This is a genomic window from Streptomyces griseocarneus (genome assembly GCF_014655595.1).
GTDB lineage: Bacteria > Actinomycetota > Actinomycetes > Streptomycetales > Streptomycetaceae > Streptomyces > Streptomyces griseocarneus.
Genome location: NZ_BNBL01000023.1, coordinates 1 through 44757, shown reverse-complemented (window position 1 = coordinate 44757; position 44757 = coordinate 1). Strand labels below are relative to the sequence as shown.

Below are 44757 nucleotides of genomic sequence, written 5' to 3'. Positions count from 1 at the left end.
CTCTCGCCCAGGTGGCTCACGACATCGGCCAGCGTTCGCAGCCGCATCCCGGGAGCGATAGTGCAGCCTCGCTCGGCCAACAGTGGCCGGACTTCGCCGATCGCCCTGGTGATGGTGGAGCGGTCCACGCCGAACCAACAGGCCAGCACATCGTGCGTGGCGCCGTGCCGGAGATGCACGAGAGTGGCCAGTAGCCGGTCGACGAAGACCAGCTTGTACCGGGCCCCGGCACCCACAGCCCGCTTCCGGTCCCGAGAAACGAGCCGGGCCTGATGTCGCTCGTGCCACAACGGCCCGAGCTCGGCAACGAGTTCAGCCAGCACCGCCGACGACAGGCCCGTGACCCGCTGGTTCCGAACGATCGCCGCCCTGATCCCCACCACGCTGAACACAACGATCAAGAAGCCGACACGCCACGGCCAACCGTGCACGAGATCGTTAGGGGTGTTGCGAAAGTGGAGGCTGGCGCGTTGCGGGGTATGAGCCTGAGGGGGCCGCGCGCCGAGCGGAGCCAACGGGCGTCCAACGGTAGGTTCAGGCGGCATGGCGGAACCCATTTACTACGTTGACCGCTCGGACATCCGCGAGGGCAAGCTCGCGGAAGTCAAGAACGGGATGCACGACCTGGCCACGTTCGTCCAGGCGCGCGAGCCGCAGCTGATCGCCTACCACTTCTACATCGACGAGTCCGAGTCCACGATGACCACGGTGGCGGTCCATCCTGATTCGGCGTCGATGGAGCTCCACATGGAGCTCGGCGGACCGAAGTTCCGCTTGTTCGGTGCGCTCATCCGCATGAGATCCATCGACGTGTACGGCCGGCCGAGCGCGGTGGTCATGGACCAGCTCGGGCAGAAGGCCGAGATGCTCGGCGGAGGCATCGTCACCCTCCACACCCTGCAGGCGGGCTTCAGTCGACTGCATCCGCCCCGGAACAGCGCCTAAGACGTCGTTTCTTTTGGCTGTCAGAGCGGCATGAGAGCCTCCTGACATGAGCTACGACCTTGCTGTCTGGGAAGGCGAGAGGCCGGCGGATGACAAGACCGCGGGCCGGGTCTTCAACGACCTGTACGACCGCTACATCGACAGCGAGGTGGAAGAGCCTCCGTCCGAGCGCATCGCGGCTTACGTGGCCGCGTTGCTTGAGCGGTGGTGTGACCTCACTGAGGACGAGGAGGACACCTCGCCCTGGTCAACCGGGCCGCTGATCGGCGAGGCCAGTGGTCCGCTGATCTACTTCCCCATGCGGTGGAGCATGGCCGAGGAGGCGTCGGCCTACGCGGCGGCCGTCGCGGAGTCCATGGGCCTGATCTGCTTCGACGTACAGCAGAACCGGCTCAGGCCGTGAGCAGAGCCGCCAGTCGGCGGTAGCCGATGAGGGCTGCGGCTATGCCGACGAAGGCGAGGAAGTGTTCGGCCTTGCGTTCGTAGCGGCGGTGGAGGCGTCGGCAGCCGGCCAGCCAGGACACGGTTCTCTCGACCACCCACCGATGCCGGCCCAGCCGCTGCGAGGACTCGACACCCTTGCGGGCAATGCGATGGCGGATACCGCGCTTGCGAAGCCATCGGCGCAGGTGGTCGTAGTCATAGCCCTTATCCGCATGCAGCTTCGCCGGCCGCCGACGCCGGGGACCACGGCGGGACCGGATCGGCGGGATGCCGCGCACAAGCGGCTCCAGGCCCAGACTGTCATGCATGTTCGCGCCGGAGATGCCCAAGGACATCGGCAGTCCGTTCCGGTCGCAGATCAGATGAATCTTCGATCCCAGCTTGCCGCGGTCGGTCGGATTCGGTCCCGTCAAAGGCCCCCCTTTGCAGCCCGCAGGCTGACCGAGTCGATCGCGCACCGCGACCAGTCCAGCTCGCCCCGCGCTCCGAGTTCGTCAAGGATGACACGGTAGAGCCGGGCCCAGACCCGGTCCCGGCTCCACTGGGCGAAGCGTCGGTAGACCGTTTGCCAGGCCGGGCCGAACACCAGCGGCAGCTGCCGCCAGGTGCAGCCCGACGTCGCCACGAAGGTGATCGCCGCCAGGGCTTCGCGGTCACCGGCCCGACGCCGGCCACCGCCCTGCGGACGTATCACCTCAGTCGGTGGCACCACCCGCCGGAACAGCACCCACAACTCGTCCGGCACCAGTCGCTCCACGAGATCCGCCATGCACGGCTCAACGAACGATCACGCCATAAGAAACGACGTCTAAGGGTCTGTTGCGAGAGTGGATCTTGGTCGTGAATGATCACGTCCTGTGGGGCGTGGAGATCTGACGAACGGCCAATGGGCCCGGCTGGAGCCGTTGCTGCCGCAGGGCATCAAACCGGGGCGCCCACTGGTCTGGACGCGGCGGCAGTTGATAGACGGCATACGGTGGCGGACCCGGACCGGTGCCCCGTGGCGTGATGTGCCGGAACGGTATGGGCCGTGGGACCGGGTCTACGACCTGTTCCGCCGCTGGCAGCGCAACGGGACCTGGGCTCGGATCGTCTCTCAGCTCCAGGCCGAAGCAGACGCGAAGGGCCGCATCACCTGGGACGTGAGCGTCGATTCCACCCTCTGCCGAGCCCACCAGCACGCCGCCGGGGCGGCGAAAAGGGGGATCTCCAGAAGGAACCGCCCGGCGGGATCGTCGTCGAGCCGCCCGACCATGGGCTCGGACGCTCGCGAGGCGGGCTGACCAGCAAGATCCACCTCGCTGTCGAGCAAGGCCAGAAACCTCTGTCCGTCGTGATCACGGCCGGCCAGCGAGGTGACTCACCACAGTTCGAGCGCGTCCTGGAAGCGATCCGGGTGCCCCGGCTCGGACTGGGGCGGCCACGCAAGCGTCCGGACAGAGTCCGGGCCGACAAAGCGTACGACTCCCGCGCGAACCGCTCCTACCTGCGCAGACGCGGTATCAAGGCCACGATCCCTGTCCCAGCGGATCGGGTCCGCAACCGGCAGAAGCTCGGCTCGCGTGGTGGTCGACCGCCGAAGTTCGACAAGACCGACTACCGGGAGCGTCATGCCGTTGAGTGCGGGATCAACCGCCTCAAGAGACACCGGGCGGTGGCCACCCGATACGAGAAACTCGCTGTCCGCTACGAAGCCACCGTCCTCATTGCAGCCATCAACGAGTGGCTCTGACCAGCACTTTCACAACAGGCCCTAGGCCCAAGGCCAACGCCCGCCACCCCGACGTGCTCGCCGCCCAGCGCAAGGAACGCGCCCGCATCCGCAGTGAGAAGGGCATCCGATGGGGCGGACGCCCTCTCGCAGTCGCAGCCTGAACTCGAGTGGGCCCTTGCGTCACCTTCGCCAGAACAGGTGGTGCGTCACGCCGCCCGGGCTGGGCACGACCTCCAGGTGGAACCGGTCGAGCAGGTCATCGGGGGACTCCCAGAGTCCGGACCCGAGCTTTACCGGCGAGACCGCCACATGCATGGTGTCGACAAGGTCAGCATCAAGGAACTGCCGGATGGTGGTGACCCCGCCACCGAGTCGGACATCCTTGCCCTGCGCCGCTTCCCGCGCCCGTTCGAGAACCGTGGCCGGGTCGCTGTCGACGAAGTGGAACGTGGTGTCGGAGAGCGTGAACGACGGACGCTTGTGGTGGGTCATGAGTGCCTGTGTGGGAACTCTTGATCGCCAGCGAGCCCCTGTTCGGATGACTGGCCCCTCGGTAGATCGTTCCGCTTGGCGTGGGGCGGGGCGATCTGTCTAGTTTTCGGGCCTGGTCAGCGACTAGGACTTGTCCGGCCGCTCACGTGACCACTACACATGCTGGTGGGGGCATCACCCTGACAAGCCAGCGCCGCCCAGGTCGGCCTCGACCGTCCACCCATCGAAAGAGTTGTCGTGCCGTGCTGGAGGACGGCCTAGATTCGGCCGCATGATCACTCAGATTGTGACGCTCGCCGGCGTCCTCATCGGCGCCCTGACCTCGTATCTGAGCACGGCTGTGGCTGAGCGCGCTCGGCACCGACGTGGCATGGCAACGCGCTGGGATGAGCGCAAGCTCAACACTTACATCGAGTACGCCTCCTGCGTGAAAGAGGTGTACGGCGCTGCCAAGCGGGCCCGGCGGGCGACAGAAGGAACAGAAGACCGAATGCAGCTTCTTGCCGAGATGGCAGAAGCCGAACAGCGGCGATCAATACTCTTCGAAACCCTGGTGCTGCTGACGGCACCGGCGGCAATCAAGGCCGCCCACGCGGTCAATCTCTGCCTGTGGCAAGAGCAGACTGCAGCCAAGAACCAGGACGCCACACCGGTAGCGGAAGGCGACCTGGAGGCCCTGATGAACATCTATCACGAACAGGCCCGAACGGATCTGGGAATCCCCCTCAGTCCTTGGCGCGACTAGGACTTGTCCGGCCCGGTCATGCGACTACTTCGCGCCCGTGTTGATGTACACATGGGGCGGGGTGACCTCACGGATGCCGAGTGGGATCAACGCTCCCTCTGGCGCCATATCGGCCTCCGCTACGGCGGCCGCCCGCTGGAGGGATGGGTGAGAGGAGACCTGCAGCTGCTCCAGCGGGAGCGCCACTTCGTGGCGGTGTGCGGCGGCTTCGGGCTCGGCGCCCCGGCCGCCGCGCTCGTCACCGAGCAGCTCATCGCCCTCGGCGCACGTCGGATTGTCACGGTAGGCACCGCCGCCGCTCTCCAAGAAGACCTACGGCCCGGGCACCTCGTGGTGTGCAATCGGGCCCTGCGCGACGAGGGCGTCTCCCGCCACTACCTCGCCCCCAGCCGGTACGCGCTGCCCTCGGCCGCGCTGACCGGCCAACTGGCGGACGCCCTCCAGGCACACGGCGCCACCGTGCGGGAAGGAACGGGGTGGAGTACGGATGCGCCCTACCGGGAGACCCACGCCGAGGTGGAGCAGTACAGCGCTGAGGGGATCCTCACTGCCGATATGGAGGCCGCCGGCGTCTTCGCCGTCGCCGAGCACCGAGCGGCGGCCGCGGCGGCGGTTTCGCCGTGGCGGACTCGCTCGTGAACCGGCAGCCGCGCAAGGGCGAACCCGGGGTCTGTACGGCGCGGCACGCCGGCCTGGAAGCAGTCCTGGCGGTCCTCGCGGACTGCTGATCGTCACCGGGGCGACGGGGCGTGCATTACGGTAGGGCAGCGAACACATGACGTGACGCTGAAGGACACCGTGAGCACTGGAGCCCCCCACCCGTCGATCGGCGCCGTGGTCTTGACCATGAACGACAGGCCCGACGAGTTCCCGTCGGCCTTGGCCTCGCTTCTGGCCCAGCAGGGCGTGGACCTCGACGTCGTGGTCGTCGGTAACGGCTGTCACCCCGAGCAGATCCCCGAAGGGGTGCGCACGGTCGCGCTGCCCGAGAACATCGGCATCCCCGCAGGCCGCAACGTGGGCGCCGAGAACGTCAAGGGCGAGTTCGTCTTCTTCTTCGACAACGACGCCCAGCTCCCCGACCACGACACCTTGGCCCGGCTGGCCGCCGAGCTACAGCGCGACCACCAGCTCGCCTACGTCCAGCCCCGCATCGCCGACCCCCACACCGGCACGACGCTGCGCCGGTGGGTACCCCGGCTGCGCGCCGCCGACGCCACGCGGCCTGGCATCGTGACCGTCATGGCCGAAGGCGTCGTCCTCGTCCGCCGCTCCGCGTTCGCGCTCGCCGGCGGCTGGCCGGACGGTTTCTTCCTCTTCCACGAGGGCATCGACCTCGCCTGGCGGCTGTGGAACCACGGCCACACCGGCCTGTACACGCCGGACGTCATCGTGCACCACCCCGCCACCAACCCGGCCCGGCACACGCGGTTCTACCGGCTCAACGCTCGCAACCGGGTTTGGCTCGCCCGCCGGAACCTCCCGCGGATCCTGATCCCCCTCAACCTCGCCACCTGGTGGCTGGTGACACTGTGGCGATTCCGCGAGCGAGAAGCCCTGCGCACGTCCCTCGCCGGCTTTTTGGAGGGGCTCCGGACGGACTGTGGCACCCGCTCGCCGATGAGCTGGCGCACTGTCGCCCGCCTCACCTGCGCCGGCCGCCCCCCAGTGTTCTGACCGGGCGAAACGGCAGCGGTCACAGGCACAGGGCCGATACGGTCGGCATCGCCTCGACGCCGACCGCAGGAGGACCACCGCATGTCCGCCCCCGCCCCCAGGCTCTCCGCCATCCTCTTCGCCGGACTCATCCTCGAGAACGCCGACGGCGAGATTCTGCTGGCGCTTCGTGCCCAGGGTTACCGCAGCCAACGTCTCCGTTGCTGATGCGCCGAGCGCAGCCTCTCGCGGACAACCGCACGCTCCTCGTAGCGGCGAAGAGCGTGTTGCCACGGCTTATGCCCGATGGGCAGTAAGGTCACTGCCGCCGTGATGAGCGCGGCAGCGATCACGTCGTACGTCCCGCTCCGGGCGACGCAGATGGCCAGCACGACCAGGGCCGGAACAAGCATGTAGAGCAGGACGCTGAGAGCCTTGAGCAGGCAGTCGCCGAGCACTCCCCGTGCCTCGGCACGGATGCTCTCTTCACTGTCGGGTGATGACGCCAGGGCAGGAGTCCGGAGGTCAGCCATGAAGTTCGGCCTCCCCGGTCTTGTCCGGTCCAGCTTCCGCGGAACCCGTCATCGATGGCGGGAGGATCTGCTTCTTGGGAGCCTTCTCCTTGCGGGGCTTTCCGATCCGGCAGTGCCTGCATCCCTCAGGAACCTCGGCGCGGTGCTTGTCCCTAGCCCTGTTCACTTTGCGGCGGACACGTTCCTTGAACTTCCCGGGGATCTTTGCGCCGGCATAGACAGCGGCGTGGTGCCAGTTGGTGACCTCGTCATCGAGCCACCGGGCGTAGACCGCCTTCTTCTGGTCGTCCCTGAAGTCGGCCAGCAGGACGTCAAGGCAGGGATGGTCCAGTCCCTCAGCGAGTACCTCATCCAGGGAGCGATGGCGTCGCGCGGCGACCTCCACACCGCTCAACGAGCCGACGTGGTGGTGCTTCAGCTGCCTCTTGTAGAGCGGCTTGTTCGCGTCATGCAGGCGTCGCGTCTCGCGATTGAGCCGCGCAATGAACAGGTCGGTGCTATAGATATCGCGGTTGTCCGAAATGACCTGCTGTACTCCGTCGAGGATGGACTGGAGGTTCTTCCGGCCCCGGATCTGCAAACGCCACTTGTCGGCAAAGGCGAGGGCAAGGCTCGTGTCACCGGTCTCGAACCAGATCCTGAGCACATCATGCGCATCACGGTAAGCCTCGCAGGCGCGCTCCGGGATGCCCACCAGCATGAGCGCGCCGGCGATCTCACGGGAGAAGTACGCCGTGGTGGGCGCAAGAACCCACTGCCGTTTGAAGGGGAGAGCCTGACAGAGCGAGGCTCGCGTGAGGCCGCGGCACCGGGACACCACCTGAAGCGCCTCAGCGGGAAGGGTGGCGTCAACGATGAACGGGACACCGTCGTTTCCGTACACGTCTTGCAGCTGAGGACTGTCAGGGATGGTCACCAGGCGGGTGATCAGCGCATCGGGCCGGATACCCACACGATGCGCGATAGTGCGGTTCCCCTGCACAGGACGGCCACAGAGCCACCGAGAGATGAGGGTGCCCCAGGGAGTGCTGTCTACGGGCGCAGGAGCGTCCTCGTCTCGAATAAGAACGAGGAGTGCTGGCCGCAGCCGGACTTGCTTGCTTGGGTTGGTCATGGTCTTTGCCCTCCTAAGTGGTAGGTACTTTCACCCCTCTGGGGTCTCAGGGAGCCGAAAACAGCACTAGGAGCCTCAAGCAACCAAAATAGTTTCGTCTTACGGGCGGCCCGACGGCGACACCCTTGGTTCTCGGGCCGGATCGGCATGTGGTCACCGCTCCGATGCTTCGAGTTGTTGGGGGATGGCGTCGGCGCGCAGTTCGCGGAGGTCGGGGATGTGGTTGTAGAGGGTGCCCGGAGAGACGCCCAGCATCTTGGCGATCGAGGTGATGGAGCGGCCGGGGTCGGGCAGGAGGCCGCGGGCGGCCTTGATGATCTCCTCGGTGGCGACGGTGGGGCGCCCGCCGACCCATGAGAACGGGGCCAGGTTCTTCTCCTGGACGACCTCCACACCGGCCCTCCACGCCCGGTAGCGTCTCGAATGGAGGTTCCGGGCCCGGCCCGAACGCGACACGAGCGACAGGGAGCTGACGTGACGACGTTGCGGCCCAGCGAGCAGATGCGTGACCTCGGCGTAGTGCAGTACGGTGCTCCCGTTCTTGCCGAGGCCGCCCGCCCCTTCGGCCTGCCGGACGAGAAGGACACCGCCGAGCAGACCGTCGAGACGCTGTTCGCTGCGATGGAGCGCGTCGCTCGCGTCCACCCCTTCGCCAAGGGCATGGGCATCGCAGCCCCGCAGATCGGCATCGCCCGCGCGGCGGCCGTCGTCCAGGGCGCCGACCCCGCCGCCGCTCCGATCGCCCTGCTCAACCGGCGCATCACCACGTGCTCCGAGGACATGGACGAGCAGTACAAGGGGTGCCTGTCCTTCTTCGACGTCCGCGGCATGGTCCCCCGCCCCTTGGTGATCACGGTGGTGACCACCGCGCTGGAAGGCACCGAGGTCACCACCGTGTACGAGCGCGGCCTCGGCCGGCTCGTCGCCCACGAGATCGACCACCTCGACGGCCTGCTCTACACCGCCAGCATTCGGCCCGGCGTGGAGCCCATCCCGGTGGAGGAGTACCGGCAGACCGGCCGGGCCTGGGCGTACGAGCAGTAGTCCCGGTGCAATTCAGCGACGTACAGCGATCGTGGTCGTTGTGCCGGGTATGACGTCTCCCGCTCTCGCCGACGCCAGTGTGCATGCCCTGGCTGGCGCTGCCGGCGGTCCTGCACGGCGGCCGCCGCCGCATCACCCACATCAGCCGCGCAGGGCTACGGCTGAAGGCTGGGCACGGTGGCGGAGGCTCGGAGGCGGCAGGGCCTGCACTGCGTACGTAGCCAACGCAGCTCAGCGTACGGCTGATCCGCCGTTCAGCTGGGGCGGGTGGGCGTGGTGGCGCATCTGCGGCCACAGCGGGTGCCGGGTGAGCTCGTCCATGACGATCGCGGCGACGGCAGGATCAGCTACGCGCCGCCGGGCAGCTTCCCTGACGGTGAACGGCTCAGCGGCGCAGAAGTCCCGGGCGGCACGGTTCAGGCGCCGGGTGATCTGGGTCATCCCCGTTATCGCCTGCTTGCCGGTCAGGCCGGAGGTGACGTACTCGGCGAGGACCGGGGTGTGCACGCCGGGTGGGCCGGGCTCGGCGCAGATGCGCCACACGTAATTGAGGCAGCCGACGTCCCGCAGCGAGGTTACCCAGGCCCTCAGCATCGATTCCGTCCATGCGCCACCGCTCAAGCTCTCCCAGCCAGGGGCTGTCCACACCACCGGCTCGAACTCTCCTGACGGACCTTGCAGTACGGCGGGCAGCGCTTTGCCGGACCGGTGATACGCCGCCTGCACCGTACGGATCGCTTCCTCATAGGAGTCGGTCTTGGTGTCGATCGAGAACTTCAACGCCCCTCCCACCGTCGCGGCTTCACGGAGGCTACCGCCGAGGGACTGGCCGTGGTACCAGTCGGGCGCCGTCGGATGAATGCCGAACCCGGCGGCACTCCTCTGCCTACCGAGGGCGGGTGACGGCCTCAAGACCCTTCCAGCCGTGGCCGAGTCCTCGTCGTCGTGTCTTCCGGCCCGGCTCCTTGGCCGTCAGGGCGGCGACCTGCTGCGCGGCCTTGGGGCTCATGCCGGCGGTGACGTGTCCGGAGTCCAGGGTGCGGGCGTAGGTGCTCGGCCCGTACGCGGCGAGTGCTTCGCCGAGGGCGGCGGCAGCGGTGGCCGCTGGCCCGGTGCCCCACTCCGCTTCCCGCGCTGCGGCCTGCGGGCGCTGTTCGTCGGGCTGGGCCAGCAGGACGGCCAGGGCCTGGGCCAATGCCCGCCCTGAGCCACATGCACTCGGGGCGGGCTTTTCCAATCCCGGGCTACGCGCGCGATCTCGCCCGTACCGCCGGCCTACTGTCGTGTATCAGAGCCGGCCACGTCAGCATGGCTTTTCGGGCAGCAGCTGGACGACACCGACCGCCCGATAGGGCTGCCCGTCCGCAGTCAACGGTTACACCGGAAGTCGCTGCTCGGCAGGAGCGACTTGTACGGGTGGAAGGTCGTCGACACCTTCCGGCCCGGCTTCACCACTGCTGCGACGACGCCTGCGTAGCCGGTCTTGTACCACAGGCACCATGTCTCGCTGGTGCGGTTCCACACTGACCAGCCGCCCCGCCTGAGGCCCTGCTCGGCCACGTTCCGGCTGCCCTTGGTGTAGGACGCCATCGGCCCTTCGTACTGCCCTCGTCCCCACAGGCAGAAGTGCTCCACGTAGCAGGGTTCGACCGCCTTCGGCTTCGGTGCTGCCACGGCTGACGGAGAGGCAGCTAACGCGAGTGCGGCAGCGGCGAGGGCGGCCTTGCGGAGCAGAGAGGGTACGGACACGAAGCCTCCAGAGGTCCAGTTGGCGATGTAGCGCCGATAGTCCCGGACGGTTGCAGGTACGCCTAGCCCCTCCAGGGTGAATTAGGTGCGCCCCGTGTTGACTTCCCCTGGGTCGGCGTGCGTCAGGGAGATGCCACCGGCGTAGCCCTCGTCGGATACGACCGCCACAGCCACCGACATCCGGTACTGGAAGCCTGCGCCATGGATGACGAAAGTACATGTCAGATACCTGCAGACCACCAGCCGGCGGTCCCCGTCCAACCGGGCCCTGCACCGCTGCGGAAGCCACCCGCCGACTCCCTCGCCGACGCATGGAGCTTCACCCCGGCGCCAGCCGCCGACCCGGCCGGCACCCCGGCGACGTCGCCCGCAGACCCAGCCGCAGTCGACGACGACCAGGCGGTGGGACTGCGCCAGGCCCACGAACACCACCTGCCCGGCATCACCCTCGCCGCCCTGCGCTACGCCCGCGCCAACGACCCGTCCTTCCCTGGCTCGGTCGGCAAGCGCGGTGCCGAACTCCTCTACCGCGTCGGCGGCCTCAAGCGCTGGGCCCGCAACCGGCCCCGTGGCGCGGCCGGCACTACCGACGTTGGTTGACCCATCTCTGGCCTGACCCCGCCCGGCCCACGAGGGGGTGTCCGCCTGCACGGTGGGCGTCCCCTCGGACGTGCCGGGAAACGGGAGGCTCGTTGTCGGACCCGCTCCGTACTCTTGGCTGAGGTACCTGAGACAGGAGGGCAACGTGGCCCGCAGCGGAATCAACAAGCGTGAGATCGACAAGTGGGCAAGGAACCTCGTCAAGGAGACCAACAAGAGCCTGGAGCGGGCTCAACGACGGAACCCTCCTCGCGTCTCCGCACAGATCGAAGCCACCTCCAGCGTGGTACCTGGCGGTGAGATGACCGAAAGTAACGGCTATCTGGCCCGGCTTTTGCTGTGGCTGGACGGCCGCGCGAAGCAGAACCCTGCGGGGTACATCGACGTCGCCGCCTTCCCCGAAGAACTCCAGCTGGAGTACGAGGACCCGGCCATCCTGGCTCTCCAGCTCGAACAGCACGACCTGGTGCAGATCCTTCGCGCCATGGGGCCCAGGACCCATGTCCGTCTCACTGACGCTGGCCGCGTCGCCGTGCGTCAGCTGAAGGACCTGCAGAAGGACCGTGCCGCCCGGATCCGGCACACGATGGACGCCTTGCTGCGGTGGCTCTTCGACACCGCCAGCGACCAGACACCCATCAACCCGGCCCTGTTCCTTGCGACCCCCGGCTCCTACTTCGCCGGAACCGAGATCAGCGGGACCGATTTGCACCAGGCGCTCGCCTACCTGGCAGAGCACAACCTCATCGACCACATCGACACCGACCCGGCCACGGTCGCCATCACACCCCAGGGCACCCGCTGCGCCCTGGCAGGAGGAAGCGTGCAAGACCACGTCAACCAGCCCCACCCCGGCACCACGTACAACAACTACATGCCGAACGCCAAGGGCGTCATCATCGGCGAGCAGCAGCACTTCACCCAGAACAACGCCGACGGCGTCGACCCCACTCTGTTCGCCCAGCTCGCCGGGTACATTGGCCAGGTCAGCACAACCCTGGGCATGTCCGAGACGGACCGCGTGGAGCTGGAGCGCGTCGCCCAGGACCTCCACGCCGAGGCGACCTCCGAGAACCCCGAGCCGGGCCGTCTGCGCCAGTTCGCCACCCAGCTCAAGGACAAGCTCCTGGAGGCCGGAACCACCATCGCGGCCACGATGGGCGTACAGATGGCCGACCAGGCCCTCGCCGCGCTGATGCAGTAGCTCGTCCAGCAACACCACGGGCCCCGGGGGATCACCTTGAGATCCCCCGGGGCCCGCTTGCCGAGAGCGCCGTGCTCAGCGACGTTGCGACCGCGACGTCACGCGGGGGCCGGCTGCGGCACTTCGAGGGCCTCGGTGACCTTGCGGGCCATGGCGGCCATCTGGGGCGGAAGGTAGCTGTGCAGGGCGTCGACGTCGTCGCAGAGCTTGGCGCGCAACCCGTGCAGGCACGCTTCGGTGAGCAGCTGCTGCGGGTCGTCCTCGGGCGTCAGCGCGCCCTTGGCATGCTGCCGGCTCCACACATACCCCACGCGCGCCTCGTGGTCGTCAGTGCCGGGAGCGGGGTCGCCCAGCATCCCGGCGAGCTCCTGCCGGTCTGACTCCCGGGGCCCGGCTGCCCGGCTGCGCTGCTGCCTGGTCTGTAGGTACGACTCCAGGGTGCCCAGAGACATGCCGGTGCGTTGGCAGTACGCAGCGATCAGCATGGAGGCCATGTTCATCGTGTCGGCCGTGTCCGTGGCCCGGTACAGCGTCATCCGTTTCCACGTGTGCGCTTGGTCGGGCTCGGTGTAGCGCAGCACCTCCTGGCAGCTCATGACCGCCTCGGCGACGAGCTGGTGGACCGCCCGGCGCAGCGGCTCGGGCATCGGGGTGTCTTCCATGGCCGCACGCTAGGGCTCACAAAAGGCCAAAAGGGAAGCGACAAGCCGCCCGTTCCGCCACATTGGTCACTACGGACGGTGCGACATCCAGGCGGCGGCCGCCCGGACCGCACGGTCGCGGGCGAGAAGGGAGCGGCGGCGATGGACCCGCGGCGCGGGGACTACCAGACGCAGGCGCGCTACTTCGCGCCCCTCACCGTACTGGACAGCGAGATCCTCAGCGAGCGGCAGGAGGAACTGGCACGGGCGGTGCCCGAGGTCATGCTGCTGGCGGGCCTGCCGCCGTACAACGTTGAGGCGGCCACGGACGGGGAGGAGGCCGGCGTGGCCGTGACGCCGGAGGACCGGCGGGCGCTGCGGGTGCTGTGGCACCAGGACGCGACCGCCGCCACTCACCTGCCCATGGAGCTGCGTGACGCCCAGCAGGCCGCGATGCACCAAGTGCTGGTAGACGCCGCCGATGCCGCTCACTTGGTTCGGGTGCTGCTTGAACGGCCTGATGGAGGGGGGAGTAACTAACCGTCCCCGCGCTCGATCGTTCTTGGGGTATGACGCCCCCGAGCACCAAAGCGCCCGATTGGCCGCACTGCGGCTACGGCGCCACTGACGAGGACCGGGTCGGCTGCCGCGGCATCTGCGTCCCCCGTCGCCCCCGCTGCCTGGCCGACCTGGACGAGAGCGACCGTAACGACTATCTGAGGAGCCTGACCCCCGGCGCTGACATCGACCACCGCGGGACCATCTTCACCAAACAGCTCCTCCAGAAACTCCTCGACCCCCTGCGCGACCCCACCACAAACAACCCCCGCTTCGGCCTCGCCAAGTTCTCCCAGGCGCAGTTCTACGACGACGCGTCGTTCGACGGGGCGCAGTTCCACGGCGCCTGGTTCGGCGGGGCGCAGTTCTTCGGCAACGCGTCGTTCTACAAGGCGCAGTTTGCCGTGATGCCGTGGTTCGGGCCGGTGGTGTGTAAGGGGACGGTCAATCTGTCCGGTGCGGTGTTCGAAGCGCCAGTGACGCTGGAAATCGCGGCTAGGAAAGTGCATTTTGTGAGGACTCGGTGGGAGGCGACGACGACGGTACGCCTGCGCTATGCCACCACGGACCTCAGGGACGCGGTGCTTACCTCCCCCGTAGCGGTCACCTCCCATCCCTCCCTCTTCAAAACCAGAGGGGGTATGGAGGTGAAAGAGGACCTGCTGGCAGACGCCAAGGACGAGGGCCAGGGCCAGGACAAGGACGAGGGCCAGGACAAGGACAAGGACAAGGACAAGGACAAGGACAAGGACAGGGCGCGGGTGGTCTCGGTGCGCGGGGTGGACGCCGCGCACCTGGTCCTGGCCGACCTCGACCTGACCGACTGTGTGTTCTCCGGGGCTTTTCACCTCGATCAGCTCAGGCTGGAAGGCCGCTGCACCTTCGCCAGCGTCCCGTCCGGCACGCACTGGCGGCGCTGGCACCCCGTACGGTTCACGAAGCGCCACACCCTCGCCGAAGAACGCCACTGGCGCGCGAAACAGCCGGCAGCTGTCCCAGGATGGGACGCGTCGACGGTGGCCGGACCCGTCGAGCCGGCGCAGCTGGCGCCGACGTACCGGGCGCTGCGCAAGGCGTTCGAGGACAGCAAGAACGAGCCCGGCGCCGCCGATTTCTACTACGGCGAGATGGAGATGCGCCGTCACGACCGCACCGACACCACCCCTGTCGAACACGTGCTGTTGCATGGCTATTGGATGCTGTCCGGCTATGGTCTGCGCGCTATCCGAGCTCTGGGCTGGCTGGCTGCCGCCATACTGGTCACCATCGTGCTGCTGATGCTCTTCGGGCTCCCTCAAAACTCCCCGAAGCAGGAAGCGACCGGCACCGTGCCGCCCGGCGGAGGCAAGGTCACTTTCGAGATCGACAAGACTGAACTGCAAAATCCCACGGAGGACCAGTTCACGTGCAAGCGCTTCGAGAAGGCCCTGAACGTCACCCTTAACTCGGTCGTGTTCCGCTCCTCCGGCCAAGACCTCACCACCGCCGGCACGTACATCGAAATGGCATCCCGCGTGACCGAGCCCATCCTTCTGGGCCTGGCGGTCCTGGCCGTCCGTAGCCGCGTCAAACGCTGATGGGCAGTCCCCCGCGGCTCCCGTACCAGGGAACTCAACAAGACGCCGCAGCCACCGGACACTGACGTCACCGGTGCGCCGAAACCGCCATGAGCTTCCGCAGGGAAGATTTCAGTGCCCAGACCACAGCCACGCTCACTGAAATCTTTCCTGCAGCCCGACAAAGAGCATGGCTTTCCCCGGGAGAATGATGTCGCTGAGTTTCGAGAGAGGCTGGGTGCTTGCTTCGGGACCATGGTTGTGCTCTGCATGACGAGGGGGCGGGTTGCTGCCGAAGTCCAAGGTCGATCTGTACGCGGCGATCCGCCGTGATGCCGTCAGGGCCGCGCGAGAGCGTCACACAGTGAAGCGGATTTTCGAGCGGCTGCAGGATGAGCACCGCGCGGACGAGATCTCGTATCAGATGGTCCGCGCCGGAGGCGGGCGCTGAGCTCACCGGCTACTTACTCCGGGGTACAACGGGCGGTGTCGGTCACGGACGCGCCATTGGTGCGTTGGCGGTGTCGGCTTGTCGGCGGGCTTTTGCTGCGGCGGGCAGGTAGCGGTAGCGGCTGGGGAGGAGGCGGTCGATGCGGGCGGTGCGGGCGAAGAACCGGCTGGTTCGCCGGGTGTCGGTACCGGTCGAGGCGAGACCCAGTCGGTCGAGATAGGCCGGGGGCAGGGTGGGGACGGTGACCCGGACCGCATAGCGTGCGATGGGCGGCCAGGCGACTCGCCACAGCAGGGCGGGCGCCAAGGGCGGTGGCGGAACGCCGGGCAGGGCAGGGCCCAGAAGGTCACGGACGACCGTGTTGTCCTGCAATTGCTGCTCGACGGTGTTGTGGAAGTAGGTCCAGAACGCGTCCGGGGTGTCCGGAAGGTGCGTTTCAGCGACGCCCAGGAGTGTGCCGACGGCCTTCCACTCCTGGTACATGTCCTGTTGCTCGTCGGCGGAGAGCGGGTTGCTGGTGAGTTCGGCGAAGGCGACCACGGCTTCGAAGAGGGTGGCGTGGACCCAGGCGTACGCCTGGGGGTCCAGGGCCCGGTAGGGACGGCCTTGGTGGTCGGTGCCGCGGATGCGCGCGTGCAGGGCTCGCAGCCGGCGGCCCTCGGCAGCGGCCTCGGCCGGCGTGCCGTAGACGAAGCGCAGGGTTGAGGCGAGGGTGCGGGTGAACCGCGGGAAGAAGTCGTCGCGGAAGTCGGAGTGCTCGGCGACGCCGGCACCGACGACGGGGTGGGCGGTCTGCAGAACCAGGGCGCGCAGGCCCACGCTCAGAGTGGCCCACCGGCCCATGCGTTCCCAGGTGACCGAGCCGGGACCGGGCAGGTCGGGGTGGGCGGTGGCCGCTGTGGAGCGGGATGGTGTTGTCATGGCGCGCCGTCAGGCAGGGACAGGGGTGCGGGCGGAGGCCAGTAGGCGCAGGCAGGTGAGCGGGTCGTCGCGCACTGGGGTGCGGGCGATGGTCACCCCGCGATCGACGACCTGGTTCAGGCGGTGGTGGTACAGGCCGATCAGGCAGCGGACGGAGGGGGCGAACTCAGGGGGGACCTCGTCGAACATGCGGCTCGCCCTCTCCAGGGCTTCCCGGGCGGCGCGCACATGGGCCGTCAGCAACGCGCGTAGGCCCGGCGTATCGACGCCCAGGGCGAGTTCACGGCGGGTGACGCCGTGCCGGTTCAGGTCGGCTGTCGGGAGCGTCATGCGCCCTTCGCGCAGGTCGTCGGCCATGTCGAAGAGGTTGTCGGTGCGCTGGATTCCGTCGGAGAGTACCCGGCAGGTCTGGGCGAAGTCGTGGTCCGGTACCTGGTGGGGGATCAGGCCGGAGGTGATCATGGCACCGGGCCAGGTGACCGCGTCGACGTATGCCTGATAGTCGGCTTCAGTGGTGAATCCGGTGAAGCCGATGTCGATGTGCATGCCTTCCAGTTGGTCGAGAGCCCATTGCGGGGACAGCCCGCAGGTTTGCGCGGTGTGCAGGTAGGCCCGCAGCATCGGATGCCGGGGGCGTTTGCCCTCTACCGCTTCGCGCACCTGGGCCGACCAGGTGGTCAGGTTACGGGTCTTCCGGTCAGCAGGGGCCCGGTCGTAGACGTCGTCGTTGAAGTGGATCAGTGCGCCGCCCGCGATGAAGTGCGCCTGGTAGTGGGCTGGGGCGGTTGCCCGGATGGCGAGCCAGCCCGTTGTCTCACGGCGGCGCATGTACCGCGCGATGGTCGTGTAGTCGGCCCGCAGTCGCGGGTCGTGCACGCCGGCCAGGTCCAGGCAGCGGCTCCACCGGGTAAGGGCGCTTGCCCAGCCTGCGGCGGGGGCGTTCATGACGCGCCTGCCGATCCGGTCAGGAGTCCGCGCTGCACTGTCGCGGGCTTGGTGACCGCGCCGAAGCGGCGCTGGCGCCGGTGGTACAGGGCAACGGCCTCGTCCAGGTGCTCGGCGCGGAAGTCTGGCCACAGCACATCCAGGAAGACGAGTTCCGCGTAGGCGGCCTGCCACAGCATGAAGTTCGACAGGCGGTGCTCCCCGGAAGTGCGCACCAGCAGGTCGATGTCGGGCAGGTCGGGGTACTGCATGTGGGCCGCCAGCGCGTCCTCGGTGACCTGTTCAGGTGCCAGACCTGCCTCGACGACGGAGCGGGCGGCCCGCGCCAGGTCCCGGCGCCCGCCGTGGTCGAAGGCCATCGTCAGTGTCATCTCGGTGTTGTCGCGGGTGAGGCCCTCGACGTAGGCGATGTCCTCACGCACGAAGGCGGGGATCCGCTCGTCCTCGTTGCCGAGGTAGCGCATGCGGATGCCCAGCCTGTGCCAGGGGGCGGCGTTGTTGCGGATGACCCGCTGGTTGAACTGCATCAGGAAGTCGACCTCGCCCTGCGGGCGGTTCCAGTTCTCGGTGGAGAACGCGAACAGGGTCAGCCACGCCACCCCGCTCTCGCGAGCGGCCAGCACGGCAGCGACGATTGCCTCCTCGCCAGCCGAGTGCCCGTCGATGCGCTCCAGCCGCCGGCGGTCGGCCCACCGCCCGTTGCCGTCCATGATCAACGCAATGTGCTGCGGCGGGAAGTCCACGGTCTGCTCCTCGAAACCTAAGTGCTTCAGTTCGTACCGCCAGCGGAACGTACGCCACGGCACCGAGAGCCCGAAGAGACACCGAGCCCCTTCATCGGCCAAGGCCGGTCCTCGTCGATCTGCCTGGCCTGCACGACGAAGAGTCATCGAGACCTCGCCGAACACACACGGCATGCCCCACAAGAAGGGGAGCGAAGTCCCCGGCCTCGACCAGCTGAGACATTTCCATGATCACGCGGGAGAACCCCGCTGCATAGATCGAGACCGGGATCAGCACTACTTCGAGCGAACGATCAGACGGGAGTTCGCCTCGCTGCCCTGTCTCTGGGCCAGGAAAACGCCACCGTCAACGAGAAAGAAGGGGCCACCGGAACCTAAAGATGCTCTCAAAACTCAGTGACATTTCCACCCGGCTAGATAAACATCCGCTGCCGAAACTCGGCATCAAACGCTTTCCGGCATCACCTACGAAGCCACGCAGGTCGATGACCACTTGGTCGTCCATGGGCGTGATTTCGGCAGGGTGGACGAGAGCCAGTCGAGCAGCGGGAATGGGAGCCAGATTGCTCCGTACGTGTCTCGGATGAACACCGTCACAAGTCCATGATCGGCAATGTGAATGGGAGCCGCCTCTATCGGGTGACAACATCGGACGCCGGGGTGAGCGGGGAGTGTCCGCGGGGCTTTTCGGGTGTGAGCGAGTAAGTTTGCTGGTCCCCGGGCTCTGCTATCTCGTGTCCCTGACAGGCGCGGGTCAGCAGAGCCCGGCCCCGTCCGCTGTGCGCCGTCACACTGTCGGAAATCTTGAGAACTGCCGGGACGGGGGCTTACTTATGTCGGCCTTCGCGGCCTTGTCAGGCAGGGGTTTGCGCTATCAGTGGCCCCAGGCACCGGCTGGATGCTGGCCACGAAGGGGGCTGTCCTCGGCACGTGCCGGTGGGGACGATCAGATCGAGCTGGATCTGATCGACAGAAGCGCCGTTGGCCGGCGCCGCGGCACGGTGTGCAGCATGTCGTCGGTGAGTGACTGCCGGATGTTCTCCCGCCCGCTCTCTGCCACCGTGGCGAAGAACGCGATCAGCAGCCAGCCGTGCCCGCTGCTGCGGAGCGGCCCCTCCGCCTTTGCCATGCCCGAGCCGTAAAGTGCTACTCGACGCCCCGGCAGTTTTGGCTCACTGCTATGTCGGATGTCTATCGTGCTGAAGGCCCGCCTCTGGCGGGCCTTCAGACGTGGGGCGGCTACAGTCTGCTGCAGCGTCAACCGCCAGCCTGTTCCGCCATCACGTCGATGGAGTCCCCGTCTTTCATCTCCAGTTCGGCAGGGGTGATACTGGGGCTCACCTGCGTCCCGTCGTACAGGAAACGGGCCATGTCCATGGCGGTCCCTGTTTTTTTACAGTAAGCCTCCATGACCTTCCTGAGCTGCGCGGTATTCTCGATCTTGAACTGAATCTCATCACCGCTACCGCTAACAACCTTGATGTTGATCTGCCCATCCTTCACCGAACTGCCTCTCCGCCGTCTGCCTGGGGTGCCTCCACCATTGTGGCGGGCCTAGCTGACCAAGTCCCAGCGAAACGCGAACCGACCGCTGTCGACCCTGACGAGGCTCTACGTCCGCAAGGGGCAGACCGATTCAGCCCAGGACCTGCTGAGCCAGCTCGGCCGAAATCGAGCTGAGCCACGAGACGTTCCACACCCTCCAGCCAGCGTCAGGTCAACGCTTCGCGCGGGCTTTGCGTTCGGCCTCGGTGGCCTGGAACCGGTAGGACTCGGTCCCGGTCTGGATGAGCGTGCAGCGGAAGGTGATGCGGTCGGCGATGGCCGCGCAGAGCCGTGGGTCGGCGAAGATCTTGTCCCACTCGGCGAACGGCGAGTTGGTCGCGACCGCGGTGGCCTTGCATTCCTCGCGTTCGGTGAAGATCTGGAACAGCAGCCGGGCACCCTTCTTGTCCAGGTTTAGGTAGCCGAACTCGTCCAGGCAGAGCAGGTCCACTTTGCTGTAGCGGGCGATCACGGAGGACAGCCGGCGTGCGGCATCCGCCTCGGCGAGCTCGTTGACCAGCGCCGATGTGGTGATGTAGCGGACGGACAGGCCGGCCTCTGCGACCGCGGTGCCCACCCCGATCAGCAGGTGGGACTTGCCGGTGCCGGAGTCGCCGATCAGCACCAGGGGCCGGCCTTCGCGGACCCAGGAGGCCGTCTTCAGGTCACCGATCGTCTCGGGCGGCACGTTGGGGTTGCGGGTGTAGTCGAAGTCCTCCAGGCGCTTGGGGCGGGGGAATTTCGCCGCGCGGACCAGCCGCTGCTGACGGCGGACGTCACGGTCGGCGACGTCGATCTGCAGGAGGTCCAGCAGGAACTGCTTGTAGGATCCCTGCTCCCGCCGTGCGGTAGCCGCGACCTCGACGAACCGTTCACGGAAGGCGGGCAGCCGCAGGTCCCGGCAGGCTTCGTCGATCAGTGCGTCCTCCGGATCGATCTCGGGCAGCGGCATCCGCCTCGGCGGAACGTCGGTGCCCGTCTTGCTGGGGCTCATGCGGTGGTGCCCTTCCTGTTTCTCGTGGGGGTGGCGACCGGCGTCACCAGCCGGTCGTACTTGTCATGTCCGGCAGCGCCGGGCGGGGATCGGGCGGCAGCCGCCGGGCATGCAAAGAGATCACCTTCGCCCCCGTTTCCGGCAGTTCGTCCAGCTCGCCGAGGCTGTTCTCGTCGTCCTCATCGACGCCGGACCTGGTGTCGACGGGTGTCTCCAGGCCGTTCTCGATCGCCTTGCGGGCCTCGATGGCCACCAGGTCGGTGCTGACCGCGCCGATCCGCAGCACGGTCTCCACGCTCGTTATCTAAATGGTGTCCCGTAAGGGGCTTTGAGGGCAGGCTGGCTCGGTTGGTGTGCCGCCTGGCTCAGCCTGCCAGAGCGAGGTTGTGTATCCGGGCGATGCCGAGTGCGGCCTGGTGGACGCCGTCGCCGCGCAGGCGGCAGTCGCGGAGGATCTTGTAGGTCTTCATCCTCGAGAAGGCGTGTTCGACGCGGGCCCGGGCCCGGCGATGGACGGTGTTCTCCGCTTCCTGCTCAGGAGTCAGAGGCCGGTTCGGGCGGGGCCAGTGCGGAATGAGCGCGGCCGTACCGCGGTAGCCACCGTCACCCAGGAGTGGCGCGTTCTTCACCGCCTGGTCCACGCCGGACTCCCCGTAGGCCCGGGCGTCATGCCGATTGCCGGGCAACGGGCGGCCCACCGCGACCACCAGACGACTGTTCGCATCGATGATGACCTGCAGGTTTGTCGAATAGCGGTAGTTCTTCGAGGACGCTGCCACGCTCCGGTCGCGGGTTGGGACCAGGGTTCCGTCCACGATCAGCACCGTATCCGCCGGGTGCCGGCGACGGACCGGGGCCAGGGCAAGGAGCGGAGCGATGTGGTCGATGACCCGGTCGGCGGTCGACTTCGAGACCCCGAACAGCGGGCCCAGCTGCCGCATCGTGAGGTTCGTCCGCCAATACGCGGCCACCAGCAGCACCCGGTCCTCCAGCGGCAGCCCCCACGGCCGGCCACCCGTCGGGACACCGCCGCCACGGCGACGCACGAGACCCACCAGCCTGCGGAACTGCCGCTCACCCAGACCCGCGAACAGCCCTACCCACCCCGGCTCCGACGCCACCACCACAGCACCCACACCAAGATCATCACATGCCTGACCAGGCCTTACGGGACACCATTTAGTGCTGCTGACTTTTTGTGCAGGTCAGACAGGTAGCCCGCAGTTAGGCACGTAAGGCACGACGTATCGGTGGGGGATCGCTCACATGTCCAGGAAGCGGTTCAATCGCACCTCTTCCTGGACCTTCGTTCGAGCGCATCACCGAAGCTGTTACGGTCGTAAGGGCGTGCAGATGATTAACGTGTTGCTTCCGTTGCGGGGGCTCGTTGTTGTGGTATGGGCATACCACAGGAGGTTCGGGAGCAACTGTCCGCGAAGTTCGGGGTGTTGTTCCCGCACTTGGACGAGCGGCAGCAGCGTCTGCTGATGGGGGCGGAGGCCCGGTTGCTGGGCCACGGCGGGATCCGGGCTGTCGCCCGGGCGGCCGGGAAGGGTGAGGCCACGGTCAGGAAAGGTGTGGACGAGCTGGAGGCCGGCGAAGCGCCTCTGGGCCGGGTTCGTCGGCCCGGCGGAGGCCGCAAGCCTTTGGTGGAAATGAACCCCGGCCTGCGGTCGGCACTGCTGGCCCTGGTCGAGCCGGACGAGCGTGGGGATCCGATGTCACCGTTGCGGTGGACGACAAAGTCGACCCGCAAACTCGCCGCCGAGCTCACCCGCCAAGGCCACACGGTCGGCGCTGACATCGTCGGGGATCTCCTGCGTGAGGAGGGCTTCAGTCTGCAGGCCAACGCCAAGACCATCGAGGGCAATCAGCACCCGGACCGGGACGCTCAGTTCCGTTACCTCAACGAGCAGGCCAGGCGGCACATCGACACTGGGCAACCGGTGATCAGCGTCGACACCAAGAAGAAAGAGCTGGTCGGCGACTACAAGAACAACGGCCGCCAGTGGCGGCCGGCCGGTGAGCCGGCCAAGGTCAAAACACATGACTTCCTGGACCGGCAGGGGTCCGGCAAGGCGATCCCGTACGGAATCTACGACGTGAGCGCGAACACCGGCTGGGTCAGCGTCGGCACCGATCACGACACCGCTGCCTTCGCCGTCGCCTCCATCAGTCGCTGGTGGCAGGCCCGCGGCCGACACGACTACCCCCGGGCCACTGAGCTGTTGATCACTGCCGACGCCGGGGGATCCAACGGATACCGCACCCGGGCCTGGAAGACCGAGCTCTCCGCCCTCGCGGCCAGGACCGGGCTGGAGATCACTGTCTGCCACCTGCCGCCGGGCACCTCGAAGTGGAACAAGATCGAGCACCGGCTCTTCTCCCACATCACAATGAACTGGCGCGGGAGGCCTCTGACCAGCCATGAAGTCATTCTGAAGAGCATTGCCGCGACCACGACCGCAACCGGGCTGACCGTCCACGCCGAACTCGACACCGGCACCTACCCCACCGGGGTCACGGTGACCGATGCACAGATCGACGCGCTGGCCATGACCCGGCACCGATTCCACGGCGACTGGAACTACACCGTCCATCCCACGGCCACCTCACCCAGGCCGCACGGGCGTCCCGGACCGGAAGATGGACCAGCAGCATCGTCGGGCCTGCCCATCCTTCTGCGGAACCCCCAGCTGACCGGCATGCCTGAGCATCAACTCGAGGCCCTGACCCGGGAACTGGCCGAACCGCTGGAAGCTCACCGTGAAACCAACCGCCACCGCCAGCGCGGCGGAGCCCGTCTTCGGGCCGCCGGGGCCGGCGCGAAAGACACACTCACCCCTACGGACCGGGTCCTGGCCACCGTCCCTTACCTGCGGAAACTCTGCACCCAAGACCTCCTCGCCGAACTCTTCGGCATGAACAGGAGCACGATCACTCGCGCGATCCAGGAAGTCCGGCACCTGCTTGACCAGCACGGACGCACCATTACCCCGTCGACAGCCAGGTTCCGCACTCCAGCCGACCTCCTGGCCTACCTCGCCTCGACAGACCCAAAGCCCTGACCATCGGCACCAAAGATCAAACCCGCGTGTTAATCATCTGCACGCCCTTAGGGGAGAACCACGTCGGTTGCGGTTCGCGCGCGAACGTCCGTGTCGGTGTCGATCGCCAACCCGTAGAGGCGTCGTAAACGCGGCCCGCGCTGTGCGGCCGAAGTCGCCCGAGACGGAGGCGGCTTCCCAACCGCGGCCCACCACTGCCCCATACCCGGGGGCCGATCAGTCGCTGCCGGTCACGATGGCCGGTTGGAACCGCCGGTGATCTGTTTGGGGGAGGGTGCCTCGGATGGGCCGCGCCAGAGGGCGGCCGTGAGCGCCTCGCCCCATGCCCTCTCGTCGGTCCCGAGGCCTGGTCGAGCCCAGGTGGCACAGTCGTAGAGGTCGTAGAGCAGGGCCCGGTGCACGTCGAACGTTGCGACGAGCAGCTCGGTGTAGTGGGCCGCCCTGGTGAGGAGGGATGAGTAGGCGAGAACGATGCCTGCCGCGGCGACAAGGAGGACCCAGGGACTGATCGGTGCCCAGACGGCGAGGAGCGCCGCCCACAGCCACCAGGCAGCGGCGGTGTCGAGTGCGGTCCGCGCGGCGCCCACTTCCTGGCGTGTTTGCTCTGGGAGAAGCAGCCACAGGGTCGGCCAGCAGTGCACAGCGTCGAGGCCGTACTTGTCGCGTACCTTGGTCTCCCCGGCGCGGAGGATGTTGCCCAGCCGGGTGGGCAGCAGGTGGCCGGGGTGTGTGGGATAAGCGGCCAGACGGTGTTCCGCATCGGGGAGCTCGTCCTCCACCTCGCGGAGTTCGCCCTTCTCCTCTGGGCTGAGAGGGTTCTCGCCTCCGCTCTCACGGGTGTTGAACACCTCACGCCGCCGCATCAGCTTCTGCCACCGATCGTTCAGCGCCTCCCATCGGCGGCGGTGGCGCGCGGTGAGCCGTCGCCTGGCTGGGGCCAGTGGCCACAAGCGGTTGGCTTGCAAGAGGTCGCCCTGCAGCAGGCGGAGGACGGCGGGTGTCAGTTGCTGGGCCATGACGCCGGACGCGGCCACGAGTAGCAGGATGACCGCGAGGCCCAGCAGTTGTGCCACGGACGACAACCGAGTGGCGCGGTGTACCCACCCGGCGAGGGTGGCTTGGCCGGAGATGATCGAGCAGGCGGCCCCCAGGGGCCAGAAGCCGAAGGCGGGGCTCATCAGCAGTGCTGCGGTGCGCTCGGACAGTCGTTCGGCTACTCCGGACCAGATGTTCGCGATCACGGCTGCGCCAGCGGGCGGGGGAGTAGCCTCACGGCGTGTGTGGGGCACAGGGGGATTAGCATGGCCTTGGATCTCTAACAACGGCTAACAGAATGAGGTTGGTTGTTGCTGGTGGCCGTGTCTGGCGGGTGGGTTGAGCGTTGTCCGGCTTGTGGGGGCATCGCCGTGGATCGTGTCGGATGAGCTGTGGGAGCGGATCGAGCCGCTGCTGCCGTGCAACGAGCGCCGGTTCCGGTATCCGGGCCGCAAGCGGCTACCGGACCGGGAGGTGCTGTGCGGGATCCTGTACGTGCTGCACACCGGGATCCAGTGGGAGTACCTGCCGAAGGACCTGGGCTTCGGCTCAGGCATGACCTGCTGGCGTCGGCTGCGGGACTGGAACGAGGCGGGAGTGTGGCAGCGGCTGCACGAGGTGCTGCTGGCCGGGTTGAACGCGGCGGCGAAGCTGGACTGGTCGCGCTGCGTGGTCGACTCTACCCACGTCAGGGCGCTAAAAGGGGGAGCCAGACGGGCCCGTCGCCGGTCGACCGGGGCCGGGCAGGCTCAAAACACCACTTGATCACCGACGGGCATGGCACCCCGTTTGCTGTCCTGCTGACCGGCGGCAACCGCAACGACGTCACTCAGCTCTTGCCGCTGCTCGACGCGATCCCGCCGGTCCGTGGCCGGGTCGGCCGTCCTCGCCGTAAGCCCGACTCGCTGTTCGCCGACCGCGGCTACGACCACGACATCTACCGCGACCAGGTCCGCGCTCGCGGCATCGTGCCGGCCATCGCCAGACGCGGAACCCGGAACGGCACTGGCCTGGGAACTTACCGGTGGGTGGTCGAGCGGACCTTTGCCTGGCTGCACGGCTTCCGACGCCTGCGGATCCGCCGGGAACGGCGGGCCGACATCCACGAGGCGTTCCTGAAAAACTCGCCTGCTGCCTCATCACTCACCGGCAACTCAGCTCATTGTGTTAGCCGTTGTAAGGCGGAGTGGTCGGACTTGATGGGCATGGCCAAGGTGGTGAGATCGCCACGATCGGCAGAGCGGATCGTGACGGGCTGGTCGTGTCCCTGTAGGTCGAGCAGTACGTCGGGGCCGATCGCCGTGCTCACGGCGGGATAGAGCGTGGTCAGCTCGAACCAGATCTGGAGGGCCCGGCCCGCCGCGGTGGCCGGGAGTGGGAAGTCGGGGCGCCCGTCGTCCGCTGACATGACGCTCACTCCGTGGTCAGCAACATGCAGCCCGATGCGCTCGCCGGGGTGCTCTTCCAGGGCTCGCAGGAGCAGATTCTTCGAGACGCTCGCACGAGTCGTGACCTCGCCCAATGACGCGAGCATCAGCCGATAGTCGGGAAACTCCTCGGGCAGCAACCGACAGTGCCGGTCCTCGCGGTCGGCGACGCGGAACCAGATCCCGTTCGAGACCGCCTCCAGTCGCACCAGCGGGCTGCGGCGGCTCGCCGCGACCGCAGCCCGCAGCTCGTCGCCATTGACCGTGCCGGCCCATGTCTGGCTCGGTGGTTCAGCCGGCACCAGGGTTCGAGCGGAGAGCCGGTATCGGTCCGTCGCGGTCAGGGTCACCCCCTCATGACCTGCCTCGATGCGCAGACCGGCGAGTACCGGCATCTCGGGCTCATACGCGGCCGCGGTCAGGACCTTCAGGCGCCGCCGACAGGCCGACATCCCGAAGACCTCCCTGCACTGCTACCTACAGGAGTAACTGCGACGACGATCCGCCGGCCGTGATGGTCGTCTGTTCGGGCTTCGCCGGCGGACCACCCAGCCGCGTCACCAGAGAACACCCTGTGCCGCGATGAAGATGACGATGACGATTGCGGCCAGGCCGCCGAGGGTCAGGCAGCCAAGGGCTACGAGGTTCGCCGAGAGGCTGCATGCTGCCCGCCATCCTCTCGGTGTCAGCCCGGCGATGCGACGTGCCGGCACCGCTGTCTGTGGAGCAGGTACGTCCGCACGCAGTGCATGCTGCCTGCGGAGTTCCCGCCCCTGCTGGTCATACGCGAATATGATCCTCGCCCAGGAGTTCGGGAGGCCGGGCAGAACCTGGCCGAGTGATGGGCCGGCGATTTCGGTCTCATCTGCCAACGCACGCACTTCGGCGCTCTGTGGGCGGTCTGCTGGGTCTGCTGCCAAGCATGCTCGGACCAGCCCGAGGAGCGGGTCGGGTACTCCGGAGAAGTTCACCGCACCGCGGGAGACGAGCGCCAACAACTGCACGGGGTCACCGGTCTGGGGGTAGGGCGGTCTGCCTGTGGCTACGGCGCACAGCGTGGTGCCGAGCGCGTAGATGTCACTCGCCGGCGTCGCCGGCATGCCGCGTGCCTGTTCTGGAGCGATATACGCGATAGTGCCGAGGGTCAGCCGGGTCTGGGTCAGGTCCGTGGCGTGCGAAATGCCGAAGTCGATGATCCGGATGCCGTCGGGTGTCAGAAGGAGGTTGTGCGGTTTGAGGTCGCGGTGGACTACCCCAGCGGCGTGCAGGCTTTCCAGTGCCGCTGCGCAGTTACGGGCGAGGCGGGCTACCGTGCCAGGGTCGGCGGGTCCGCCCCTGGCGGTGAGTTCGCCTAGAGAGGGAGCCGCGATGTACTCGGTTGCCAGCCATGGCCATGCTGCCCCCGGGTCGGCGGCAAGCACCCGAGCGGTGTGCCGTCCGGCCACCCGCTGGGCCACCGCGACCTCCCGTGCGAACCGTGCCCGGTCAGCCGTGCTGATGTCGTTCTCCACGAGCAGTGTCTTGACGGCGGCCAGCTCCGCTGTGCCGGCTCGGACTGCGAGGTACACCCGGCCCATCCCGCCCGATGACAGCCGGCCCACGAGGCGGTACGGGCCCAGGACAGCGGGATCGGACCGGTGCAGCGCGTGCGGCATCACACCGAGGTCAGGCACAGCAACCGTCCACGCTCGGTGAACTCGTACCGGACCTGGCTCTGTGCCGGGCAGCCGTCGGTGGCTGGGCCGTACGCCGCCACCCGCAGCACCGCATAACCTTGCGGAGCAGAGGCGGAACAGCTGACATTCGTGGCGAACATGTAAGCCCCCTTGAGGGGAACGACCCTCAGCGTGATGCCACTCACAGGCTCATCGCCGACAACGCACTCGCCCTGGGTGAACTGGCGCTCCAGGCAGAGGCTGATGATGCCCGCCGGACTCTGGCGAGTCCAGCGCACCGCCCCGTCCGTGCCCATGCAGCGCTCCGCGAGACGGCCCTTGCTTGTAGAGATCACCCGCCAGAGGGCCTCGGGTGAGGCACAGTTGACCGTTTCGGGCGTGGGAGCCATCCATACGCCGTCGGTGCTGAAGCCGGTGCTTACGCACGTGCCCGACGGCACAGCTGCGAAAGCACGGTCGGCCGAGTCAGGCTCCTTCGCCTGCTGTACCCGGTAGTAGCCGTATGCGAGTCCACCAGCCAGGAATAAGAGGATGCTGGCCATAATCAGCCTTACCGAGCGGACAATAATACGCCCGCCGCGACCATGCCTCATATCCGTGGGAGGCGTGGACTGAACCTGCGCCCCAGCAGCCGAGTCGCCTGCGGCGGACAGCACCTTGGTCCGCTCTTCGAGGATGCGGGTGTGCTCGTCTACACGGCCGGCGGCCAGCTCGCGGCCCTGGTGCGCATATTCCTCGATGATCCGGGCCCACGGTGCAGGCAGCCAACCGCTCGCATCCGGCGCTGTCGGCATCTCGGCCAGCTCGAAGGTGAAACGATCCAGTAAGTCGGTGACCCGTGGCCGGTCGTCAGGGGCGAGTGCCAGACATGCCCGTACGACGGGGACGAGTTCATCCGGGAGGCCTGCCAGGTCGACATTCGCCTCTGCCGCATATGTCAGCAGCAGCGGCATCTCGATGCCGGGCGGGTAGGGGGCGCGGCCGACGGCGAGATGGAAGAGCGTGGCACCGAGCGAGTACACGTCGGATGCAGCCGTCGACGGTTCACCTCGGGCTTGCTCAGGGGAGGTGAAGGCCATCGTGCCCAGAGTCAATTGCGTGCGCGTGAGATCACTGGCATGCGAGATCCCGAAGTCGATCAGCCGAGGACCACCCAGTGGCAGCAGCAGATTGTGCGGCTTCACATCCCTGTGCACAATGCCGTGCCGATGCAGCTCAGCCAGTGCTTCCAGCGTCCCGCGCGTCACCCAACGGGCAGCCGCCCCTGTCAACGGTCCGGCACGGCGCACCAGCTCTGTCAGAGAGGGAGCCGGAATATACTCCGTCGCCATCCACGGGCGAGGCGCATCCGGATCCGCGTCCAGCACCATCGCGGTGTGCACCCCCTCTGCCCGCCGGGCAACCTTCACCTCTCGTGCGAAACGCTTCCGGTCAGTGGCACTGATCTCGCCCTCCGCCAGCAAAGTCTTAACAGCAGCCAGCCCCCCGTCGCGAAGGGACCTTGCGAGAAAGACACGCCCCATTCCGCCCGACGCCAGCCTCCCCGCCAGCATGTACGACCCCAGGCATTCCGGATCACCTTCCTCCAAAGGCCTAATGCCTGCTCCACCGCCAGCACCAGCCCCGACTGCTGACACCAACCCCTCCTCACGCCGTACTTCCCTGCCCCGAGAATCGGTAGGGGACAGCAGGTGCGCACCGGAAGCCAAAATTCCCGCCCGAGCCCCGGGTACATGGCCCATCGCGTTTCATCATGGTGGACAGGACGGGCCTGAGAACAGAGGTACGTACGAAGCCCACCAAAAAGCGAGTTGGCGTGAGAACCCTCGTTCTACCGGAGCTCCGCCGTGCACGCGGTGCACCCGAACGAGTAGTCAACCCCACGCCGCGTTCGGCACCCGAGGGCTGATGCCGGCTGGGGTGTCACATGTTCTTGTGACAGGGTCGGGTGTCACGCGTCTGACCTGCGGTGAAGGGTGGTGAACCCCCTGGTTGGGCTGGTGTCACAAGATCATGTGGCGCTGGGGCGGGGGCCCTGCGTTCCCAATACCCGCCGGCGTCGAACAGAAAAGCTTGGCGGATGGTCGGCGGGGCATCGGCGGTGATCCAGGGGATGACGGTGTCGGCGAGAAAGGCGACCGCCATGGGACGTGCGTGCCCGCCGCCGAGCTCGTCGAGGATGTTCGCGGTGTGGTCGGTCATACGCTGAACGGTGACCACTTCGCCGGGGCCGATCTTGATCGTACGACCGGCTTTGGCAGCCTCGACGGAGGCCTTGAGACGGTCGCCGAGGGCGGGGTGGAGCGGCACCATGAGGGCTGCCGAATACAGGCCGGCGCTTAGGACGCTACGCCGCGATGGGTCCATGTAGCCCCTGACGAGGTCGGACAGGTCACAGATCGTCGCCTCGCTCAAGTTCACCAAACAAGCCCGGCCTTCGCCGCCCGCCACGGCCTGGTGCTTGTTGACGTCGACATCCTCGCACTCTGGCACCAACCGGAAGCTGACCCTGGACAGCTGAAGCCCTCACGCCGCTCAGCGACTGCCGTCGCTGCCCTTACAGCCGCGTCTGAGACCTTCGGCACCGCGGCCGCGATGGCGCAGTCGCGGGAGCCCGGCGCGTGTTCAGTGCGTCGGTCACCAACTGGGCATCCGCGCGAGTGAGGGTGGCGGTGACTTGCCCGGAGGCAGGGACCGTGGCGTACGTCCCCGGAGCCCTTAGGCGGCCAAGGCCACCGTGAGCGACGCGGCCGTCTTGGCCAGTGCCCGGTGCCGCGTCCTGCGTCGGTTCCGTTCCCAGGCACTCGTGCGGCGGCCGCCCCGCGATGCTTGCGCCGGCTTCGCCGGGGCCCATGGCGAGCTACGACCGTCGTGGCCTCACCTTGATCACCAGCCTGCCCTCGGCCCCCGTGGTGTCCGTCTACCCACTTCAGCGATCGAAGACAATGGGCAGTCGTCCATCGATAGCACCCTCGCCTTCGGAAGCGGCGTGATCAGCGAGAACGCATAGCTGTGCGGGAGTGAGTCCGGCCAGGTCACGGAAGTCATGGTTCATGTGTGCCTCGTCGTAGTAACCACACAGAGCCGCCCGATCAGCCAGCGACCGACAGGCGTCGAACGGTAGCGTGAGCGCTCGTTGAAACCGCAGAATCCGGCTGACCGTTTGCGGGGGCAGTCCGATCTGCTCGCGGAAGAGCACCTGCAGTTGCCGGCTGCCGCGCCCCGTCGCGGCAGCCAGATCTTTGGTAGAGAGCCGCCCGTGGCAGGCGCGTAGTCGGCTCCATGCCTCGGCAACGACTGCCGAAGTCGGCGGAGCATCCACCATCCGCCGCGCCAGGGCGTCCTCGATAATCGCCCAGCGTTTGCCCCAGTCCGGCACTGCAATGAGCTGCTCGGTCAGGTGCGCTGACCAGCCGGTGCCCAGCACCTCATCTGGGTGCAGGTGGCAGCTGGCCAGGTGATGCAGTGGCAATCCCAGGCACATGTACGCGCCGAGTGGAGTGAAGTCCATCTCGACCGCCTCCGCGGCGCCCTCGAAGCCCCCCTTCAGCGACGATGTCTGCAGCCCGGCGAGCGTCGCATGCCACGTCGTCCGCTGCGCTCGAGCGCTCCGGGTCTCGTGAAGCAGGTGCAAGGGATCTCCCCAGCCCAGGAACAACGTCACAGTGGCCGAGGGAAGACTTCGCCTGAGCGGTACTGGTCCTGCGGTGCGATGACCCCTGTACATCACGACCTGATCCCGTAACCGCTTCGAGGAGCGACGCTCCACGTACTCGCCCCTGTTCATCGACTCCATGGGCGTTTCCCCCTCCACTGCGCCCTCGTACCGTGCGTGTGTCAGTCGACTCTCGTAGACAGAGTGCGCCTTTATACAAGGCGACCGCCCAGACTCCGCAGCAATCTGGACACACGCCGCGCGCGGAGCACCCCGTACACGGGCCACCGGCTGCAACTGCTCAACGGCAGTGGGACTGGACTGGCTGGATACGTGTTCCGCGCTGCCCGCCCGTGCCGGCGGATGCCGAACTCCCGGCGAACGGTCCACAGCTCAACAAAACAGGAAGGGTGTACTCGTGACGACAACGAAAGTCCGTGTCCTCCTCACCGCTGCCATGGCGGTGCTCGGCATCGGACTCGCCCAGACCACAGCAGTAGCGCAAGAGCACCACATCGCAGGCTCAACTACATCGGGCTGCGCTGCGGCAGAGGGAAACTACGGATACGAGAAAGTCGGGCACTTTGGCGGCCATGCCGGATTCAAGATCTGGGGCGAATTGACCACCAGTAAGACTTGTTCGTACGGCCTCCGCCTTCAGACGAAGGGGAAGGCGTGGGACGCCAGGTCCGAACGGTGGGTCGGCGGCCAGTCCTGGGGAACCATCGCCTCGAGTGTGACTTCGGTCGATCTCAACAGCGATGGCCTGATCATGAAAGACGTGCAGTTCCGAATCTGTGACTACGTCGGCGGCACCACCAGGAACTGCAGCTATGTGAGGTGACAGATCGATACCTTGGGCGTTCACTCAACAGCATGAGCAGAATGCCTTGAATTCGGGGGTAGACCGGGACCGGTGCGTGCCGGCCTACCCCCGTCCTCGACTTGCACCGTCCCCTATGCACCGGCCCGTCGGGCCGACGCGCACCGCACCAAGGTCGTCGAGGTGCGGTGGATGCCGCACCACGCCCACGAGATCGACCTGTACATCTTCCGCGGCAACCGCTACCTGGGCCAGGCCTTCCTCAGCGACGATGGCTGGCAGGGACGAGCACAGCGTAGCCCTGCGCCGGGCCCTGAAACGATCCGCGGCACGCAAGCGGGACCGCTACCTGCCCGCCACCGAGCCTGCTCTGCTTGTCCGGGCGACACGTGACGGAGCGCGAGGTACAGGCCGAGCTGGAGGTCGAGCGTGTGCCGCCCGCGGTATCGAAGCCTACAAAGGCCACGACCTCGACCCCGCTCGACGGCCTGCTGCTCGACATCACGGGCTGGACGGCGGACGAGATACAGACCGGCGTCGCGCTGATGACTGAGCTTGGCCAGTTCGGTGCCGGCTGTGAGTTTTGTTTCTGTTGCGGTAGGGGCATCTCTCTGACCTGGGATGCTGCAGGTAGATGAGACACGCGGTGGTGGGTCTCAAGCATTGGCAGTAGGGCTTGACCTGCAGTGCCGCAGGTTAGATGAGAGTCCCGCAGATGTATGAGAATTCCGCCCCTGCCCCCGGCCGGCTCGCCGCCCACGCCGTCCCTCGCGTCCCCGCACTGGGCTCTCCGTCCCGTCTAGCGGGCCAGCCGCTTGCTGGGCTCTGCCTTGTCGTCCGCGCCCTGCGGCGCTCTGGTGTCGTCCCCGCCCTGTTGGCCGCCCGTTGTGGGTTTCCGGCTGTCGCTTTGGTCGTCGTCCCGCCGTGCCTTCCGCGCCGGTTCCGTGCGTTCGCCGTCCAGCCGGTCGGGCCCCCGGCGATGCCCCGAGCGAGTGGAGGTGTTCGCCTTGGGCTCGTGATGGAGCGCATTTTTGACCTTGGCAGGGGCCGGTACCAGTTGGTCCGATCTCCCCACCACAGCCGGTGGCCTGCCCGGCTGGGGGCGAGGTGGCGATTGCCCGGAGCGTTTCCGGCGAAGTCAACACGCAACCAGCTACCAACACCGGTCCTCGCGGAGGTGAGCAATTACTCAGGGTGATGTGTTCGACGGCTTGTGTCTCCGTGGGTTCCTGTTGTCGCGCGGGTGACGGCCTTGTGCGACGAGCGCCTCGTTGACCGCAACTTCCTTTTCGTCGACGCCGTTTGGCTCTTTTCCTCGCTGGCTGCTGAGCAGTGGTGTTGTGTCCATGTCGCAGACGGATGGTTACTGCATGCAGTTCGGAATGCGAAAGTCCAGTGGCTAAAAGAAGATCGTTGTCATCTTTGGTATGTGCCGGATAACGTCGGGTTGGCTGGCTCAGCCGGTCAGCGGGCGGTACGGGATTCAGGTCGGCCCCTGTACGCCATGCGTGTGCATCCGGAAGTTCGTTGACGAGGTGTGGGGGATGGCTGGTGGTTGTGAGTCCATGTGCAGGTAAATGATGTGACGAATCCAGAGGCAACAAGACGAATTCTCTGCTACGCCAAAGATATCGGTGTTGCCGATATCAAGCGTCTCGAGGCATTTCTCGCAAATCGAACCGAGCGGCTTGCGCGTGCGGAGCGTGGGTCTGACGAGCGTCAGCTAGCGCGTTCCATTAGAACTGCGACAGTGCACCTCGTTACTGCACTCGAGCATGCTTTGGCTTGCTCAGGACGGGATGATGAGGCGCAGTTGATGCTGCAGCTAGATGTCAAAGTGTCATGGAATGCATTGTGGGCGTTGGTCTCTCCGTGGCAGTGGCACGCCGAGTCTGATCTAGAAAGATGGCGCCCTGTTAAACACTGGGAGGCGAGGCAGGGAGGAGAAAACGAAAATCTCCTGTCAGATGCAACCTCCAACAATCGATACCGTGACGCCTCTGAGGATAATGATAGTGGGCTGTGAAGACACTTCCGGTCGCCATGCCTGGCTTTTAGTTCGCGTGGCGCCTAAAGATCTTCTCGTAACCGTGCTGGTTGGTCTGCGTTGGTCTGGTCGTGCAGGTGGTCTCCGCTCAGCTTCGTGAGTTCGTCGAGGTGTTCACCGGGCTGCGCCCACGGCAGGTCCAGCGGCTGGTCAAGGCTGTCCACCGGGCTGGCGGGCAGGCTCTGGATCCCGGCCGGCCAGGCTGCCCGTGGTCGCTGTCCTTGGAGGACCGGGTGCTGCTGGCTGCGATGTACTGCCGCACGAACCTGTCCATGCTGCAGCTCGCCCCGCTGTTCGAGATCTCCACCGCGGCGGTCGGCCGGATCATCAAGCGGCACGGCCCACTGCTGACCCTCGCGCCTGCCAAACGCAGGCCGGGCAGCAATGACGTGCTCATCGTGGACGGAACACTGGTACCCACGCGAGACCGGTCCGTCGCCGCCTCCTCGAAGAACCACCGCTACTCGACGAACACGCAGGTGCTCATCAAGGCTGATACCAAGCTCGTGCTCGTCGTCGGCCGGCCCCTGCCCGGCAACCCAACAACTGCACCGCCTTCGCCGACTTCGGCATCAAGGCAGCCTGCGGGGACGCGACCGTCATCGCCGACGGCGGATACCGCGGCACCGGACTGCTCATCCCGCACCGCCGGCAGGCCGGGCCGGAACGGCTGCCGCAGTGGAAGGAACAGCACAACGCCTCCCACCGCCGGGTGCGGGCACGCGTCGAGCACGGCTTCGCGCGCATGAAGAACTGGAAGATCCTCCGCGACTGCAGCCTCAAGGGTGACGGCGTCTACTGCGTACCGGTGACAACACCAGGCGCGGTGCATGCCACCTTGGGCGCCATGCATGACGCCGATCGAGGGCAGCCGTCGGACGGACGGGAGGAGGTACGCGAACGCTACCGGTTCGGCACCTGGCCGGACTTCGCGTTCGAGGTCGCGTACGACGCCGACGGCCCGGGGTATCGCGTTGGCCTGTCCGAACCCGGTACCCACCCGGGCCGTTTCTGGCTGGCCTCGCAACCGTGCGGCCATCGAGTCCATGCTCGACTGCTTCTTGAAAATGTTGCGAGAAGTCCTCGACTGTAACTTCGCCCGTTGCTTCGCCTGAGTATCACCTTCGGCCGCAGGCGGCTGGCCGGCGCTATGGAGCCCCGCCCAATAGGACGGGGCTTCGCTGTGTCTGCGGTCAGTGCCAGGACGTTGATGCCACGAGCCGCCCCCTGGCATCCCGCAGGGTGGCTGTGTCGCGGTCGTTGTTCCACATGTAGGCCCTCGGGCCCCGGTACACGTCACCGGCTGAATCCCGGCCCGTCCCGGTGTGGACCCGCCATGCCGGGGACATGCCCCCGTGATGCTGCGCCGGAAAAGGTCTGCGAGGGCATGGGCCGCCGGAGGCTGTCCCGGGTCGGCCACCGGTACGGGCCGGTCCAGGATGGCGGCCATCTTGCCGAGGGAGCTCAGCTGCTCGGGCCGTGTCCCGGCCCGGTTCACTGTCGAGCAGGTCGTCGAAGGGTGCGAAGTACCAGCCCATCAAGTCCGAGGCGGTGCCGGGCCCCTCCGCAGTGGCGTCGGGACAGCAGAGTGCCTGGGTGTTGCGGGTGTCTGGCGGACGGGCACCCGTCCGCCAGACACCCGCGGGCTCTCAGGCCGGATCGGCCGGCCTGGTCGGCGGGCGATGACGGCTTACTTGTAGGCGACCCACGAGTTGCTGCTGACCGGTGTTTTCAGGGACGATCCGACCGAGCTGCAGTAGGCGTACGACCACGTACCGGGGTAGGCCTCGGCGCCCTGGACGACCCGGCCGTTCTTGCACCTGGCCAGGGCGAGGAACGACCGGCTGCCGGAGCAGTTGGCACCGAAGGTGTTCTTGTCGTTCCACGTCTTGCATCCCTTGAGGTTCACCGTCCGCACGGCGGCCGGCTGGTCGGTGGCGGACGCGCTTCCGGCGGTTGTGATGGCTCCGGTTCCTGCCAGGGCCACGACGGCGAACGCGGTGCTGAGCAGACGCTTCATTGCGGTCTCCTTCTCTGTCGCATCTTCCGGGCGTGACGAGTGTGGCCTGCGTGCCTCAGGGGCTGCCAAGGCGTTGCCGGGCGGTGCGGAAATCATGGGACGTCCCAGCCTCTGACCTGCGGATACGTTCTGTCCCAGGACGCATTGGCGGGACGGGCGGGCATCGATGGCCGGCCCGTCGTGGGCCGGGACCGGCCCGGGGTGGTGATGCGGTCCCGCTCGTGGGCGGAGGCGGCGGACAGCAGGGGCGGGGCGAGGCAGTCGCGTACGGCGGGGACGCGGCCGGCGACGCGGGGCGGTTCACGGTGTAAGGGCGGCCGGCAGCCCAGGACGGGCACACCCGTGGCGGACTCCGGGTCACCGCCGGCACCGGCGCCGTCTGCACCCCGGATGGCGGGCCGCTGGCTGATCCGCCTCGTTCCTCCTGGCGCGGCACGGCAACAGCGCTCCGGTGCTCGCTGCGGTGGCCGGTCTCGCTCCGGTAGTAGGCGCTGGACGCATAGATGAGTTTTATTTCCACACTTTGATGCGTAATTTGCATCACTCTTCGGGTAGGGTAGGGGCTATGGGACTGAGCCTGGAGGAGTCGTTGCGGCTGACGGTGGCCGCGTTGATGCAGGCGACGGGGGAGTCGCAGCGGGCGATCGCTGCGGTGCTCGGGCTGACGCAGACGCAGGTCTCGCGCCGGCAGTCCGGGGCCACTTCGTGGAGTCTTCGTGACGCTGACGTCCTGGCCGAGCACTACGGGATCGCCGCGCTGGATCTGCTGGCGGGGCCGACCCGGGCGTGCGAGGCACTGCCCGCCGCCCGGCGCCGCGGTGCAGGCGCCGACGAGGGAGTGGGCCGGTGAGTGACTTCGATGCGATCGACTCGCTGCTCGCGGCCGTCGGCCCGGAAGCCGAACTCCCCGTACCTCACAGGCGCCGGGAGTTGCGGGAGCGGGCCCGCCTGTCGAAGGCTCAGGTGGCCCGCGCGCTGGGGGTGAGCCCGAGCACGGTCACGGGGTGGGAGAAGGACAGGGAGCCGTCCGGCGAGCTCCGCACGAAGTACGCGTACCTGCTCGACGGCCTGGCCGCGAAGCTCGCGGCCGAGACCGGACCAGAGACGGCTCCCGCTGCCGGCCCCGCTGCTCCGTCAGCCGGCGTCCCCGTGGCTGACGGTTTTTCCGCCGAGCCCGCCGAGCCCGCCGAGCCCGCCGAGCCCGCCGAGCCCGCCGAGCCCGCGGAGCCCGCGGAGCCCGCTGAGCCGGCCGCTGCGGAGCCGGCCGGGTCTCCGCAGGACGGTGACGGTGACGAGGTGGAGGTCCTCACCGCTCCCGAGCCGTGTGTGCTCTGCGGCCATCCGGCCGGAACCCGGGTGGCGGGTTTCGCCCAGCATCTTCACCCGGCCGACTGCCAGACCACCGCCGCTGCGCCACCCGCCCAGCCCGCTGCGCCACCTGCCCAGCCCGACACCGCTCACACCAGCAAGCCGCCGGCGCGCACACCGCGTACGACGCGTTCCCCCGGGCGTTCCAAGGGCCCGGCCCGCCGTGCGTTCCAGGAACCGTCCGGCCCCGGGGACTTGATCGGCCAGGCGGTTAAGGCTGCGCTCGCCGAGCACCAGGGCGACGTGGAAACAGCGACGGCTGCGTTGCTGAAGCGGGCGATCCCGGACGCGATGCGGCTGCTGGACGAGACCCGCAAGGGCGCCCGTTACGACGTGATCGCCCACCCCTGGATTCCCGGCATCCTCAAGAAGCAGACTTCCCGCGGCGCCGATGAGATCTGGGAAGCCCGCCCCAAGTGGACCCGGCACGAACTGCCACCCGGCCGCCACGAGGTGACCGCCCTCGACATCAACGGCGCCTACCTCTCCGCCCTCAAAACCCACCTCCCGCTCGGCCAGCTCGAGCACTCCACCGGCCTCGCCCACGACCGCCGCCGCGCCGGCGTGCACCTGATCACCCCGCCCCCCTGGGAACACGACGCTGTACTGCCCAACCCCATCGGCCAGCGCGACGAACCAGGCCCCCTCTGGGTCACCGAACCCACCCTGCGCCTCCTGCTGCGCCTGTCCGGTCCGAAGTACGGCCTGTGCGCGCCACCGCAGATCCACGAGTCCTACACCTCCGGCGCCACGGAGAACCTGCTGGAGAAGTTCCGCATCGTCCTCAAGGACGCCCGCGACACCGCGATCGAGCAGGGCGACGAGGTGACGCTGGAGTACGTGAAGGCGATGTACTCCAAGTTCGTGTCCACGATGGGGGAGTCGAACTACAACAGGGAGCTCTACCGCCCGGACTGGATGCACATCATCCGCTCCCAGGCGTTCTCCAACCTCTGGCTGAAGGCGCTCAGGGCCCACGACGAGGGCCTGACCGTGGTGCGCGCGATGGGCACCGACGAACTCCACGTCATCGGCGACTGGCGCAGTGTCTTCCCCGAAGGCCGCGGCGTTACCGAAGTGAAGGTCAAGGACACCTACACCGCCACATCCGGCACCACCGAGCACATGGAGACGGAAGGGGAGGAGGAGTAAATGCCGGAGAGGAACATCGACTTCGGGAAGTTCGGCGCCCGCGGCATCAAGGGCAGCGACGCCGTCGCCCGCAAGCTCGACGAGCTCGCGGGCGGCATCGCCACCCCCGTCACCACCAGGCGCGGCCTGATGGCACGCCTGCACTACCTGACGAAGTCGGCCAGGAGCCGTCAGGCCGCCAAGGAGGCCGGGCTGACGGTCACCGACCGGACGCTCAAGGCGTGGCTGGAGGGCAAACGCCGGCCGTCCAAGGCCAACCTGGCCAGGATCGACGCCGCGTACCGAACGGTGCGCCGTCAGAACGTCGCCCGGCACCTCCTTAAGCGCCTGAACCGCGACGGACGAGGAACCCGGGTGGAGATCCACCCCCTCGACCAGTCCCAGGTCCCCCGCCAGCTCCAGCGCGTCGTGGAGTACCGGACGATGAACGTACGCCGCTGGGACCGCATCGTCGGCTCCTGGGCAGCCGGCGACCACCAGGGCCTCGACGCAGCCTGGGACGACACGATCGTCGACCTGGGCTCGCAGTGGGGCCAGTACGAGTACGTCACCAACATCGGCTTCGCCGCATAGCAACCCAGCCCTTGCAGAGCCTCACCCACCGCCCCGTGACCTCACGGTCGGCGGCCGGTGCCCGACGATGCCGTCCACGACTTCGCTGCCGTCGAGAAGCGGCCGGGGTTGCCTTCGGTGTCTGCGTCCGGGGACTCGTTGTCAGCGGTGGGTGTCACGCTGGCGGCATGATCAGTGTGAAGCTGGCCGTGCGGTACCTGGCCGACGAGACACGCAGCTGCCCCATCCCCATGGCGCCGGAGCGCTTCCGGCATAAGCGTGACACCGGGCACGACTTCGTCTTCTTTGGGCACATACCAGTGCGCGCCTACAAGCATGCCGGTCGGTGGACGTTCCAGGAACCGGATGTCCGCGGTGCCGGGCAGAAGATCGCTGCGCTGCCCTGGGATCCGGAAGACCTCATCGACCCACGGCTTGAGGCACACAGCGGGCCAGAGCCGAAGGCTCCTGCGCGTACCGGCTGGCCAGCCGAGATCAACAGCGCGATCCGCAGCGCGGGTGAAGCCGCCCGTCGGGAAAACGGCTGCCCGTGCGATCCGCCCTTCTGCCGACGAGACGCCGCCGACTGGCGCCTGCCCTGCGGCCTGACCCCCGACGGCCTGCTCCAGCGCTACGGGGGATACGCCATTGCCTGCACACTTCCTGTTCCCATGCTGGTGTGGACAGCCGACACCTGGCTGATCCCCAGGACCCTCGCCCACATTCTCGACCAATGGCAGGAAGCCGAAGCCGCTCTGAAAGCCACCACCCACCCGTGCAGCGGCTGCGGCGCACCTGACAAGAGTTCCTCCTGGCGCACCTCGACCACCAACGGCTGGAAGGTGCTGTGCCCCGCCTGCTCCGCCGCAAGCCTGCGCCACTACCGGCAGGAACTGAAGGGCATCGCCCACTCCCGGGTCCGCGAACACGGACCAAGAGCCAGGGAATACCTGTGCGCGGTATGCCGCACGCCCCGGCCTGCCACCGACTGGGACCACTGCCACGAACACGGTCTGATCCGCGGACCCCTGTGCGGTAGCTGCAACACCAAGGAAGGGCAGGGCAAGGAGTTCCTGGCCCTGCCAGACAGCGTGCCACACCTGTTGCGCTGTGACGGCTGCCGAGCCCAACGCACGCTGCCACCACATCACCGGCTCGCCGCGCTACGCCGCCATCTTCACCTCCAGTGGGGCGCTCAAGGCTGTGACTGGCCGATGCACATGTGTGTGGCCATCGACGAGAGCGGGGGGAGCGGATACGAATGCCGGGTCCGCTGCCCGGAGAAGGGACCCTCCCGTTCCCGCAGTCTGCATCTGACGGTCGGCGAGGCAGAACACATCCTGGCACTGACCGTCGAGACCGGGCCGTGGAGAGCGCGTAGCAACGTGAGCCCAACCACTGTCACCCCAACCACCATCCTGATTCACGGGCAAAGCAGACAGAGAAGGAGTAGCTCGTGCTCTGCCCACGGCCAGGCGGCGACCTCCTCGACGGTGTCGGCGATCGGCGCCGGCAAACGCTCCATGGCCCGCTCGAGGAGTTCTCGACGGATGAAAGTTCTCGGTGTAATGCTGCTTGTCCATGGCGGGCTGTGCTGGGGCGTTCGTAGACGGATGGGAATGGCCCGCGGTTCGCAGCCCTGGTCCATGGGGTGGTGTGATGACGCTGCGACACTCTCTCCTCGGCCCCTCCGCCCAAGGACTGCGCGCTGCCGACCCCTGCCACCACCATCGCCTGGAGTTCCGTACGGGATACACCGGCGAGGACGGACCCTCTTCCCCCCCCCCGGGACGAGGGTTCGCCGACAAGCAACGCGCCAACAACTCAACCTAAGAACAGCTACAGGCCCTGGAGCCTCAGACATGCGGTGGACTCCCCGCCGCACCAAGGATGAGCCGTCGCCCCCTGCCGCAGTCCGAGCACACAGGTCACAACGCCGCGCCCCTTCGATATGAAGGTGGTGTTGCGGCCTGGCGTCTATGAATCGCAGGAGAATCCAGCATCAGGCACTTAATGATCACTATTCTGCTGCTGGCGGCCGCTCTGCCTGGGCGCTACGGCTCACGGTGCGGAAGGAGAATCCTTGCTGCGCCTCGTGCTCGTGTCGGCCTCTGTGAGGTCGCTGGTCTGTGAGCTGTGGGGCTCACAGACTGTTTCAGCAGGCAGACGGAGCCGAGTTGTGAGGTATGAGGCTGTGAGCCGTGCCCCTTTTCGAGGGAGGGAGCCGGGCGCCCCCGTCTACCGTCCTCGTCCTCTTGTGATGGTAGGTCGTACCCGTGGTAAGCCCAGCGCTGCGGCAGCGGGCTGAAGGAGCTGCTTGCGGCCGTGCTGGGTTCGCGCCGTGATCTGGTAGCTGATCCGGTAGCGCGCTGCTGGCGTACGGGCGGGCGGTCTGGAACACGGGGGCCGAGGTGTAGGGGTCTGCCCTGCGCCAGCTCGCTCACGTGCGGGAGGATGAACCCCGCTGGCTGCCCCCTTGTTGTGAGCCGAGGTCTGTCATGCCCTCCAGCCCTGAGCCCGCGGCCGTGACTCCCACCCCGGCCATGCCCCAGGCCCGCCTTGCTAGCCGTCGTGTGCTGCGCCCAGATCAGCAGGCCGCGGTCGAGAGCGCGGTACGTCACCTTGCCCGCCCCCATACCCGCGGGCACGTGGTCTCGGCTTGTGGCACGGGCAAGACCCTGACCGCGCTGCGTACTGCGGAGGCGCTGGACGCCCGTCACCTGCTGGTCGCGGTGCCGTCTTTGGATCTGATTGCGCAGTGGGCCCGGAGCGCTCGTGCGGATGAGCGTCGGGAGCCGTTGATGGCGGTTTCCTCGTTGAAGGCGAGCAAACATCCGGTTCTTGCGGGTGCCGGGGCGCACAGCACTAACAGCCCCGGGTTTCTGGCGTCGTGGCTGGCCCGCAACGAACAGGCGACGGTGTTCGTGACGCTGGATTCGCTGCCGAAGATCGAGCAGGCTCAGCACACCCGCCACCCGGCACCCGTCTTCGACCTGCTGGTCGTGGACGAGGCACACCGCACTGCCGGCAGCTGGGACAAAGAGTGGACAGCCCTCCACGACAACCAGCGCATTCCTGCCGACCGCCGCCTCTACCTGACTGCGACCCCCTATGAGTGGGAGCCGCCACGTCTGACGGAGCCGCCGACTACCCGCCCGGTCTTGAGGCGCACCGCGGCCACGGCCCCGGAATGGGACGCACCCGCGCTGATCGCGTCGATGACGGACACCAAGACCTTCGGCCCGCGCCTCCACACGTTCAGCCACGCGGACGCGATCGAGGCGGGCGTTCTCGCGGACTACCAGCTGGTGGTACCCACGATCACCGACACCGACCTGCGCACCGCCCTCACCGACACCGGCACCCACACCGGATTCAGCCCGACGGCGCGCCGTACGACCGCCCTGCACCTGGCCGTCCTGAAAGCCATGGCAGAACACGACCTCAAGCACGCGATCGTCTATTTCCAGCAGATCGCGGATGCCACGGACTTCGCCCGCCAGTTCCCCCACACCCTGCGCACCCTTGCCGAGGACCAGCGCCCGGACTGGACCGAGGCCCTCGTCGTGCAGTCCATCAACGGCACCCACACCCCAGGCCAGCGCCATGACATCCTGACCGACTTCGCCGACGCCGACCGGGCGGTGCTCACCAACGCCCAGGTCCTGGGCGAAGGCGTCGACCTGCCGGCCGTGGACGCAATCGTCTTCGCGGACCGCACCGCGAGCGTCCGCCGTATCGTCCAGGCCCTGGGCCGCGCCCTGCGCAAACCCCCCACCACGGACAGCAAGCTGGCGAGCCTGGTCATCCCCGCCTACATCCCACCCGGCGCCGACCCCACCAACCTCCTCGGCACCCCGTACGAGCCGCTGTGGCTGGTCACCGCAGCCCTGCGCCACCATGACCAGACCATCGCCGCCCGCGCGCCCCGCACCAGCGCCAAACAGCGCCTGGAACGCGACACCCACACCATGATCACGCGCCGTTTCCGCTTCGACTTCACCCTCGACCCCAACACCATCGCCCGCGCGATGGACCTGCTCGCCTGGCCCGCCGACGGAACGGCCCTCTCCACTCCCCGACGTGCCGGCCTGGCCGCCGCCACCCGCTTCCACACCGAACACCAGCACCTGCACGTTCCCGCGGACTACGAGGACGCCTACGGCTACCACCTGGGCACCTTCATCACCGGCCAGCGCACTGCCCGCCGGCAAGGCACCCTCACCAAGGACTGGATCACCGAACTCGATGCCCTCGGCATGATCTGGGACGACCACGAAGCCACCTGGCAGGGCCACCTGACCACCGTTACCACCTACCAGACAGAACACGGCCACCTCGCCATCCCCGCCCACGAACCCGGCGGCCAGTTCCTCATCGACCAGCGCGCCCTCGCCCGCAAGAACCGCCTCACCCCCGAACGCCACGCCCAGCTCACCACCCTCGACCCCCACTGGACACTCCCTCACGGCCCCGACTGGCACCGCAAATACCACCTCCTCAAACGCCACATCGAAGCCGGCCACAACCCCGCCACGCTGCGCCGTGACACGGTGATCGAAGAGGTGAAGGCCGGCAGCTGGCTGCACCGTCAGCACGTCCTCTGGGACCAGCTGGACCCCGGCCAGCGTGGCCTTCTCACCCATCTCAAACTGAACCCCGCTCAGGCTCCGCTCCCTGCAAGCAAGGTGACAGATACGCCAGCGAAGCGGACACGCCGTACTTTCCAGCAGACCGCCGGGCTCCTCCGCCTGTTCGTGGAACGCTGGGGCCGCCCGCCCGGCGCCCGGGAATGGATCGAAGCCGACGGTGAACGGATCATGATCGGCCCGTGGCTCTGCAAGATCCGAACCAAACAGAACTCTGGTCAACTCTCCTATGAACAAGACCAGTTGATGGCATGGATCCTCCAGGACGACTGGCGAGACCCCAACCCCGTGCCTCCTGAAGAGGGGGACACCGACATCTCGAAACTTCCATAGTTTTCTGCTTCCATGGAAGCGGCTGAGAGCACCGGAGTCAGCAACCAGAAAATCCGCGCGACAGAGAAACCCCCACGAGTGCGGAAACCCGGAATCCCCCACCTCGCCCGCTCTAGCCAGCCTGAAGGCGACCGCGGAGCGGGCGCCTTCCCGAACAACCCTGACTACGAACAGAGTTGTAGATTCAGAACGAGCCAAGGCGGGGAGGGGAGTAGATCGCGGAGCGATCTGGTCACCGCCACGACGACCCACCCGTGATCCGCGGAGCGGATCACCCCGGCCACGGAGTGGCCGGCTGCCCCGCGGAGCGGGGCACGGTCCCGCCGCGTAGCGGCGGCGCGTCGTGTCTGCGGAGCAG

At 67.4% G+C, this 44757-nt stretch carries 45 protein-coding genes and 3 pseudogenes; 23 read left to right on the top strand and 25 right to left on the bottom strand.

Going from position 1 to position 44757, the window contains the following annotated elements; genetic code table 11:
- The coding region (locus IE295_RS32855) for a helix-turn-helix domain-containing protein (protein WP_373314202.1) at positions 1-392 on the bottom strand (392 nt) is incomplete at its 3' end.
- Positions 393-543: 151 nt separating this feature from the next.
- On the opposite strand from IE295_RS32855, the gene IE295_RS32850 reads away from it, so the two are divergent.
- Positions 544-945, top strand: coding sequence for a hypothetical protein (locus IE295_RS32850; protein WP_190067462.1), 402 nt, complete (start codon positions 544-546; stop codon positions 943-945).
- A 46-nt stretch (positions 946-991) separates the two neighbouring features.
- Positions 992-1348 carry a hypothetical protein gene (locus IE295_RS32845; protein WP_190067461.1) on the top strand — a complete coding sequence of 119 codons (357 nt, stop codon included), beginning with the start codon at positions 992-994 and terminating at the stop codon, positions 1346-1348.
- On the opposite strand, the gene IE295_RS32840 is transcribed toward IE295_RS32845, so the two are convergent.
- Positions 1338-2158, bottom strand: a protein-coding gene (locus IE295_RS32840) for an IS5 family transposase (RefSeq protein ID WP_372479992.1) whose coding sequence is annotated in 2 segments (ribosomal slippage) — positions 1338-1808 and positions 1811-2158 — 819 coding nt in all. Because the reading frame shifts where the segments join, the coding sequence is not laid out codon by codon here. The two genes, IE295_RS32845 and IE295_RS32840, sit on opposite strands and share 11 nt — an antisense overlap.
- A gap of 88 nt (positions 2159-2246) precedes the next feature.
- Between IE295_RS32840 and IE295_RS32835 the strand changes: the two genes are divergently transcribed.
- A protein-coding gene (locus tag IE295_RS32835; protein WP_372479994.1) for an IS5 family transposase occupies positions 2247-3121 on the top strand; the annotation gives its coding sequence in 2 pieces (ribosomal slippage) (positions 2247-2627 and positions 2630-3121; 873 coding nt in all).
- Positions 3122-3283: 162 nt separating this feature from the next.
- On the opposite strand, the pseudogene IE295_RS32830 reads toward IE295_RS32835, so the two are convergent.
- A pseudogene (locus IE295_RS32830) lies at positions 3284-3598 on the bottom strand (dihydrofolate reductase family protein); the annotation flags it as partial.
- A gap of 268 nt (positions 3599-3866) precedes the next feature.
- On the opposite strand from IE295_RS32830, the gene IE295_RS32825 reads away from it, so the two are divergent.
- The 3 genes from IE295_RS32825 (at position 3867) to IE295_RS32815 (ending at position 6017) form a co-directional block, all read left to right on the top strand.
- A complete protein-coding gene (locus tag IE295_RS32825; RefSeq protein WP_190067458.1) occupies positions 3867-4340 on the top strand; it encodes a hypothetical protein in 474 nt (157 codons plus the stop codon).
- 147 nt (positions 4341-4487) lie between these two features.
- Positions 4488-4979, top strand: coding sequence for a nucleoside phosphorylase (locus IE295_RS32820; protein WP_224323652.1), 492 nt, complete (start codon positions 4488-4490; stop codon positions 4977-4979).
- A 159-nt stretch (positions 4980-5138) separates the two neighbouring features.
- Positions 5139-6017, top strand: coding sequence for a glycosyltransferase family 2 protein (locus tag IE295_RS32815; protein WP_190067457.1), 879 nt, complete (start codon positions 5139-5141; stop codon positions 6015-6017).
- A gap of 179 nt (positions 6018-6196) precedes the next feature.
- Here IE295_RS32815 and IE295_RS32810 read toward each other — a convergent pair whose 3' ends face one another.
- The 3 genes from IE295_RS32810 to IE295_RS32800 all read right to left on the bottom strand — a co-directional run bounded on the left by IE295_RS32810 (position 6197) and on the right by IE295_RS32800 (position 8036).
- On the bottom strand, positions 6197-6529 hold the full coding sequence (locus tag IE295_RS32810; protein ID WP_190067456.1) for a hypothetical protein: 333 nt from the start codon (positions 6527-6529) through the stop codon (positions 6197-6199).
- The gene (locus IE295_RS32805) at positions 6522-7412 is read right to left on the bottom strand and encodes a hypothetical protein (protein WP_229923025.1); all 891 of its coding nucleotides are present in this window, start codon (positions 7410-7412) and stop codon (positions 6522-6524) included. The genes IE295_RS32810 and IE295_RS32805 overlap by 8 nt, the downstream gene beginning before the upstream one ends.
- 384 nt (positions 7413-7796) lie before the next feature.
- The gene (locus IE295_RS32800) at positions 7797-8036 is read right to left on the bottom strand and encodes a helix-turn-helix domain-containing protein (protein WP_224323653.1); all 240 of its coding nucleotides are present in this window, start codon (positions 8034-8036) and stop codon (positions 7797-7799) included.
- An 81-nt stretch (positions 8037-8117) separates the two neighbouring features.
- Here IE295_RS32800 and IE295_RS32795 point away from each other — a divergent pair, with 81 nt between their 5' ends.
- Positions 8118-8687 carry a peptide deformylase gene (locus tag IE295_RS32795; protein ID WP_190067454.1) on the top strand — a complete coding sequence of 190 codons (570 nt, stop codon included), beginning with the start codon at positions 8118-8120 and terminating at the stop codon, positions 8685-8687.
- A gap of 231 nt (positions 8688-8918) precedes the next feature.
- On the opposite strand, the gene IE295_RS32790 is transcribed toward IE295_RS32795, so the two are convergent.
- The 3 genes from IE295_RS32790 to IE295_RS32780 form a co-directional block, all read right to left on the bottom strand.
- Positions 8919-9467, bottom strand: coding sequence for a hypothetical protein (locus IE295_RS32790; protein ID WP_190067453.1), 549 nt, complete (start codon positions 9465-9467; stop codon positions 8919-8921).
- A gap of 106 nt (positions 9468-9573) precedes the next feature.
- Complete coding sequence (locus tag IE295_RS32785; protein ID WP_190067452.1) at positions 9574-9882, bottom strand: hypothetical protein; 309 nt, start codon at positions 9880-9882, stop codon at positions 9574-9576.
- A gap of 173 nt (positions 9883-10055) precedes the next feature.
- Positions 10056-10361: a peptidase inhibitor family I36 protein gene (locus IE295_RS32780; RefSeq protein WP_190067451.1), complete on the bottom strand. Its 306-nt coding sequence runs from the start codon at positions 10359-10361 to the stop codon at positions 10056-10058.
- 477 nt (positions 10362-10838) lie between these two features.
- On the opposite strand from IE295_RS32780, the gene IE295_RS32775 reads away from it, so the two are divergent.
- Both IE295_RS32775 and IE295_RS32770 read left to right on the top strand, forming a co-directional pair.
- Positions 10839-11036 carry a hypothetical protein gene (locus IE295_RS32775; RefSeq protein ID WP_224323654.1) on the top strand — a complete coding sequence of 66 codons (198 nt, stop codon included), beginning with the start codon at positions 10839-10841 and terminating at the stop codon, positions 11034-11036.
- 145 nt (positions 11037-11181) lie between these two features.
- Positions 11182-12240 (top strand): hypothetical protein, encoded by a 1059-nt coding sequence (locus tag IE295_RS32770; RefSeq protein WP_190067450.1) that lies wholly within the window; start codon positions 11182-11184, stop codon positions 12238-12240.
- A 98-nt stretch (positions 12241-12338) separates the two neighbouring features.
- Here IE295_RS32770 and IE295_RS32765 read toward each other — a convergent pair whose 3' ends face one another.
- A complete protein-coding gene (locus tag IE295_RS32765) occupies positions 12339-12902 on the bottom strand; it encodes a hypothetical protein (RefSeq protein ID WP_224323655.1) in 564 nt (187 codons plus the stop codon).
- 78 nt (positions 12903-12980) lie between these two features.
- On the opposite strand from IE295_RS32765, the gene IE295_RS32760 reads away from it, so the two are divergent.
- From IE295_RS32760 to IE295_RS32750, 3 genes are all read left to right on the top strand, one after another.
- A complete protein-coding gene (locus tag IE295_RS32760; RefSeq protein ID WP_190067449.1) occupies positions 12981-13421 on the top strand; it encodes a hypothetical protein in 441 nt (146 codons plus the stop codon).
- 29 nt (positions 13422-13450) lie between these two features.
- Entirely contained in the window at positions 13451-15016 is a 1566-nt protein-coding gene (locus IE295_RS32755) for a pentapeptide repeat-containing protein (protein WP_190067448.1), read from the top strand.
- A 265-nt stretch (positions 15017-15281) separates the two neighbouring features.
- Entirely contained in the window at positions 15282-15446 is a 165-nt protein-coding gene (locus IE295_RS32750; protein ID WP_190067447.1) for a hypothetical protein, read from the top strand.
- Positions 15447-15488: 42 nt separating this feature from the next.
- On the opposite strand, the gene IE295_RS32745 is transcribed toward IE295_RS32750, so the two are convergent.
- The 8 genes from IE295_RS32745 to IE295_RS32710 all read right to left on the bottom strand — a co-directional run bounded on the left by IE295_RS32745 (position 15489) and on the right by IE295_RS32710 (position 21730).
- Positions 15489-16367, bottom strand: coding sequence for an oxygenase MpaB family protein (locus tag IE295_RS32745; protein ID WP_190067446.1), 879 nt, complete (start codon positions 16365-16367; stop codon positions 15489-15491).
- A gap of 9 nt (positions 16368-16376) precedes the next feature.
- On the bottom strand, positions 16377-17312 hold the full coding sequence (locus IE295_RS32740; protein ID WP_190067445.1) for a squalene/phytoene synthase family protein: 936 nt from the start codon (positions 17310-17312) through the stop codon (positions 16377-16379).
- The gene (gene uppS / locus IE295_RS32735; RefSeq protein WP_224323656.1) at positions 17309-18157 is read right to left on the bottom strand and encodes a polyprenyl diphosphate synthase; all 849 of its coding nucleotides are present in this window, start codon (positions 18155-18157) and stop codon (positions 17309-17311) included. The genes IE295_RS32740 and uppS overlap by 4 nt, the downstream gene beginning before the upstream one ends.
- An 844-nt stretch (positions 18158-19001) precedes the next feature.
- Positions 19002-19184, bottom strand: a complete 183-nt coding sequence (locus IE295_RS32730; protein ID WP_190067443.1) for a hypothetical protein — start codon at positions 19182-19184, stop codon at positions 19002-19004.
- 128 nt (positions 19185-19312) lie between these two features.
- Positions 19313-19558 carry a ubiquitin-like protein gene (locus tag IE295_RS32725; RefSeq protein ID WP_190067442.1) on the bottom strand — a complete coding sequence of 82 codons (246 nt, stop codon included), beginning with the start codon at positions 19556-19558 and terminating at the stop codon, positions 19313-19315.
- Between the two features lie 214 nt (positions 19559-19772).
- The gene (gene istB, locus IE295_RS32720; RefSeq protein ID WP_190067463.1) at positions 19773-20552 is read right to left on the bottom strand and encodes an IS21-like element helper ATPase IstB; all 780 of its coding nucleotides are present in this window, start codon (positions 20550-20552) and stop codon (positions 19773-19775) included.
- A gap of 85 nt (positions 20553-20637) precedes the next feature.
- The gene (locus tag IE295_RS32715; RefSeq protein ID WP_190067441.1) at positions 20638-20889 is read right to left on the bottom strand and encodes a hypothetical protein; all 252 of its coding nucleotides are present in this window, start codon (positions 20887-20889) and stop codon (positions 20638-20640) included.
- 70 nt (positions 20890-20959) lie between these two features.
- Complete coding sequence (locus IE295_RS32710) at positions 20960-21730, bottom strand: transposase (RefSeq protein ID WP_086569672.1); 771 nt, start codon at positions 21728-21730, stop codon at positions 20960-20962.
- 261 nt (positions 21731-21991) lie between these two features.
- Here IE295_RS32710 and IE295_RS32705 point away from each other — a divergent pair, with 261 nt between their 5' ends.
- The gene (locus IE295_RS32705) at positions 21992-23662 is read left to right on the top strand and encodes an ISAzo13 family transposase (RefSeq protein WP_190067440.1); all 1671 of its coding nucleotides are present in this window, start codon (positions 21992-21994) and stop codon (positions 23660-23662) included.
- Positions 23663-23892: 230 nt separating this feature from the next.
- On the opposite strand, the gene IE295_RS32700 is transcribed toward IE295_RS32705, so the two are convergent.
- Positions 23893-24903 carry a hypothetical protein gene (locus IE295_RS32700; protein WP_190067439.1) on the bottom strand — a complete coding sequence of 337 codons (1011 nt, stop codon included), beginning with the start codon at positions 24901-24903 and terminating at the stop codon, positions 23893-23895.
- A 151-nt stretch (positions 24904-25054) separates the two neighbouring features.
- On the opposite strand from IE295_RS32700, the pseudogene IE295_RS32695 reads away from it, so the two are divergent.
- Positions 25055-25758: pseudogene (locus IE295_RS32695) on the top strand (IS5 family transposase); the annotation flags it as partial.
- 98 nt (positions 25759-25856) lie between these two features.
- On the opposite strand, the pseudogene IE295_RS32690 reads toward IE295_RS32695, so the two are convergent.
- The 5 genes and pseudogenes from IE295_RS32690 to IE295_RS32670 all read right to left on the bottom strand — a co-directional run.
- A pseudogene (locus IE295_RS32690) lies at positions 25857-26552 on the bottom strand (DNA polymerase III subunit beta family protein); the annotation flags it as partial.
- A 129-nt stretch (positions 26553-26681) separates the two neighbouring features.
- On the bottom strand, positions 26682-27779 hold the full coding sequence (locus tag IE295_RS32685) for a serine/threonine-protein kinase (RefSeq protein ID WP_224323661.1): 1098 nt from the start codon (positions 27777-27779) through the stop codon (positions 26682-26684).
- Complete coding sequence (locus IE295_RS32680; protein WP_224323662.1) at positions 27779-29353, bottom strand: serine/threonine-protein kinase; 1575 nt, start codon at positions 29351-29353, stop codon at positions 27779-27781. The genes IE295_RS32685 and IE295_RS32680 overlap by 1 nt, the downstream gene beginning before the upstream one ends.
- A 370-nt stretch (positions 29354-29723) precedes the next feature.
- On the bottom strand, positions 29724-30293 hold the full coding sequence (locus tag IE295_RS32675; RefSeq protein WP_190067435.1) for a hypothetical protein: 570 nt from the start codon (positions 30291-30293) through the stop codon (positions 29724-29726).
- A 436-nt stretch (positions 30294-30729) separates the two neighbouring features.
- Complete coding sequence (locus IE295_RS32670) at positions 30730-31464, bottom strand: helix-turn-helix domain-containing protein (RefSeq protein WP_190067434.1); 735 nt, start codon at positions 31462-31464, stop codon at positions 30730-30732.
- Positions 31465-31873: 409 nt separating this feature from the next.
- On the opposite strand from IE295_RS32670, the gene IE295_RS32665 reads away from it, so the two are divergent.
- From IE295_RS32665 to IE295_RS34695, 4 genes are all read left to right on the top strand, one after another.
- Positions 31874-32299 (top strand): hypothetical protein, encoded by a 426-nt coding sequence (locus tag IE295_RS32665; RefSeq protein WP_190067433.1) that lies wholly within the window; start codon positions 31874-31876, stop codon positions 32297-32299.
- A 395-nt stretch (positions 32300-32694) separates the two neighbouring features.
- Positions 32695-32916 carry a hypothetical protein gene (locus IE295_RS32660; RefSeq protein WP_224323663.1) on the top strand — a complete coding sequence of 74 codons (222 nt, stop codon included), beginning with the start codon at positions 32695-32697 and terminating at the stop codon, positions 32914-32916.
- Between the two features lie 1486 nt (positions 32917-34402).
- The gene (locus IE295_RS32655; protein WP_506005294.1) at positions 34403-35074 is read left to right on the top strand and encodes a transposase family protein; all 672 of its coding nucleotides are present in this window, start codon (positions 34403-34405) and stop codon (positions 35072-35074) included.
- Positions 34957-35418: a transposase gene (locus IE295_RS34695; RefSeq protein ID WP_506005295.1), complete on the top strand. Its 462-nt coding sequence runs from the start codon at positions 34957-34959 to the stop codon at positions 35416-35418. The genes IE295_RS32655 and IE295_RS34695 overlap by 118 nt, the downstream gene beginning before the upstream one ends.
- 597 nt (positions 35419-36015) lie before the next feature.
- Here IE295_RS34695 and IE295_RS32650 read toward each other — a convergent pair.
- Positions 36016-36345 carry a hypothetical protein gene (locus IE295_RS32650; protein WP_190067432.1) on the bottom strand — a complete coding sequence of 110 codons (330 nt, stop codon included), beginning with the start codon at positions 36343-36345 and terminating at the stop codon, positions 36016-36018.
- A gap of 565 nt (positions 36346-36910) precedes the next feature.
- Between IE295_RS32650 and IE295_RS32645 the strand changes: the two genes are divergently transcribed.
- The 5 genes from IE295_RS32645 to IE295_RS32625 all read left to right on the top strand — a co-directional run bounded on the left by IE295_RS32645 (position 36911) and on the right by IE295_RS32625 (position 44399).
- On the top strand, positions 36911-37195 hold the full coding sequence (locus tag IE295_RS32645) for a helix-turn-helix domain-containing protein (protein ID WP_190067431.1): 285 nt from the start codon (positions 36911-36913) through the stop codon (positions 37193-37195).
- Positions 37192-38865, top strand: a complete 1674-nt coding sequence (locus tag IE295_RS32640; protein WP_190067430.1) for a helix-turn-helix domain-containing protein — start codon at positions 37192-37194, stop codon at positions 38863-38865. Before IE295_RS32645 ends, IE295_RS32640 begins: the two co-directional genes overlap by 4 nt.
- Positions 38866-39438 (top strand): transcriptional regulator, encoded by a 573-nt coding sequence (locus IE295_RS32635; RefSeq protein ID WP_190067429.1) that lies wholly within the window; start codon positions 38866-38868, stop codon positions 39436-39438.
- Positions 39439-39605: 167 nt separating this feature from the next.
- Positions 39606-41372, top strand: coding sequence for an endonuclease domain-containing protein (locus tag IE295_RS34610; RefSeq protein ID WP_190067428.1), 1767 nt, complete (start codon positions 39606-39608; stop codon positions 41370-41372).
- Positions 41373-41915: 543 nt separating this feature from the next.
- The gene (locus IE295_RS32625) at positions 41916-44399 is read left to right on the top strand and encodes a DEAD/DEAH box helicase (RefSeq protein WP_190067427.1); all 2484 of its coding nucleotides are present in this window, start codon (positions 41916-41918) and stop codon (positions 44397-44399) included.
- The last annotated feature ends 358 nt before the right edge of the window (positions 44400-44757 follow it).

Coding starts and splice junctions, on each gene's coding strand:
- IE295_RS32850 (WP_190067462.1), top strand. CDS start 544: ATGGCGGAACCCATTTACTACGTTGACCGCTCGGACATCCGCGAGGGC.
- IE295_RS32845 (WP_190067461.1), top strand. CDS start 992: ATGAGCTACGACCTTGCTGTCTGGGAAGGCGAGAGGCCGGCGGATGAC.
- IE295_RS32825 (WP_190067458.1), top strand. CDS start 3,867: ATGATCACTCAGATTGTGACGCTCGCCGGCGTCCTCATCGGCGCCCTG.
- IE295_RS32810 (WP_190067456.1), bottom strand. CDS start 6,529: ATGGCTGACCTCCGGACTCCTGCCCTGGCGTCATCACCCGACAGTGAA.
- IE295_RS32765 (WP_224323655.1), bottom strand. CDS start 12,902: ATGGAAGACACCCCGATGCCCGAGCCGCTGCGCCGGGCGGTCCACCAG.
- IE295_RS32755 (WP_190067448.1), top strand. CDS start 13,451: ATGACGCCCCCGAGCACCAAAGCGCCCGATTGGCCGCACTGCGGCTAC.
- IE295_RS32745 (WP_190067446.1), bottom strand. CDS start 16,367: ATGACAACACCATCCCGCTCCACAGCGGCCACCGCCCACCCCGACCTG.
- IE295_RS32740 (WP_190067445.1), bottom strand. CDS start 17,312: ATGAACGCCCCCGCCGCAGGCTGGGCAAGCGCCCTTACCCGGTGGAGC.
- IE295_RS32730 (WP_190067443.1), bottom strand. CDS start 19,184: ATGGCAAAGGCGGAGGGGCCGCTCCGCAGCAGCGGGCACGGCTGGCTG.
- istB (WP_190067463.1), bottom strand. CDS start 20,552: ATGCCGCTGCCCGAGATCGATCCGGAGGACGCACTGATCGACGAAGCC.
- IE295_RS32705 (WP_190067440.1), top strand. CDS start 21,992: ATGGGCATACCACAGGAGGTTCGGGAGCAACTGTCCGCGAAGTTCGGG.
- IE295_RS32685 (WP_224323661.1), bottom strand. CDS start 27,779: ATGCCGCACGCGCTGCACCGGTCCGATCCCGCTGTCCTGGGCCCGTAC.
- IE295_RS32680 (WP_224323662.1), bottom strand. CDS start 29,353: ATGCTGGCGGGGAGGCTGGCGTCGGGCGGAATGGGGCGTGTCTTTCTC.
- IE295_RS32650 (WP_190067432.1), bottom strand. CDS start 36,345: ATGAAGCGTCTGCTCAGCACCGCGTTCGCCGTCGTGGCCCTGGCAGGA.
- IE295_RS32645 (WP_190067431.1), top strand. CDS start 36,911: ATGGGACTGAGCCTGGAGGAGTCGTTGCGGCTGACGGTGGCCGCGTTG.
- IE295_RS32635 (WP_190067429.1), top strand. CDS start 38,866: ATGCCGGAGAGGAACATCGACTTCGGGAAGTTCGGCGCCCGCGGCATC.
- IE295_RS34610 (WP_190067428.1), top strand. CDS start 39,606: ATGATCAGTGTGAAGCTGGCCGTGCGGTACCTGGCCGACGAGACACGC.
- IE295_RS32625 (WP_190067427.1), top strand. CDS start 41,916: ATGCCCTCCAGCCCTGAGCCCGCGGCCGTGACTCCCACCCCGGCCATG.